Below are 55,164 nucleotides of genomic sequence, written 5' to 3'. Positions count from 1 at the left end.
CGGATATTCCTTATGTCGGTTCAGCCAAGCCTTTAATTCGCTAAAGTAGCGGTTAATCAGTTCTTTGTTATTGCCGCTTTGCGTGATCGAGCGCTGCTTTGAAGCGGCAGCAGGGCTGGCACTCGAAGTTGCACCGCGATTCGAATCCGATTGAGGTGTTGCCGTTTCCTGATGTTCCCTGGCTTGCTGATTTGATGGGGCTGCATCGCTAGGGAGGTTAGGGGTGTTTTCTTGACTGGAAATGGATTCTTCCGACTTCTTCACCTCCGGCTTCTTCACCTCCGGCTTCTTCACCTCCGGCTTCTTCACCTCCGGTTTCTTCACCTCCGGTTTCTTCACCTCCGGTTTCTTCACCTCCGGTTTCTTCACCTCCGGTTTCTTCACCTCCGGTTTCTTCACCTCCGGTTTCTTCACCTCCGGTTTCTTCACCTCCGGTTTCTTCACTTCCGGTTTCTTCACTTCCGGTTTCTTCACTTCCGGTTTCTTCACTTCCGGTTTCTTCACTTCCGGTTTCTTCACTTCCGGTTTCTTGACCGGTGCAGGTGCTATTTCCGGTTTCTTGACCGGTGCAGGTGCTATTTCCGGTTTAAGCTCTTCCGGTTTGTTGTTTAGTGCGATAAGCGATAAATCCGCGATCAGCAGCGGGTTGGCATTTCCATGGGTGTTCTGATGGTTCGAGTGGTGTTGAGCACCGCCAAAAGTTGAAATATCAATCTCTTCGGCATTCAGCAGTGTCGACAAGATCATCAGGTGCAGCAGGGCGGCTAGAGCAAGCGCGGCTGTCCAAACACTTTTATTCATCTGCTTTTTCCTGAGTTTGCGTGACCAACAAAATCTTGCCGACGCCGCCATTCTTTAAAGAGCTCAAAAGGCCGTACAGCTTTTGTGCTTTAGTTGCTTTATCAACTTTTAGAATCAGCTGACGTTTTTCCGATTCGGAAAATAGTTCAAGATGGTTTTTCAGCTCGACTGATGAAATCCATTTTCCGTTAATCAGCAAGCGATCGTCCTTTTGCACCTCGATATAGATCGGTTTGGACGTTAATTGATCCGCTTGTTGCAGATAAGGCGGATCAATATCGTTGTTGGAAATTTGCGAGATCTGTCCGGCGGTAATAAAGAAAATCAGTAGTAGGAAAACAATATTGATCAAGGGGATCAGATTTTCTTCCAGATCGCGTTTTGTTCTTTGCACGTTGCGGGTTAATGAATATTTCGGTTGCATTGCTTGATTCCTCAGGACTCGTCCGTCGCCATTCCGCCTAGGCGAATCTGTGACAAACCTTGCAGGCGCAGGAATTCCATCGCTTGCAGAATGGTTTGCAACTCGCATTGCGGGTCGACTTTCAATTGCACTGTCTGCTGCCGGTCGAACGACAGACTGTCCTCTTTTCGGAAAGCGGTGAAATGTTGCCAGCTCCACGAATCAGGAAAACGGTTCAAACTGCCGTCAGACTGTAGATATAGAAATGCTTCATCGCTGATTTGCGATGATGCCGCACTCTCGTTTGTCGTGTCGATTTCGATAGGGAATTCAGTCCAGCGAACAAAACTTGAGCTGAGCATGAAAAACATCAAGATGATAAAAACAACGTCGATCAAGGCCGTCAGCCCGATGCGCTTTTTTCGGCTTTTAAATTCCAGCGTCGAGTGCATCTATGCAACGTCCTTACGACGGCGTTCCTGTCCGTTGATGGACAGTTGTATGAAAAGCGTGTCCAGATCATCCTGGATTGCGATGGCCTGTCTTTCAGTAATTCGCTCAAACCAGCTATAGAACAGCGATACGGGGATAGCAACCGCCAAGCCGATGGCGGTCGTCAACAGTGCCTGCCAGATTCCACCGGATAAAACCGCCGGGTTGATCTGAGAACCTGCCGCTTCCATAGCTCGGAAAGCTTCGATCATGCCGAGTACGGTTCCGAACAGCCCGAGAAGGGGAGCAAGTGTTGCAATAACTTCTAGTGGTCTTAAATAAGACGATAGGTCGGTGAGACGCAGTTTGGCATAGCGAGTCGCTTCTTCTCTGACTTCGTCCGTATCAAGTGTCCCTTGGCGAACCTGTTTCAGGGCGTGGGCGATAATTTGGCTTCTCGGATGTTTGTCTGCCATATAGACAGCCAGCGCATGGTCGACATTGCCTTCTCTGAGAGAGGCGTGCAGTGTTTGCGGCAGATTTTTCTTGAACAGCTTTAGAGAGGAAAAGTGCCAAAGCTTGGCCAGAACCAGTGTGCTGGCAAATAAAGAGAAAGCGGCTAGCGTCCAAACGACAGGGCCGCCCAAATTAACAATATTAATAATTTCTTGAGTATCCATTTGTATAATCTATTTAAAGTATTAATGATAATAGTTCGCATTATATTTGTATTTATATAAAAGTAAACCATTCGCTAATAAAAATAATTATTATTTAGTTAAGGCAAGATTGAGTGGTTGAGGAGGTAGGGTGATGAGGTGAGAGGGTGAGAGGGGGGAGTGCATATGGATAATAAAAAAGCCCGCATGGAGCGGGCTTTGTTCTTAAATTCGGTTTTTTCTTATTGAATCTTCAAGTAAGAATAACCTTCACTTTGCAAAATGGCGATTTTGGCTACGCCGGAAGGAGCGAAGTCGATTCCTTTATAGACTTTGGATTGCGGTAATCCGACTTCGTCACGCGTTTTATCGCACAGGTGGACTTTTACACCGCGTACGTTCATCAAGGCGTTTAAGCGACCTTTTAATTCTTCACGACGTTCTTTTAGCGCCTGGTCTGCTTCGTAAGGAGTTCCTTTAAGATCGTCGTCGGTCGTAAAACGCAAACCGTAACCGACAAAGACCAGGTGAACATCCGCTTCCATCAGCTCGGATTCGTAATAGTTAAGAATATTGTTGATCGACGTCAGGGTCGCCGAATAGCGCGTCGGATCTTTAAAATCGACGTGATACACCACTTTGGCGCCGTCGTCGGCCGCCTGAACTTGAGTGCTGAAACCGATAAAAGCCAGAGCTATGAGGGCTGTGTGAATGAGTTTCTTGAATAGATTCATGGTTACGAGTTCCTCTGATGTTGTTATTGAATCGAGTTTTAAATCGCTTTTAATTTTATAAGGAATCAATGCCGGTTATAAAAAAAGCGATTTCCTGAACGAAAATCGCTTGGTTTAAGTGGGTGATTGCTTACATGGTGCGGGTGATTTCGCGCGTGCCGTGAAGCGCTTGAATCGCTTCATTGACTCGTTTGAACAGGATTTGGCTGTCATCATCCGGCGAGCGAACTTCAGTCACACCGGCATGACTGGTCAAGCAGGTAACCACGCCATCTTCCAACTTGATGTTCTGTGCAGAAATGGTTTCCTGAGCCAGTTTGGCAATGCGGAAAGCGTCTACCGCTTTGACACCCGGCAGGGCGATCATAAACTGATCGCAGCTCAGTCGGCCGACATAGCCTAGATCTTTGGCCACTTTTTTGATGGCATGCGCGGCGGTTAAAATTGCTTTGTCGCCCATTTCGTGACCGTAGCCGTCGGTAATGCGTTTGAAGCAATCTAAGTCGATTTTGATCAACGATAGTGCCTGCTTGTTGGTTTTAGCCTTGTTCAGCTCTTCGTCCAGTACGCCAAGGAAAAAATCGCGGTTATACAGTTCGGTCAGCGGGTCGGTGGACGAGAGGTGTTCGATCTGCTCTTCCATGTGCTTGCGGCTGGTGATGTTAATCGCCAGCCAGATAACCGCCGGCTGCCCGTACTCTTCGCTCTTGACCGGATAGATGCGCGCTTCGTACCACTGGCCGCCGGCCGGGCCTTCGCTGACTCCGCTGACTTCCGCATTCGCCAACTGGTATTCGATCTCTTGCAGTTGACCGGTGGCGATCGATTTTTGCACGATTTTCAAGAAGCGGTTGGCCATCTGTTCCGGTAGAACTTCGTGGTATTTTTTGCCGATCAGTGCCGAGCCATCCGCATACAGCGTGCGCTCGCTTCCACCGACAATATCCAGATAGGTACCGTCCTGACCCATAATAAAGATCGGGTCCGGCATCGCATTGGCAATGGCGTCTAGATGAGAATGAGTTTGCGGCATGATCTTAATCCTTCGAAATCGGTTTGTATTTGATGCGGTGCGGTTGTGCGGCATCGGCCCCTTTACGACGTTTTAAATCGGCTTCGTAATCGGTAAAGTTTCCTTCGAACCACTCTACATGGGAATCCCCCTCGAACGCAAGCATATGCGTAGCGATTCGGTCCAGGAACCAGCGGTCGTGGGAAATAACCACTGCACAACCGGCAAATTCCAGCAGCGCTTCTTCCAGTGCTCGTAAAGTTTCGACGTCCAAGTCATTGGTCGGTTCATCCAGAAGTAACAGGTTTCCACCGCTACGTAGCATTTTTGCTAGGTGGACACGGTTGCGTTCACCGCCGGACAGTTGGCCGATTTTCTTCTGTTGATCGCCGCCTTTGAAATTGAAACGGCTGCAGTAGGCGCGCGAGTTGACTTCGATATTGCCGACCATAAACAGTTCTTCGCCACCGGAAATCTCTTCCCAGACGGTTTTGCTGTCGTCGAGCGCATCGCGACTTTGGTCAACATACGAAAGATTGACGGTTTCACCATATTCGATGCTGCCGCTATCAGGCTGCTCCTGACCGGTCAACATGCGGAACAGAGTTGATTTACCGGCACCGTTGGCACCGATGATTCCGACAATACCACCTTGCGGCAGACGGAAGCTCAGGTCATCGATCAGTAAGCGATCACCGAAGGATTTATTCAGGTGGTTTACTTCGATGACTTTCTCACCGAGGCGTTCGGCGACTGGAATGAAGATTTCATTGGTTTCATTACGTTTCTGATGTTCTTGACTGCTCAGTTCCTCGAAACGAGACATACGTGCTTTGGATTTTGCATGGCGGCCCTTGGCGCCCTGACGTACCCATTCCAATTCGTTTTTAATAGTCTTCATTCGTGCGACTTCGGACTTGGCTTCCTGTTCCAGGCGCTTCTCCTTCTGTTCCAGCCAGGAAGAGTAGTTACCCTGGAAAGGAATTCCTTCACCGCGATCCAGTTCCAGTATCCATTCGGCGGCGTTATCCAGGAAGTAACGGTCGTGGGTAATCGCCACTACCGTTCCTGGGAATTCACATAGGAATCGTTCCAGCCAGGCGATGGATTCGGCGTCCAAATGGTTGGTCGGCTCGTCGAGTAGCAACATATCCGGTTTTTCCAGCAGTAATTTGCATAGTGCGACACGGCGTTTTTCACCGCCGGAGAGTTTGGCAACGTCGGCATCCCACGGTGGCAGACGCAGAGCATCCGCAGCGATTTCCAGGTTGCGATCCAGATTGTGGCCGTCCATCGCTTGGATAATATCTTCGATTTCACCCTGTTTTTTGGCTAAGGCATCAAAGTCGGCGTCCGGTTCTGCATAAGCGGCATAAATTGCATCCAGCTCGGCCATGGCATCTTTGATCTCTTTGACCGCTTCTTCGATATTACCGCGAACATCTTTGCTTTCGTCCAGTTGCGGTTCCTGGGGAAGATAACCGACTTTGATACCGGGCTGCGGACGGGCTTCACCGACGATGTCGGTATCAATGCCGGCCATAATACGCAATAAGGTCGATTTACCTGAACCGTTCAGGCCGAGTACGCCGATTTTGGCGCCCGGGAAGAAAGAGAGGGAGATGTCTTTTAAGATGTGACGGTTCGGCGGTACGATTTTGCCGACGCGGTTCATGGTGTAAACGAATTGGGCCATTAGCTGTTCCTAAGTCCTATTGCTGGAGTGTTATGGTGTTCTTTTTATATTTGCCTGGCGACAGTCTGTAAAAAATCTGTCTGTATGAATTTAAACAGCAACTTTACCTAAAAACGGTCTTTAGGAAAAGGGTTCAGCCGAGAGAAACGCCGAGAAAAGAAAGCGATATTCAAACTTGGTATATTTACATGGAAGGGCAGATAGAAGAGTCGGACAGGAAACCGCCTTGCCATAGTGTATCGCGGAATGCTGTGGGCTGTGATCGTGGGGGACACCAAATAGGAATATATTATCCCTGCAATTAAAAAGTGTTTAGGCTTGAATGTTCAAGTTTAAAACGGGTAAAATTCCCCTCTTTGACACTATTCAACTTGCCAGACGGAGAACCCGAGAAATGTTCACGAAATCAATGACCATTGCTGGTTACGATGATTTGATCGCCGATGCGATCAAAAACGAAGAGATTCGCCAAGAATCGCACATCGAACTGATTGCTTCGGAAAACTATACCAGCCCACGCGTAATGGAAGCGCAAGGCTCCTATTTTACAAATAAATACGCTGAAGGTTATCCGGGGAAACGTTATTACGGCGGTTGTGAATTTGCGGATATCGTTGAACAAGCGGCGATCGATCGCGCTAAAGAGTTGTTTGGTGCAGATTACGCAAACGTTCAGCCACACTCCGGTTCTCAGGCAAATGCGGCGGTTTATATGGCATTGTGCGAGCCGGGCGATACCGTTTTAGGTATGAGCCTTGCGCACGGTGGTCATTTGACTCACGGTTCTCACGTTAGCTTCTCCGGTAAAATTTATAATGCAGTTCAATACGGCATTGACCCGGTTAGCGGTCAGATTGATTACGATGAAGTACAAGCATTGGCCAATGAGCATAAGCCGAAGATGATTATTGCCGGTTTCTCTGCTTACTCGCAGGTTATCGACTGGGCAAAATTCCGCGAAATTGCCGATTCAGTCGGCGCTTACCTTTTCGTTGATATGGCGCACGTTGCCGGTCTGGTTGCCGGTGGTCTGTATCCGAACCCGGTTCCATTTGCGGATGTTGTGACGACTACGACACATAAAACTCTGCGTGGTCCTCGCGGCGGTTTGATTTTGGCTAAATCAAACCCTGACCTGGAGAAGAAGTTGAACTCGGCGATTTTCCCGGGTGGTCAAGGTGGTCCTTTGGTTCACGTTATGGCGGCTAAGGCTGTGGCATTCAAAGAGTGCCTGGAGCCGGAATGGAAAACGTACTGCGAAAACGTAATCAAAAACGCTCAAGCGATGGCGAAAGTATTTATTGAACGCGGTTGTGACGTGGTTTCCGGAGGAACCGAAAACCATTTGTTCCTGGTTAGCCTGATTAAAAAAGGTCTGACCGGTAAGCTGGTTGATGCGGCTCTGGATTCCGCGCATATCACGGTTAACAAAAACTCGGTTCCTAACGATCCTATGTCTCCATTCGTGACTTCCGGTATCCGTGTTGGTACGCCTGCGGCGACTACTCGCGGTTTCGATGTTGAAGATTGTACCAATCTGGCAACCTGGATGTGCGATGTCATCGATGCTTGTGATCAGGAATCACAATCATGGGATGAAGCGGTCGTAGCGGATGTACGTGAAAAAGTCAGTGCGCTTTGTGCTGCCAAGCCTGTTTATAAATAATTCAGGTTCTTTCCCGGGAGGTGTTAATGAAGATAGCCAAACAGGTTGCTCTTGTGTTATAACCTCTAATTGATCGAAAAAACCACCATATCTGGTGGTTTTTTCGCATCTGGACAACCGAACTATAAGAAAATACTAATTTATCACCTTCTTAGGGGTGATCGGTTATTTGGGAGTGAATTATGCATTGTCCTTTTTGTAATGCACCCGATACCAAAGTTGTGGATTCCCGTCTGGCAACCGAAGGTGTCCAAGTTCGCCGCCGCCGGGAATGTATCCATTGTGGTGAGCGTTTTACCACTTATGAATCCGCCGAACTCTCTCTTCCCCGAGTGATCAAAAGCGACGGCAACCGCGAGCGCTTCGAAGATGACAAAATCCGCAGAGGTTTGGTCAAGGCGCTTGAAAAGCGTCCTGTCTCCAGCGAAACCATTGAACAGGTTATCAGCCATATCATGAAACGATTGATGTCGGAAGGTGTCCGGGAAATCCCTTCGGCGCAGATCGGCGAGTGGGTAATGGAAGAGTTGAGAGATCTGGATCAGGTCGCTTATGTCCGTTTTGCTTCGGTTTATCGCGCTTTCCAGGATGTAAACGCTTTTCGCGAAGAGGTTGAAAAACTGGTCCACGCGACAACAGCCAAGTAGACGGGAGCAAGTGTATGCATCATGAATTTTCTGCCGAAGATCGACAGTATATGCAGTTGGCACTCTCGCTGGCGGCAAAAGGGCTTTATTCCACCAAGCCCAATCCAGCCGTCGGTTGTGTCTTGGTTAAAAACGGTGAAATCGTCGGTAGCGGCTGGCATCGAAAGGCCGGTGAGCTGCATGCCGAGCGTCTGGCGATGGCTGAGGCTGGAGAGAAGGCTAAGGGTTCAACCGCTTATGTCACGCTTGAACCTTGCTCTCACTATGGGCGTACTCCTCCTTGTGCCGATGGATTGATTGAAGCCGGAGTGGCTCGGGTTGTCATAGCGGCTATGGACCCGAATCCTCTAGTAGCCGGTCGTGGTGTCGAGCGTTTGAGTGACGCCGGCATTCATATTGCCGTTGGCCTGTTCGAGAAAGAATCGCTGGAGCTTAACAAAGGGTTTATCAAGCGAATGAACAGAGGACTGCCTTATGTGCGTTTGAAAATGGCCAGCAGTCTGGATGGGCGAACCGCGATGGCAAATGGTGAAAGTCAGTGGATTACCGGCGCTGAATCGCGTCTCGAGGTACATAAGATGCGCGCACTCAGCGGTGCGCTGATTACCGGTATCGGTACGGTATTGGCTGACGATCCGAGTATGACGGTACGCTTGCCGGATGAGGCATTGAAAGATATGAACCTGGATGCGGAAAACTGTCATCCGATTCGCGTCGTGTTGGACCCGAACTTAAGTATGCCGTTGGATGCTAAAATGTTACAGCAGCCGGGACGAACGATTTTGATGACCTCCAAGCAGATGGCCGAAGCCAATCCGGCATTGGTCGCACAATTTTACGAGCACAAGGTTGAACTGGTTGCAGTTGCCGCCGAAGAAGATCGTCTGGATATTGAGTCTGTTCTGTCTTATCTGGCGCAGGAAGAACATATTAATGATGTGATGGTCGAGTCGGGTGCGATCGTGGCTGGGGCTTTTATCAGTTCGGGCTTTGTCGACGAATTGCACAGTTTTATCGCTCCAAGTCTGTTGGGCGATGAGGCCAAGCCGATGTTTTTTCTGCCGCAGTTGCAAACTATGAACGATAAAATTCAATTCCGAATTGAATCTGTAGATCGTTTCGGTGAGGATATACGCTTGGTATTAACTAAGGCGAATTAGGTCGATAGACCGGGCCTGCGCCTGTGAGAGGAAAGAAAGATGTTTACGGGAATTATTCAAGCCGAAGGGCAAATCGAAAAAATCGAGCCCCGTGACGGAGATTGGAAAGTCACCATCGGTGTCGGAAAGCTGGATATGAGCGACGTCGAAATCGGCGACAGTATCGCCGCCAGCGGTATCTGTCTAACCGCTATCGAATTCGGTAAGGATTATTATGTGGCAGATGTTTCCGGAGAAACGCTGGAAGTTACCATGGCGAAATTCTGGGAGATCGGGACACCGGTAAATCTTGAAAAGGCGTTGCGTTTGCAGGATCGACTGGGCGGTCATTTGGTCAGCGGCCATGTTGATGGTGTCGGAACGGTAGTTTCGATTCAGCAGGACGGTCGTTCCTGGCGTTATGAATTGGAAGCGCCTAAGAGTTTATGTCGCTATATCGCCGCTAAAGGATCAATCTGTATTAACGGTATCAGCCTGACGGTTAATAAGGTCGACGGCTGTAAGTTCGATGTCAATATCGTACCGCATACCCGCCAGGAAACGACGATCAAACATTTGCAGGTCGGCTCCAAAGTGAATCTGGAAGTGGATTTGCTGGCTCGCTATCTTGAACGGATGATGACTGCTCCGCAGGACGAAAAAGCGTCTGCAATTACCCCTGAATTTTTAGAACAGAATGGATTTAAATAATGCCGTTGAATACGATTGAAGAATTGATTGAAGATTATCGCCAGGGAAAAATGGTGATTTTGATGGACGACGAAGATCGTGAAAACGAAGGTGATCTTCTGGTTCCGGCCGAGACGGTAACAGCTGAAGATATTAACTTTATGGCGCGTTACGGCCGAGGGTTGATCTGTTTGACCATGACAAGAGATCGCTGTAATCAATTGCACTTGCCGTTGATGGTAAAAGACAATACCGACCCGCATGGCACGAATTTTACGGTTTCGATCGAAGCGGCCGAGGGTGTGACTACCGGGATTTCCGCGGCCGACCGCGCAGTTACAGTGCGTACCGCAGTCGCTAAGAATGCCGGTCCGGCTGATATTGTGACGCCCGGGCATATTTTCCCGTTGATGGCACAGCCGGGCGGTGTTTTGACGCGTGCTGGGCATACCGAAGCGGGTTGCGATCTGGCGCGCCTGGCCGGTTTTGAACCGTCTTCAGTAATTGTTGAAATTATGAACGAAGACGGCTCTATGGCGCGTCGCGACGATTTGGAAGCTTATGCCGCCGAGCATGATATCAAGATCGGAACCATTGCCGATTTGATCGAGTATCGTTTGCAGAACGAAAAGACGATCGAGCGGGTTTCCGAATGTAAATTACCGACTGACTTCGGCGAGTTCCGATTGATCGGTTATCAGGACGTTTTGGATCAAAAGGCGCACTTTGCCCTTGTATATGGGCAATTGAATTCGCAAGAAGCCGTGCCGGTTCGTGTGCATATGCTGGACACCTTATGCGATGTATTTGGTTCTAAACGCCCGGAATGTGGCTGGTCGCTACAGTCGGCGATGCAGCAGATTGCTGAAGAGGGCTCCGGGGCAATTGTCGTGCTGCGTAAGCATGAAGAAGCCTCCGAGCTGCTTGATAAGATCCAAGGTTTTCAGATGAAGGATTTGGGTGTGCATGCTCCGGAAACCCGTTATGACGACGATACTAAAACCTTCGGTTTGGGCGCACAGATTCTGGCGGACCTGGGTCTGAAACGTTTGAAAGTCATCGGTTCAGCAATGAAAATGAGTGCGCTTAGCGGCTTCGGTCTCGAGATTAGTGAGACTTTACCCAAGAAAGATTGAATGTAAAAAGCCGCTATGTGCTTAACAATCCTCTAAAAAGTGCTGGAAATTGTGGCACAATAGCCAGCCTGAAATCATAATAAAGTTTGATGCTGTTATTGAATGCGGCATCTCCTTGCAAAAAACAAGAAGAGAACAACAAAGATGAGAACCATTGAAGGAAATCTAACAGCTCAGGACATGAAAATCGGTTTGGTTATCGGTCGTTTCAACAGCTTTATTGTCGACCATTTGGTTGCCGGTGCGGTTGATACTATCGTTCGTCACGGTGGCGATGCAGCTAATATCGATAAAGTTTTTGTGCCGGGTGCATTTGAAATTCCATTAGCGGTTCAGAAGATGGCTCAGTCAGGCAGTTACGATGCAGTGGTTGCTTTGGGTGCCGTTATTCGCGGTGGCACTCCGCATTTCGACTATGTTGCGGGTGAGTGTGTGAAAGGTTTGGGTCAGGTGCAGTTGAGCACCGGCGTTCCGGTTTCATTCGGTGTTCTGACGGTTGATAGTATCGAACAGGCGATTGAGCGCGCAGGAACCAAAGCGGGTAACAAGGGTGAAGAGTGTACTCTTGCTGCGATTGAAATGGTTAATGTGTTGAAGCAGATTTAATGAAGAAATTGGATTCAATCCGCCCTGGTTCGGGCGAAGAAATTATCGAAAAAGAAAAGCGTGTTTCGCCGCGCAGCCAGTCGCGCCGGGTCGCTTTGCAGGCTTTGTACCAGTGGCAAATGACTTTCGAAGAGCCGGCGGTAATTATTCGTCAGTTCCAGGAAGATCAGCGCCTGAACAATCTGGATCTGGAGCTCTTTAAAGAACTGTTCGGCGAGGTAGTCAGTCAGGCGGAAAGTCTGGATGAAATTTACGGTTCCTATCTGGATCGTGCGGTTTCAATGATCGATCCGGTCGAAAGAGCAATTATGCGTCTTGGTGTCTATGAGTTGAAGAATAAGCCGGAGATTCCATACCGTGTAATCATCAACGAAGCGGTTGAATTGGCCAAGCGTTTCGGAGCCGAGGAGAGCCATAAATACGTGAATGGTATTTTGGATAAAGCGGCGAAGGCACTTCGTCCGCACGAGTAATCCGGTTTCGGTAATCTTAATAAACCTCGCTGGTTCCTGTCGGGCAGCGGGGTTTTGTTTTTTTGGGTTTTTGAATTTTCTGAATAGAGCAAATGGCTAGAGAGTTTGATTTAATCAACGATTTTTTTGCGCCTCTTGGAGCGCCTTCCGGTTCCGAGCTGCATAACGGTCGGGAAGGGCAGATTGGCATCGGTGATGATGGGGCGGTGATTAGCGTTCCTCCCGGTCAGCAGGCGGTTGTGGTGACCGATACTTTAGTCGCCGGTGTACATTTTCCTTTGCAGACTTCGCCATTTGATATCGGCTGGAAGTCTCTGGCGGTTAATTTAAGCGATTTGGCGGCGATGGGTGCTCGACCGGCATTTTATTCGTTGGCTTTGACCTTGCCGACTTACGATGCCGAGTGGTTGTCAGAATTTGCCAAAGGCTTAAAGGCAGCCAGTGAAAGTGGGTGTGGGGAAATGGTTCCTTTGATCGGCGGAGATACCACCAAAGGGCCTTTGTGTATTACCGTTTCTGCTCAAGGCTGGGTTCCGAATGGGCAGGCGATTATGCGGCATTCTGCCAGAGAGGGGGATCGAATTTTTGTAACCGGTACTTTGGGAGATGCGGCTTTAGGTCTGAAATTGGCTATGCCGGAGTTTTGGGGAGATTTTACTCCGCTCTCTTTTTCCGATGAAGATCGGGCAAAGTTGTTGGAAGCTTTGAATCGTCCAAAACCTCAATTGGCTTACAGCGATTTTTTGCGAGAGTATGCAAGCTCGGCAATCGATATCTCGGACGGGCTCTTGGCAGATTTAGGACATATTCTTGAACGATCTTCCATGCGTTTTGGGTATGATTTGAAAGGCTGTATTGATCTTGCTGCATTACCCAAGTCTCAAGCAATGCAAATGTACCTGCAACAGACTCATGATTGGCGAGCTATCCTAAGCGGTGGAGATGATTACCAGATTTGTTTTACGGTTTCTGTCGATAAACTCGAATCGATGAGAGAGGCGGCGAGGAAGTATGATTTAGAGGTTTATGAGGTTGGCTCGATTGAATTGAGAATGGAAGGTGATGGGCAGCTTGAACTAATGAAACACGGACAAATCGATTTTGCCGTGATGCAATCCCTGGCGATGAAAGGTTTTCAGCATTTCTAGTGTAAAGTATTCGAGAAGGTGTCGGAGACGATAAACTGAGAAAAAACTGAGGTGAGACTCCTGCAAATAAAAAAACCGGCTTAGCCGGTTTTTTATTTGCAAAAAGCGAGGTTTTTAAACGTTTTTCTGACGACGTGCTTCCACACCATCGGAAAGCAGTTGCAGTGCCTTAAGGCTATCATCCCAGCCGATGCAGGCATCGGTAATGCTTTGTCCGTAAGTTAGCGGTTGGCCCGGCTTAACATCTTGGCGACCGCCGACTAAATGGCTTTCAATCATGGCACCCATAATGTGATTGTTACCGTCATTTAGTTGGTCGCGAATCGATTCGGCAACAACCAGCTGGCGTTCGTGTTGTTTGTTGCTGTTGGCATGACTGCAGTCGATCATCAGTTTGTCTTGAACTTTGGCTTTCTGTAATTGATCGACAGCATCGGCAACAAATGGCGCTTCATAGTTCGGGCCGTCATTTCCGCCGCGCAGAATCACATGGCAATCCTGGTTGCCGGTGGTTTCGAAAATCGCCGAATGCCCGTCTTTGGTCAGCGACATGAAGATGTGCGGATTATTGGCGGCACGAATGGCATCGACTGCAATTTTGAAACCTCCGTCGGTACCGTTTTTAAAGCCGACCGGGCACGATAAGCCGGAAGCCAGTTCACGGTGTCCCTGGCTTTCGGTTGTACGTGCGCCGATGGCGCCCCATGAGATCAGGTCGGCAACATATTGCGGAGAAATCAAATCCAGGAACTCGGTTGCGGCCGGAACGCCGAGATTATTGACGTCCGCCAGCAGGGAACGCGCTAATCCAAGACCTTTATTGATCTCGAAAGATTCATTCAAATCCGGATCGTTAATCAGCCCTTTCCAGCCGACAGTAGTACGCGGTTTTTCAAAGTAAACGCGCATGACGATCAGTAAGGTGTCTTTGTATTTCTCGATCTGTCCTTTCAGCTGAGCCGCGTAGTCGCGTGCCGCACCTGGATCGTGGATCGAGCAAGGTCCGATAATCACCAGCAGACGGTCGTCGCGGCCGGATAGGATGTTGTGGATTTGTTGACGAGTATCATAGACGGTGCATGCAGCAATTTCTGTAATAGGATATTGCTCGTGCAGTTCGCGAGGCGGGCGAACTTCGGTAATGTTCTTGATGCGTAAATCATCTGTTTGATACTTCGACATGACGTTCCTTGCTTTGTTCTTTCAGGCCTTTGTACCGAGCGGTCATCTGCTTTGGCAAAGGCGTTTAACCAAGCGCATTATTATGCCACTAAAGCATTTGTTTTGCATTATTCAAATCGGCATCTTTGTATGCCAAGTATCTGATATTGATAAAGAAGGAATGCGACTGTCAAGTTTTGCGCTATTGGCCGTTTACCTTGATTGGATGGGGGTTTTTGATAGTTAATGCTTTCAAAACCGTTTAATTAAATCTATTTAATCATGTAAATGAGTTATGTTAGAATTATGCGGTTTTAAATTTTGAGTGGGCTGAGTAAAGTGGTGCATTGCAGATATATTATTCAAGGCGTGACTGAAGACGGTCGTAAATTTAGACCGAGCGACTGGATCGACCGTATTTCGTCGATGATGGCGAGTTACGGTGAGTCGCATCGTTTGGTCTATTCCGAGCTGTTGCACCCTGAATTATACGAAGGGCAGAAATGTCTGATTATCGATACGTCACTTGAGCAAGAAAATCCGACGATGTATCGATATGTAATGAATTTCGTCAAAACCAATAAATTGCAGATGACGCAAATTTGTGAAGATACCGAGAGAAAGCTCGGTTCTTAAAGGCGAGTAATCTCGCTGTAGCAACATTGCTTTGTTGCTTGCTAGAAAACCCGCCCATCGGCGGGTTTTTTATTATTCGGAGTTTATTTGTTGGGGGGGATCAACAACGGCCTTCGCGAGTAGTCTTAAGGGTGTGGGGTTTGTGTATGTTGGCGATGGGTTCTTAGAGGAATCCGCCAAGCAATTCGGAGCCTAAAAACAGGTAGGCTCCGCCGCCCAGGGCTAAAAAAGGCCCAAAGGGAATGGCTTGCTGCATCGAGCGGCGTTGAAGGATAACGGCTGCTAGCCCGATAATCAGACTGCTTATCGAGGCGATCAAAATAATCTGTGGTATGGCGCTCAGGCCGAACCAGGCCCCGAGTGCGGCCAGTAACTTAAAGTCTCCATAGCCCATGCCTTCCTTGCCGGTCAGTAATCTGAATGTGTGGAATAGTATCCAAAGGATTAAGTAACCCGCAGCAGCCCCCCAAATAGCCATTACCGGATCGGTGAACAGGTTGAAGGTGCTTAGCAGCAGGCCCAGCCATAGAAGGGGAAGGCTGAGAATATCCAGAATCAACTGGTGTTCAATATCGATGACGCTGATCGTGAGTAAGACCCAGATAAAGACCAGTGCATAAATGGTGGTAGTTGTTATGCCGAAATGCCACACTGTTATTACGGTCAGTAACATGCTGGCAATCTCAATAAGTGGATAGCGCAAAGAGATTTTCTCGTTGCAATTATGGCAGCGTCCGGTGGAAGAGAGGTAGCTGACAATCGGGATCAACCGATACCATGGCAGGGTTTGATTGCATTTCGGGCAGGCCGAGCGGCCGAAAAAAATCGAGCGAAAACTGTGATTGTCGCTTTCTTCCGGCAAGTCGGACTGTTTGTCCTGTAAATCGGCTAATTCTTCGGCAAATAAGGCTCTTGGCAGGCGCCAGCTGAGCATGGATATGAAGCTGCCGATTATTAAGCCGATCAAGGCGCTGAAGATCAGATAGCTAATCGGCACGGTCATGCTTGCTTGGACTCCCGGAATACGCGCTTGGCGAAAATTTTATTCTGAATAGATTACGCAGTTGCGATCATTTTCCCATACGGTAATGCTGTGCATGGTAACACGGTCGTCGCTGATGCGACTTTGGATTTCCCTGTAAAGGTAAACGGCGATGTTTTCCGCAGTCGGATTGTGATCCTGAAAATAAGGGTGGTCATTCAAGAAGCTATGATCAAGTTCTTTAATCACTTCTTTGGTGTGGCGTTTGATCTCTTTAAAGTCAATAACCATACCGATGTCGTTTAATTGCTGGCCCTGCACCTGTACTTCGATTTTCCAGTTATGTCCGTGTAGCTTGGCGCAATCGCCCGGATAGCCTTTCAGGCTATGCGCCGATGCGAAATCCAGCAGAGTTTTAAGTACGAATGTTTGCGCCATGATCGTTTTCCGTTAGGTGCTTGCCAAAAAAAGAGAAATTATAACGAAATCTTGGGTTTGAGGAAAGTATCCGCCTATTGTAAAGGCGGAAAAATACTCGAAATTTTAATGGTTGCGCGTGGCAATATAGTTGACTAACTGACTTAAAAATGTGCTGTTGAAGGGCAATTGCTGCAAAACCTGCTGGGCTTCACTTATCAGTTGGTCGCGATAGGCCTTCGAGTTTTCGAGGCCGAGTAATTTGGGGTAGGTGGATTTGTCGGCTTCAAGATCACTGCCTTGCGGTTTGCCTAAAGTTTCCGTGTCACCTTCGATATCCAGAATATCGTCCTGTACCTGGAATGCCAGACCTATGGCATCGCCGAGTTGCTGAAGTTTGGTTTTGAACTGCGGATAATTCGGGTGCTGGCAAGCGCCCAGTTGAAGCGCGCACTGGATCAGAACGCCGGTTTTTAGCCGGTGCATTTTGCGCAGTTGTTCGAGATCCGGAAGGTGTCCTTGCGATTCGATATCGATTAGCTGACCGCCGATCATGCCGTTGCAGCCGGCCGCTTCGCTAAGAAGTAGAATGTTTTCCAGTCGGTGTTTTTCACTGAGGTGTTCGTCGGTACACAAAATTCTAAATGCCAGAGTCTGTTGAGCATCTCCGACCAGGATTGCTGTTGCTTCATCGTAGCGGATGTGGCAGGTTGGTTGTCCGCGACGCAGGTTGTCGTCGTCCATCGCTGGCAGATCGTCATGCACCAGCGAGTAGCTGTGGATCAGTTCGATTGCGCAGGCCGGAGCATCGAGTTGTGTCAATTCCAGTCCGAGCGCTTCGCCGACGGCGTAGATCAGGGCCGGGCGCAGGCGTTTTCCGGCGTTGAAAGTGGAGTATTCAATCGCTTCTTTGAGTCGCCTTGGGCAGTCTTCACTGTCTAAAAAAATGTCCAGACTGGATTGCAGCTGCTGTTGGACGCGGTTTTGATAGACGGTCAGTTGAGGTTGCAAGGTCGACTCCTGTTACTGGCAATGGCTGGCGAACTATTTTGTTCGATTGTCTGTTTCAATGTGGCCGGTTGCTTTGGAACCGGTGAAACGCATTATTGTACCTGCTGAATGTCAGGAATTGAATTTGATTGATCTCGACTGGGCTGAAATTTTAGGCAGGACTGAAGTTTTCACAAGACTTGCCGATAGATTCATAAATGGTCTAAGATGGCGTGAGTATGAACCTGTGCTCGATTTGGGTATGTTGATTGAGTGTCGGGTGGGATTTAGAGTGATTGGACATGTTTATCGTATATAGCCCCGAGGGGCAAAATCTGATTGGTTCCGTGCAGAATTTTCCTGATCTGAAAATTGATCCGGCAAAACAGGTGCATGCAACCACTCCTTCGCCGGAGGCTTTCGAGCGTGCAGCGTTGGAGTCCTCTTTGCCGAAAGCGAAGCGTTCGGCGGTTGACGCTTATCAGAGTAATCGTGCTAATCCGCAAATGCGTCGTACCCACGTTCGGGTTGATGAGATAATGAGTTCGCCAGTGATTACCGTTGGTGCGGATCAGACGATCGAACAGGCGTGGGAGTTAATGAGCCAGCATAAGGTGACTTATCTGCCGGTTGTCGAGAATGATCGTCTGGTTGGCATGTGTACCTGGGTCAACTTGCTGGAACAAGTGTTGGTCAATCCAAACGGCGAAACGGAAACTGCGGTAACCGAAGCGGTGAGCAGTGTTATGCATAAGCAGGTGGTGACAACCTCGCCGGATACCGATGTCCGTCATGTCGCCAAGGTGTTTACTCGCTATGATATTCGTGCGGTTGTGGTCATGAATGATGCGACGCAGATTGCCGGGATTGTTACCGAGGGTGATCTGGTTCGATGTCTGGCAGCGGAACCGCCGATTGAGTTATATATTTAGGCGATCTTGCCGAAGGTTTTTACGTTCGGTGATCGTGTCTTGACTCTCTTGTTGCCTTGAATTTCTTTTTCAGGCAATTCTTTACTTTCCTTTTCAAAAAACCTTCAAATTCAATTATAATAAACTGTTTATTTTACAGCTTTCATTCGGGTTGCGACCATGTCTTACATAAAGCGTTATTTGATTGCCGGATTGCTGGTTTGGCTCCCTCTAGGGGTGACCATTGCGGTAATTAAATTTTTGGTGGATCTTTTTGATCGCAGCCTGCTTCTGTTGCCTCATCAGTATCGTCCGGAGCAGCTTTTCGGGATGGAAATTCCGGGATTGGGTGTGGTTTTATCGATCGTTCTGGTATTGATTACCGGGGTTTTTGTTGCCAACCTTTTGGGTAGTAAGCTGGTTGGAATCTGGGAGTCGTTCCTGTCCCGTATTCCATTGGTTCGTTCGATTTATACCGCAGTGAAGCAGATTGCCGAGGCGGTTTTCGGGTCCGGAGAGCAGACCTTTCAGAAAGTCTATCTGGTAGAGTACCCGAGAAAAGGGCTGTGGACTTTGGCTTTTCAAACCAGCAGTCAGCGTGGGGAAGCGCAGAGAAAAACCGGGATCGAAGATACGGTTAACCTGTTTGTACCGACGACGCCGAACCCGACCTCTGGGTTCTTTATTATGGCTTCTCGCCATGAGATGGTTGAGTTGGATATGAACGTCGACGATGCTCTTAAAATGGTCATTTCCGGCGGTGTTGTCGTTCCGGACAGTAATAAGAATTCTATGAAGAAGGATAAAGCCTAGAGGATTTGGCTTTATCGTAAGATTAATTTTTAACGATAATTAGATAAAAAGGTAAAAGGGTCTATGCGCACGCATTATTGTGGACAAGTAACGGAATCTTTAATTGATCAGACGGTTCAGGTTGCCGGTTGGGTGCACCGCCGCCGAGATCACGGCGGGGTCATCTTCATTGACTTGCGCGATCGTGAAGGGCTTGTTCAAGTAGTCGTTAACCCTGATGCGGCGGAAAACTTCGCCAAAGCGGAAAAGCTGCGCGCCGAGTGTGTGTTGAGTATTACCGGCAAGGTTATCCCGCGTACCGAAGCGACCGTTAACCCGAATATGACAACGGGTAAAATCGAAATCGTTGCCGAACAGCTGGATGTACTGAGCATGGCCGAACCGATTCCGTTTCAGCTGGATGAAAAGAACGTCGGTGAAGAGACGCGTTTGAAATATCGTTATATCGATTTGCGCCGCGAGCAGATGCAAAACAATCTGAAATTGCGCTATGCGGTGACGCGTTCCATGCGCCGTTATCTGGATGACAACGGTTTTATGGATATGGAAACGCCGATTCTGACTAAATCGACTCCGGAAGGTGCGCGTGATTATCTGGTTCCAAGCCGTACTCATCCAAATAAATTCTTTGCTTTGCCGCAATCGCCACAGCTATTCAAGCAGTTACTGATGATGTCCGGTTTTGATCGTTATTACCAGATTACCCGCTGTTTCCGTGACGAAGATTTGCGTGCCGATCGCCAGCCTGAATTTACCCAGTTGGATATCGAGACTTCGTTTATGAGCGAAGAACAGGTAATGAATACTATGGAAGGTTTGGCGAAAACCATTTTCAAAGATGCTATCGGTTACGAATTTGAAGATGATTTCCCGCGCATGACTTATGCCGAAGCGATTGAAAAGTACGGTATCGACCGTCCGGATCTTCGTATCGATATGCAATTGGTGGATGTGGCTGATCTTCTGCAAGACATCGAATTTAAAGTTTTTGCCGGACCGGCTAAAGATCCGAAAGGGCGTGTCGTTGCGTTGCGCGTTCCTGGAGCCGGTTCCATGTCGCGTAAAGAGATCGATGAATACACTAAATTTGTCGGCATCTACGGTGCGAAAGGTCTGGCTTACATTAAAGTCAACGATATGGCAGCCGGTATCGACGGTTTACAGTCGCCGATCATTAAATTCTTCCCTGATCAGGTCATGCAGATTATGGAGCGCGTTGGTGCGCAAGATGGCGATATCGTCTTCTTCGGCGCCGATTCGTCAAAAGTCGTCAACGATGCCATCGGTGCTCTGCGTGTTAAACTGGGTGAAGACCTCGGTATGTTGAACGGTCGTTTCAAGCCGGTTTGGGTTGTTGATTTCCCGATGTTTGAAGAGGATGAAGAGACTGCGCGTATGGTCGCGATTCACCATCCGTTTACTCAGCCAAAAGCGACTACAGAGGAAATTCTAAACCACGATGCCCCGCATCAGATGTTGTCGCGCGCCTATGACTTGGTCATCAACGGCCTGGAAGTCGGTGGTGGTTCTGTGCGTATTCACGACACCAAAATGCAGGCGGCGGTCTTTAAACTGCTTGGCATTGCTGATGAAGAAGCCCAAGATAAGTTCGGTTTCCTGTTGGACGCATTGAAGTATGGTTGTCCTCCGCATGCGGGTATGGCATTCGGTTTGGATCGCTTGATTATGATTCTTGGCGATATTCCGTCGATCCGTGATGTTATCGCCTTCCCGAAAACTCAATCCGCAGCCTGTCCTTTGACGGAAGCTCCTGGTATGGTCGACAACGCTCAATTACAAGAGTTACTGCTACGTTTCCGTAAACCTGTGCGTGCCGCAGACAAATAAAGGAGTCCTTTAGTCATGTCGGTTTCTCAAGCCAAGCAAATTCCGGTGCAACTGGAAGGTCGTATTCAGCACCTTGCCTCGAATGCTCCGACACAACCTTGGCTTAATAAGCAGCAAAAACAAACGCTTAAAGAAGAAATTAAACGGCTTCTTAAAGAGCATAATGCGCAAATTGTTGCCCATTATTATGTTGATGACGAGTTGCAGGAACTGGCGGAAGAGACCGGCGGCGTAGTTGCGGATTCTTTGGAAATGGCTAATTTTGGTGCTCAGTCGGCGGCGGATGTTCTGGTCGTTTGCGGTGTGCGTTTTATGGGTGAAACCGCCAAAATGCTTAGTCCGGAGAAGACGGTTTTGATGCCGGATCTGGATGCGACCTGCTCTTTGGATGTCGGTTGCCCAGCCAAAGAATTTGCCGAATTTTGTGCTCAACATCCGGATCATACCGTGGTGGTGTATGCGAATACCAGTGCCGAGGTTAAAGCGATTGCCGACTGGGTCGTGACCTCGGGTAACGCGCTGCAGATAGTAAGCCATCTGAAGGAGAGGGGTGAAAAAATTATCTGGGCGCCGGATCGCCATCTGGGTAACTGGATCGAGAAGGAGACCGGGATTGAAATGATTCGCTGGCAGGGGCATTGTATTGTGCATGACGAGTTCAAGAGTTTTGAACTTGAAGAGCTATGCTGCAAGCACCCGAATGCCAAGGTTTTGGTCCATCCGGAATCTCCTGCGTCGGTTGTTGATCAGGCGGATATTGTCGGCTCCACTAAAGTTTTGCTGAATGCCGTCCAGACAATGGACGACGAAGAATTTATCGTTGCCACCGATTACAATATCTTCTACAAGATGCAGCAGCTGGCGCCAAATAAAAAACTGTATGTCGCGCCGACCGGCGGGCATGGGGCAACGTGTAAAAGTTGTGCTCACTGTCCCTGGATGGCCATGAACGGTTTGCAGAATTTGGCTGAGTGTCTGCGCACCCTGTCGCCAAGAATTGAATTGGATGAAACGGTACGCAGAAAAGCTTTGCAATCAGTGCAGCGCATGCTGGATTTCTCCCGCCAGGCCGGCTTGGTCTCGGTGGTAAATAAAGCCGATTAGTCCAGTTGTTAAGTTAACCGAATTGAACAAAATTTGGCGTCATTCAAATTTATAAATTATTACATTTCAAACAATTGCAACATGATTGTTAAGTTAAGTGTTAGCTTTTTTGGTTCCGTGAAAGATAGGGAAGAGAGAATTTGGCTGAGTTAAGGCGTATTCTAGGTATCGATCCCGGTTCCCGTAAAACCGGCTTCGGGATTATCGAATCCGGTCGTTATCATCCTACCTATATCGTTAGCGGTGTTATCCGCGTCGAAAAATATTCCGGCGCCGAGCGTCTGAAAAACATCTTCGAATCTGTCGGGCAATTGCTTGATCAATATCAGCCCGACGTACTGGCCATCGAAAAAGTATTTGTCTATAAAAACCCTAAATCGGCAATCACTCTAGGTCAGGCCCGGGGTGTTATTCTGTGTGCGGCGGCTTTGAAGGGGGTACCGATTATGGAATATACACCGACGCAGATTAAAAGTACCATAGTGGGAAAAGGGCATGCCGGTAAGACTCAGGTGCAGTTTATGGTTCAGAATCTTCTGGCTTTGACGGCACCGCCGCAGGAAGATGCTGCCGATGCCCTTGCCTGCGCTTTATGCCACGATCGCTATATGTCTCTGGGAATTGACCCGCAAGAGCTGTCAAAAGGCAGTCGTTTTTAAAGGTAGATTATGATTGGATTTTTACGCGGACGAATCGTCGAGAGACAACCGCCGATGTTATGGTTAGATGTTCAAGGGGTCGGTTACGAAATCGAGGCACCGATGTCGACTTTTTACCGTTTGGAGTCGCAGGATAACGAGGTTCATTTGCTGATCCATATGCACGTACGCGAAGACGCCATGCTACTGTTCGGATTTGCTACCAGGGAAGAGCGTTTACTGTTTAAAACCCTTTTGAAGGTCAATGGGGTTGGCGCCAAGATGGCCTTGGCAATTCTCTCTGCCATGTCGGTTGAAGATTTCTGCGTCAGCGTCGATCACGGCGATATTAAGGCTCTAACGCGTATTCCCGGTGTCGGTAAAAAAACTGCGGAACGTCTGCAAATGGAAATGAAAGACCGCTTAAAGCCGATGCTGGACGAAGGCCAGTTCGGTTTAATTGCGGATTCCGTTTCAGGTTCTGCCGGATCGACGGGGACATCCGGTTCTGCGAGCATACCCGCTTCGGTGAAGAACTCGGCGGTCGAAGCCTTGATGTCACTGGGTTATAAAGCGGCAGAAGCGGAAAAACTTGTCACTGCTGTTTATCAGGAGGAGATGAGTTTGGAACAGCTGATCAAGAGTGCTTTGCAGGGAGTAAAACTCTAAGATGATAGAAACCGATCGCATTGTAGGCGGCCAGGAAATTTCCGACGATATTTATGTTTCGCCGTCGGTGCGCCCTAAACAAATCCATGAGTATATCGGGCAAAAAGCCGTTAGAGAGCAGCTGGAACTTTCGATGCAGGCCGCGAAAATGCGTGGCGAATCCTTGGATCATGTGCTTTTGTACGGTCCTCCGGGATTAGGTAAAACCACTCTGTCGAATATTATCGCCCAGGAAATGGGCGTGACTCTGCGTCAGACATCCGGACCGGTAATCGAAAAACCCGGAGACTTGGCTGCCGTTTTAACACGACTGGAACCGCACGATGTGTTGTTTGTCGATGAAATTCACCGTCTGAGCCCGATTGTTGAAGAGGTGCTTTACCCGGCGATGGAAGATTTTCAAATCGATATCGTAATTGGTGAAGGACCGGCGGCTCAGAGTGTTAAAATCGATTTACCGCCGTTTACTTTGGTTGGGGCGACCACGCGCGCCGGGCTTTTGACTTCTCCTTTGCGTGACCGTTTCGGTCTGGTACAGCGTTTAGAGTTCTATTCGGATGAAGAGTTGACGCAGATCGTATCGCGCTCGGCTTATATTTTGGGTATGGAAGCTTTGCCGGAAGGTGCCGCCGAAATTGCCAGACGTTCCCGCGGTACGCCGCGAATCGCCAACCGACTTTTACGACGGGTTCGCGATTTCGCTCAGGTGCGAGGAGATGGAATCATCACCCAGCCGATCGCCGATGCGGCATTGAATCTGCTGGAAGTCGATTCCCGCGGGTTGGATAAGATGGACCGACGCTTTTTACAGACACTGATCGAAAAGTTTGAAGGCGGGCCGGTCGGTATCGATAGTTTGGCAACGGCTTTGGGTGAAGAGCGGGGAACCATAGAAGATGTTATCGAGCCGTTTTTGGTGCAACAAGGCTTTTTGATTCGCACCCCGAGAGGGCGGATGGCAACTTCACACTCTTATCAGCATTTGGATATTGAAAAACCGGTCGCGAATCAGTAAAGTGCATGGCTAGAATTATAAAAATGACAGGAATAAAGATCTTATCGCCGTCTGATTGGTTTGTATACGAACTGACGCGTTAAGGCTCTCGAAAATTCCGAAAGTATTAAAAATATTATCAGAGAAATTTGGAAGTTTGTTGAAGGGAACAGTTCATGAATGATAACGATTTAATTGAAATTGTCTTAGGTGCGAGTCCTGTCGTTCAGGCAGTGATGTTGATTTTGGCACTGATGTCTATTGCAGCTTGGGCAGTTTCTTTCGCAAAGTCATACCAAATTCGTCAAGCCTTAAAGGCCGCCAAACGTTTTGATAACCAATTCTGGGAAGCGACCGAGTTGACCACGCTATACCATCAGGTCGAAGCGCGTCGCGAAGATTCGCAGGGCAGTTCGATCATTTTTGCCGAAGGGTTTAAGGAGTTCGTACGCCTGCAGCAGCAAGGAGTGGTGGAAGCTTCGGACTTGGTGGCCGGCTCGCAGAGAGCGATGAAAGTTGCCTTCTCCAAAGAAGCCGAACATTTGGAAAACCGCTTGTCGATGTTGGCGACGGTTGGTTCTTCCGCTCCTTATATCGGTCTTTTCGGAACGGTTTGGGGGGTTATGCACGCTTTCCAGTCGCTGGGATCGATTCAGCATGCAACTTTGGAAGCGGTTGCGCCGGGGATTTCCGAAGCTTTGATCGCAACCGCGATCGGTTTGTTTGCCGCTATTCCAGCCGTTATTGCATACAACCGTTTAACCAATCGTGTCGACCGCCTTCTGGGGGAGTATGAAAACTTTGCCGAGGGATTCTTAACCATCTTGCAACGTCAGGCACACAGTATCGAGCATCAGTCCAGAAACAAGTCTGAACAAAAAACATCCAACTGAAGCGAATAGGACTGAATGGATTATGCAAAGCCAAGGATTCAGAAACCAACGTCAGAAGAAGCGCCTCATGTCGGAAATCAATGTCGTCCCGTATATTGATGTTACTTTGGTTCTTTTGATTATCTTTATGGTCACGGCCCCGATCGTTCAGCAGGCTGTGACCGTCGATTTACCGCAAACTCCTGAAGTGAAAACGCAGTCTCTACCGGAAGGGCCGAAACCGTTTGTTATTACCGTTACCGGCGATGGATTATATAAAACGTCGGAACAGCCGGATTTGACGATCAGCAATCAGGATCTGGAAAGACTGGTTGTTGAGGTTGTTGCCCGTTCGCAATTGAATGCAAAGCAGGTGATTTATATTCAAGGCGATAAAAATGCGCCTTATGGAAAGGTGGTTCATCTGTTTGTGTTGTTAAAAGCAAACGGCGTCGACAATGTGTCTCTGATGACCGAGCCCCAGGCGGGAGGTAACCTATGATTGGTTTTATTCGTCGCCACCCGCTGTCGGTGCTTCTCGCTTTAGTGTTGCATGTTGCGATTGTTTCGCTGGTCGCTATTCAATGGGATGACAGTGTTGTTATTCGCATGAGTTCGGACGGTGATCAGCACAGTCCGCAGAATATCCCGGTCGATATGCCGAAAGAGTCTCAGCCTATGAAAACCTTTACCGTCAATGCCGGTGCGGTTCAGGCTGAATTGCAACGCTTGCAGGATGAAGAACAGGCTCGTCTGGAAGAGCGTCAGCGTCTACAGGCGATGACGGCTCAAGAGAAGAAACGCCTGAAAGAGTTGCAGCAGCGACAAAAAGAAGAAGCCGCCAAAGCGGATCAAGCTAGAAAGCAGACTGAGCAGGAACGCCAGAAAACCGCTGAAGCGAAAAAACGTGCCGAAGAAGAAAAAGCTCGTGCGGACAAGGCTCGCAAGGAAGCTGTCTTAGCTCAGAAGAAACAGGAAGAGGCCAAGAAACAAGCTGAGTTGGCAGAGAAGAAACGCGAAGAGGCCAAAAAGCAAACTGAGCTAGCCGAGAAGAAACGTGAAGAGGCTAAACAGCAGGCTCTATTGGAAGAGAAAAAGCGTGAAGAAGCCAAAAAACAGGCTGACTTAGCCGAGAAAAAACGTTTGGCCGAAGAGCAGAAAAAACGCGAGCTAGAAAAAGAATTGGCGCGTAAAGCCGAAGAGAAAAAAGCTCTGGAAAAAGCGACCGCCGAGGCCAAGCTCAAGAAAGAGCAAGAGATGGCTGCGGCAGCATTGCAACGCCAGCTTGAAGAGGAGGCCGCTCAACGCCGCGCCGAACAGCGTCGTCAACAATTGGCGTCACTGAAAGAAAGCTATATTTCTGCCATTATGGCGAAGGTGAAAAACAACTGGCGTACTCCAGCAAAAATCTCACCGGATGCGCAGTGTGATTTGAGGATTACGCAGACTATCGAGGGTAATATTACCAGCGTGAAAGTTCTAAACTGCAATGCCGATGCGACACCGCAATTCCGGGTTGCTGCAGAGCAGGCCGTTTACCGTGCCGAACCTTTACCTAAAGCGCCGGAAAAAGAGCTGTTCGAGAAACAGATTACCTTCCAATTTAAACCTTAAGAAGATGTGGCTATGAAAACGATACATATGACAAAAAATCGATTAAAACGTGGGCTACAGGCAGTAGTGTTGTCTTGCTTATCTTTCTTGGCTATGCCGTCAATGGCGGAGCTGACGATTGAAATCAACGAAGGGTTCGACAATGCGTTGCCGATCGCTTTGGTACCGTTTAAACTGGAAGGCAGCAGTACGATTCCACAGGATATTTCACAGATCGTTGCCAACGATTTACGTCGTAGCGGTCGTTTTAAGCCGATTCCGCGTAACAGCATGCCGCAGACTCCGAGTGATTTGCCGGAAATTGAATATTCTTCCTGGCGCGGTATGGACATCGACAATCTGGTGATCGGTAAAATTACCGCGGAAGCGGACGGTTCATATCAAATCGATATGCGTCTGATGGATGTTCTGCGTAAGCAGCAGATGATCGGTAAACGCTGGAGTCATATTCCTGCTTCCAGCTTGCGTCAGGTTGCCCACCAGATCAGTGATCTGGTATATGAAGCTTTGACTGGTGTTCGAGGTGCTTTTAATACTCAGATCGCTTATGTCACCTTGATGAAGAAAGGCGGTAAACGCCTTTATACGCTTGAGGTAGCAGATGCCGACGGTTTCAACCCTCAACCTATTTTAAAGTCGTCACAGCCGATTATGTCTCCAAGCTGGTCTCCGGATGGAAAAATGATCGCCTATGTTTCGTTTGAATCAGGTCGTTCGACCATTATTGTTCAGAGTCTGGATGGAACCTACCGTACCGTGATTGCCAAATATAAAGGCATTAACGGTGCGCCGGCCTGGTCTCCGGATGGTAAAAAATTGGCTATGACCTTGTCGAAAGGCGGTAATGCCGACATCTATATCATGGACGTCGCGACGAAAAAACTGCAGCAGGTCACCCGCAACTACGCAATCGAGACCGAGGCGGTTTGGGCTCCTGACGGCAAGTCGTTATTCTATAACTCGGATCGCCGCGGCAATCCGCAGATTTTCCAGCTAGATCTTGCAACCAATCAAGAGAAGCGAATTACCTTTGAAGGTAAGTACAATGCCAACCCTGAAATTTCTCCGAACGGACGTTATTTGGCGGTGGTTCAGGGCGGTAACGGCTTCCATATCGCTTTATTGGATCGAGAAACCGGAGATTTCCGTGTAATTTCGGACACTTATCTGGATGAATCTCCAAGCTTCTCGCCAAACGGTGAAATGATTCTTTATGCTATGAATCGTGGTGGTAGCGGCCAATTGGCTGTCGTTACTTTAGACGGTCACGCATCGCAGACATTGAAAGTGAATCGCGGCGAAGTTCGCGAACCGGCTTGGGGTCCTTTTTTGACACCCTGATCCAGATGATGAATCGAGAAACCTTTAAACGAATTGATGAATTTAAGAATGCAAGGTAGAAAAAAGATGATGTTGAAAAAGTATATTTGGATTGCCGGTTTATGTTCATTGGCCGCTTGTAGCTCACCGCCGATGCAACCGGATGCGAACCAAACGGGAACGGAAGTGCAAGGTGCCGGTAACGGTACTAATCCTGATGGTGTTGCATTAGGCGAAGGACAAACCGGTTCCGGCGATTCTAATGGAGTGGAAGTGTTGTCGGCCGGTCAAGGTTCTGCCGGGGCAGGCGATCAGATTGGTGCCCAGGACGGAAACGGCATGCAGGATATGGCGGAAGTTTATTCTCCGATCGTCTACTTTGACTACGACCAGTATGCTTTGGACGATAAGGACATTGATATCGTTAAGCATTACGCGACCGAATTCCTTGCAACGCCAGGCAAAAATATGGTTCTGAAGGGACATACAGACGAGCGAGGATCACCGGAATACAATTTGGCACTTGGTGAAAAGCGTGCCAAAGCAGTGGAAGAAGCGATGATGTTGTTCGGTGTTCCGGCATCGTCTATGGAAGTGATCTCTTTTGGTGAAGAGCAACCGGCAAATCCAGAAAGTAACGAAACTGCCTGGCAAGAAAACCGACGCGTTGAAATTGTAATTCGATAGAGTGAGAGCTATGAAGAAGAAACTTCTTCTCGGATTGACTCCGGTTTTATTGTGTTTGAATTCTTTCCCTGCCGCTCAGGCTGCAACCATCGAGGAGCGTGTTTCCCGATTGGAATCCATGTCCAACACTTCGGTCATTTTGCGGATGAATCAGCAGCTACAAAGTCAGCAGAGAGAAATTCAACAACTGCACGATGAAATGGATCGAGTGAAGTATCAACTTCGTCAAGCGGAAAAGAAGCTTAAGGAACGTGAGAAACGCCTTGATCAAAGGGTCGAAGAAATTGAAACTCATGTTGATCAAAATGTGAATACTTCTGAAGTCACTGCGCCGATGCCGACTTCCGCCGAGCAGCAAGCCGCAATGCCAGTGATTCAGGCTGATAACCCATCTCAGCCAGCTTCGGCCACAGCGGTTGTTGAGCCTGAAGTTCCGGCCGCCGAGCCGCCGGTTCAGACGGTCAGCACGCAAGAAGCCGACGCTCAAACTTCTGAAGTTAAAGTGCCAGCAAGCCAAACGCAGCCTGTTCAGGAACAAGCAGCGGTAGTAGGCGAACAAAAGGTTCAAGGACCTATCAAAACTCACCCGGCTTCCGAAGTAGAAAAGAGCGCTTATCAAGATGCCTTTATTTTGATGAGAAAAGCGGATTACAACGCCTCGATCGAGGCGTTTGATAACTTTACTAAAAACTACTCGGAAAGCGATTTGGCTCCCAATTCGGCTTACTGGAGTGGTGAAGGTTATATGATTCAGTCCAAGTTCGAACAAGCTTTGGATGCCTTTAACCTCGTGATTGATTCTTATCCGGATTCTCCGAAGGTCAGTGATTCCATGTTGCGCTCGGCAGATTGCTTGAATGAATTGCAGCGTATTCAGGATGCCAAAGCGCGTTACCAATTGACCATCAAGAAGTTTCCGGGCAGTCGTGCAGCCCAGAATGCTGAGAAACGTCTGCAGAAATTGCAGTAATTAGAGGTAAAGATGTCACAACAACCCAAAGGAGTCATTCTCTTATCCGGTGGGCTGGATTCGGCCACCGTTCTTGCAATCGCCAAAAATGCCGGCTATGACTGTCATACGATCAGCTTTGATTACGGCCAGCGTCATCATTCCGAATTAGAAGCGGCGGAGCGAGTTTCCAGCGCATTCGGCGTCACCTCGCATAGGGTTATTAAGGTTGATATGCGTAATATTGGCGGGTCGGCTTTGACTGATCCTTCGATTGAGGTTCCGACTTCAGGTGTCGATGAGAGTTTAATTCCGATTACTTATGTCCCGGCTAGAAATACCGTCTTCCTTTCTTATGCTTTGGCCTTGGCCGAAGTGTTGGAAGCCAATGATATTTTTATCGGTGTGAACGCGGTCGATTATTCAGGTTATCCGGATTGTCGACCGGAATTTATCGACGCTTTTGAAAAAATGGCAAATCTGGCGACCCGTATCGGGGTCGAGGGTAGGCCGATTCATATTCAAACGCCTTTAATCGATTTAAGTAAGGCGGAAATCATTCGTAAAGGCAGCGAATTAGGGGTTGATTACGCTTTGACGATCTCTTGCTATCAGGCGGATGATTTGGGGCGTGCTTGCGGCGTATGCGACTCCTGTCGTCTGCGTAAGAAAGGGTTTGAAGACGCCGGTATACCTGATCCAACTCCTTATCAGCCGGGGTTGTAAAAAAACTGCAATTTATTTGTTAAAAAGGGTTGCACAGTTCGGTAAGCCTTGTATAATACGCCCCATTCCAAACGGGTCGTTAGCTCAGCCGGTAGAGCAGTTGGCTTTTAACCAATTGGTCGAGCGTTCGAATCGCTCACGACCCACCATCTATTCCCAGATGATAACCGGATTTGGAAACTTTAGAACCAGGTTCTAAACAGGCTTATAAAGCATTAGCTTGGGTCGTTAGCTCAGCCGGTAGAGCAGTTGGCTTTTAACCAATTGGTCGAGCGTTCGAATCGCTCACGACCCACCATCATTCCTAAAACCCCGCTAGCTTAAATGAAGTTAGCGGGGTTTTTTCGTTTTAGGCTTCTTTATACTTTACTAGACAAAGTACATCAAAAGAGGCACTTTGGAAAACGAGAGATATGGTGAAGAAGAATACGTGAGTTCCGACGCTGCTGGACAACGCCGGAAAGGATTGGATTGATCTACAGGTGTGCTTCTGCAATACGTCGCAGTGTTTTGACTTCAAGCCCGGCCTGGTCGGCAAAGCTTAAAGCACGCGTTAGACGAGCCGGGGCGGATCGTCCCATGCAGCCGTGTTTCAGATCACCGTGAATCGCCTCATGCAAACCTTCCATTAAGCGTTCACGATCACACTTGCTTCCGGTCAGATAGTCCTGAATGTCCAATACATCCGAGGCCACTTCATTCATTAGCGCGGTATGCTGTTGACTTAAGGCTTCAACATCACCTCCGACTTCGAGTCCGGCAATATTGGTGGTAAGGATATACAGATTTTTTCTGACCAATTCATATTCCAGCTCTTCGCTGTTATCGAGAATAAACGAAGGCAAATCTACCTGAGCCAAGGCGTCGAAAATTAGGCGGGAGTGTTTGCCGTAAATCGGTGAAGGCAGTACGACTTTCGAATCCATGCCTTTTTTCTTTTCAAACCACACCGATACGACCGTAGGGTCTTTGATTCCTGCATTTTGCCAATCGCGTGGCAGTAACTCGTTTTGCAACAGGATAATACGATCTTTCCACTTGCTTGGAACGCTCTGCAAAGCGGTGGCAATATCGCCTTCACCCACAGCAACCAATACTGCTTGTGGGCGAGGTAAAACTTCGGAAACCACTTGATAATCCATTTCTCTGGTCACACCCTGCACAGGAAACCCAAGGCGTAAAAAACCTCTGGCAAAGACGCTCCCTAATTCACCTAGCCCGACAACGACGATGGGAGATTTCATGCTATTTTCTCCTAAATTATTTTTCTTTAATTTGTTTGTTTTTATCATGCTTTGGTCAGAATTTATTTTTCAGATGGTGCGATGTGCACCAATATGGAAAAATATTGGAATAAATCCGACCTTCACAGTTTTGAATTCGAGTAGAATAGTGCCAAACCTGTATGATAAGGATCATAACAATGAGCGTGGAAAAAGCAACGTTTACATGGCATTACTATTTTATGGCGCTTGGTGCCCTGCTGGCAATGCTGGCTGGAACACTTGGAGCATGGGGTGGGGTCGTTTCTGGCTTGGCCTTTGCTATAGTCAGTCATCCGCGCTTACGCTTTCAAGGATTAGGCCGATTTGTGTTTTTGGTGCTGTTCGCTGTAATTTATGTTTTTTCATTCCCCGATCCGCAAGTGGTACGGGAAATGATGGCTTCCTGATGAGGTAGTAAATCACATGGCATCGAAAGCACTGGAAGACTACCTGAAGATTATCTATAAACTGGAAAGCGGTAGTTCAGAGGGAAAGGGAGTACAGACTTCGGCGATTGCCGAACGTTTAGCGATTTCGCAAGCTTCGGTTTCCAACATGCTGAAAAAACTCGCTGAACAGCATTATATCGAGTATGCGCGCTATCACGGGGTCAGCTTAACTCCGGCCGGCCGTAAAATCGCTTTGGGAATGGTTCGTAAACACCGGATTCTGGAATTATATCTGGTTGAGCGTCTCGGTTATTCCTGGGATGAGGTGGATGAAGAAGCCGAAGTGCTTGAACATTCCATCTCCGATAAGCTAGCGAATCGGATGTGGGAAGATTTGGGAAGACCGACTCAGGATCCGCATGGATCTCCGATTCCTGATGTTGACGGCGCCATGCAATTTCAGGACTGGATCGCTTTAACCGAAGTGGATTTGGACCAGTCGGTTCGTCTTAGACGGATTAAAAACCGTACTCCGGAAGAGTTGCGTTATCTCTCTTCGATCGGCTTATCGACCGGGACGCGAATTGTGGTGAAAAATAGAGCGCCTGCCGAAGGACCGCTACTGATAAAGGTAGAGCAGGATCAACTGCAGGCGATCGACTATCGAATGGCTGAAGCCTTGATGGTAAGTAAGGAACAAGATGCATAGAAAGCAATCTGATACCGAGTTCTTCAAGGAAGTGCTCGAAGGTTTGACGACGGCAGTTATTTGGGTTGCCGAAGATGAAAGAATCCGTTTTATGAACGGCGCCGCGGGCGAGATTTTCCAACTAAGTCCTTCACGAGTGGTAGGCAGTCGATGGGACGCTCTGATGCCCGGACTTGTGGACGATATTTCGCAGGCAAAAGAGAAAAAAATCACCATTCATGAATATGTGATAGAGGTGTTGGATCCGTTCAAAATTCGTGTCAGTTGTACGATTTCCCCGTATGAACTAAATCATCAGCGTGGCTGGCTTTTTGAGCTTTACAACACGGAGCGTCATCATCGTATCGTTGAGGAAGATGAGCGCTGGCATCAGTACGAGGCTGGTAACCTGCTGATCCGCACCCTGGCGCATGAGGTAAAAAATCCGCTGGCCGGCATTCTGGGTGCAACGCAATTACTGCAGAAGCGACATAATCCGGAAGACAAAGAAATGGCGTTTTTGGACATTATTTCCAAGGAAGTCTCGCGTCTGAAAAACCTGGTCGACAGAATGCTTGGGCCAAAACAGAGTGCGGAAAAAGACTGGTGCAATATTCACGAATTAATTCGTTATGTGCTGCAGATCGTTGAGGGTGAAAAGCCGCCGAATGTGTATGTGAAACTTGATTACGACCCGAGTATTCCCGAGGTTTTGATGGACCATGAAGCGATGGTTCAAGCACTGCTGAATCTGGTAAAAAACGCCATTCAGGCGATGCAGGAAAAGGGTGGAATGCTAACCATTAAAACGCGAGTCGAGCATAAATTTACTCTGGGTACTCAGACTTATCCTCTGGTGGCGATGATCAGTATCATCGACGAGGGTGAAGGAATTCCTGCCGAGGTATTCGACTCGATTTTTTATCCGATGGTAAGCAGTAAGCCGGAAGGTAGTGGTTTGGGGCTGCCGGTGGCACAAAATGTTTTACGTCAGCACGAAGGCTTGATAGTGGCGGAAAGTGAGCCTGGTAATACAAAATTTAATGTCTATCTTCCGCTAAAACAGAAGGAACACGCATGAGCGAAGAATTGGAGATCACTCCAGTAGTATGGATCGTAGATGATGACGCTTCGATTCGATGGGTTTTGGAAGCGGCTTTAGAAGATAAGCCGTATGTGGTCAAGGTGTTTGATTCTCCTTTAACCGCATTGAAGTCGTTTGACGAATTCCCTCCGTCTGCCGTTCTGAGCGATGTTCGCATGCCGGATATGGATGGCTTGACCTTTATGGAAGCCATCCATGAGAAGGATAAACAGATTCCGGTCATCATTATGACGGCGCATGCCGATTTGGACACCGCGGTCAAATCTTATCAGAGCCGTGCTTTTGAGTATCTGCCTAAACCGTTTGATATTGATGAAGCGATCAGTTTGATCGAGCGCGCCATCAAGCGCCATTTGTCCGGTGGTGTTACCAGAATTCGCCGTAGCCGAAGAGCCAGCAAGCAGCCGTTGAACATCATCGGTGCGGCGCCGGCGATGCAGGAAGTTTTCCGAATTCTGGGGCGTGTTTCCCAGCTGGATGTTACCGTATTGATCAACGGGGAAACCGGTACCGGTAAAGAATTGGTCGCTCAGGCTCTGCATGAATTGAGTCCGCGTTCCGAAGGGCCTTTTGTGGCACTGAACACCGCAGCGATTCCTCGTGAATTGCTGGAGTCTGAACTGTTTGGTCATGAAAAAGGCGCCTTTACCGGTGCGCACTCGCAGCGGATCGGACGTTTTGAACAAGCCGACGGCGGTACGCTGTTTCTGGATGAAATCGGTGATATGCCGGTCGATCTGCAAACCCGTCTGCTCAGGGTTTTGAACGACGGAAGCTTCTATCGTGTCGGCGGTCGTAACCCGATCAATACCAATGTGCGGATTGTTGCCGCGACTCACCAAAATATGGAGCAGCTGGTTCGTGACGGACGTTTCCGTGAGGATTTGCTGTACCGTTTGAATATTATCCGTATCAAAGTACCTGCTTTGCGTGAAAGACGCGAAGACATTCCTCTGTTGGTTCGTTTCTATATGGAGCTGGAAGCGAAGGCGCTAGGTTTGGAAGAGAAGCAGTTGAGTAAAGAGGTGGAAAATTTCCTGTCGTCTTTGCCTTGGCCGGGGAATGTCCGCCAGCTGCGCAGCTTGTGTACCTGGTTGACCATTATGGCACCCGACAAAACGGTTTATCTTGAAGACTTGCCTCTGGAGTTGCAGGATCCGCCGTCGGTTAGCGAATGTGATCAAAGCGGAGACGATTGGGAACAGCCTCTAAAACGCTGGGCGGATAAATTCTTGTCCAGTGGGCGAGAAGGTTTGCATACCGTCGCCGAGCCGATTATGGAAAAAGTTCTGATCGAAGCGGCTCTGAAAGCGAGCGGCAACCATCGTCAAAAAGCGGCGGTTCTGCTTGGTTGGGGACGCAATACCCTGACACGAAAAACGCAAGCCTTGGGTATGGACGACTAAGCATTCAATGCTGATTGAGTTATGGCGTTATCTACGCACGCCGGTCGCATTTCCTTTCTTAAGACCGATGGGCTTTGTGAAAGAGTCCATCGCCATGCAGGCGCGTTATAAACGCTGTCGCAAGACGTGGAATTTCCACTATCGACAATGCCGCCAGGCAATTGAAACTGCGGTTTCTCACTGTGTTTCGACACGAACGCTAGTTGTTTTGGGTGCCGGGAGTCTGCAGGATTTACCGCTGGATTTTCTGGCCGGAAAATTTCAAAAGATCAAGCTGGTCGACCTGCTCTTTTTAGAAGATGCCAGGCAAAAGGCGGCTGCTTATTCCAATATCGAGCTGATTGAACTCGATATCAGTTATTCGCTGCAAAATTTGTATCAAGGAAGTCCCGTAGTTTCCAAAGCCGATTTTGCTTTACGGGATATGGATGTAGATTTGGTTCTATCGATGAATCTTCTTACTCAACTGCCGTTGTTGCCGGTTTCCTGGTTGCGAAAGAAGTTTCAGTTTGCGGCATCCGATCTTGACAGAGTGGCTCAAAGTTTAATCAATCATCATCTCAGTTATTTACAGAATTTTGCTTGCCCGGTCTGCTTGATTGCCGATCGTTCGATTAAGTCCTTTGACCGTCATGGTAAAGAAATCGATCGGATAGATCCGTGGTGGGGAATAAAACCTTTGCGGGCCGAGAAAGAGTGGGATTGGGAGTTGGCGCCGATCGGCGAAATAAATAACAACTCTTGCCGTGTCCATTGTGTCGGCGTGAGTTTTTTGAATCTCCCCACCTAAAACAAAATATTGCTTAACGTTTTTGATGGAGAGTTGAACGCTTTGGTTATGAATGCCAAATAAGCTTTTGAAGCTTTAATCTAATTATAGTGCCTCGTCGCCGGATTCTCCGGTACGAATGCGAATGGTTTGTTCGATCGTAGCGACAAAGATTTTACCGTCACCGATTTTACCGGTGTGGGCAGAATTGACGATTGCTTCAACCGCTGATTCAAGAATTTCATCGTTTACTGCGATTTCCAATTTTAGCTTCGGCAGGAAATCGACAACATATTCGGCACCGCGATACATTTCTGTATGTCCCTTCTGACGACCGTATCCCTTCACTTCGGTAACAGTCATACCGTGGATACCGATGTCATGTAGCGCGTCGCGAACATCGTCTAATTTAAATGGTTTGATGATAGCTGTAATCAGTTTCATTGAAATTCCTTAAGTTTAAGGGGGGTGTTTTTTACTGAACAATCAATAATTTTCAGGATAGTTTGCCAAATGTTGACCCATTTTGATAGGGGTAGCGCTTGGAATTTTTCCTAATTCGGGCAATTGTCCGTTCGGAGTGAGCAATATTACGGTAGAGCCCATGTTGAATCTTCCGATCTCCTCACCCTTGGAAAAATGCAGGTTTTGTTCGCTGTAATCCCAGTGTTCCAGAGTCGGTTCATACTCCGGTGTGATTTTGCCCTGCCATACGGTTTCCATACTGCCGACAAAAATCGCGCCGACCATAACCAGGCAGAAAGGACCGTGCTCGTTTTCAAAGCGAATCACTAAGCGTTCGTTACGAGCAAACAGCCCGTCTACGTTGCGGACGGTTGCCTGATTGACCGCAAATAGATCACCAGGGACATACGTCATGGAAATTAATTTTCCGCCGACCGGCATATGCACGCGATGGTAATCCTTAGGCGAAAGGTAGATAACTGCAGCTTCTCCGTTATGGAATTGCTGTGCATAGCTGATGTCTCCGCCGACAAGTGCTTCGACGCTGTAATCATAGTGTTTTGCCTGAATGATTTTATTGCGATCAATATGGCATGATTGGCTGACTAAACCATCGGCAGGGCTGACCCAGCAATTTTCACTTTCGTCAATCGGACGCGCTCCCGCTTTTAATTCGCGGGTAAAGAAAGCGTTGAAATGCGGGTAGCTGTCGATGTCGTCATCGGCGGCTTCGCTCACATCAATACTGTACATTTTGGTCAACAGACGGATCGTGCTGTTTTTGATCCATTTCACTTCAATATGCATAAACCAGTGCATCAGACTGGATAAGAAGTGTTGCGGCAAAAAATATTGCGGCGTGACTTTAAAAAAATCGAACAATTTGGTCATAAAGGTTCCGCTTTGAACAGGGTTTTCTCTCAATAAAAAAATGATTTTAAGGTATAATTCGCGCAAATCATAGATTATGTAAGGAAATCGAAATTATGTCCGATGTTAAAAAGGTTGTTTTAGCTTATTCAGGCGGTTTGGATACGTCAATTATCGCCAAGTGGTTGCAAGAAGAGTATCAGTGTGAAGTAGTGACTTTCACTGCTGATATCGGCCAGGGTGAAGAAATTGAACCGGCGCGTGCAAAAGCTCAAGCAATGGGCATTAAAGAGATCTACATCGAAGACTTGCGTGAAGAGTTTGCGCGTGATTTCGTTTTCCCTATGATGCGCGCCAATGCGATCTACGAAGGGGAATACCGTCTTGGAACCTCAATTGCCCGCCCGTTGATCTCTAAGCGTTTGGTTGAAATCGCTAAGGAAACCGGTGCAGATGCCGTTGCTCACGGTGCAACCGGTAAAGGAAACGATCAGGTGCGTTTTGAAATGAACGCTTATGCACTCATGCCGGATGTTAAAGTGATTGCCCCTTGGCGTGAATGGGATTTGATGTCGCGTGAAAAACTGATGGCTTACGCGGATGAGCACAACATCGCCATCGAGAAGAAAAAAGGGAAAAAATCGCCTTACTCGATGGATGCCAACCTGCTGCACATCTCTTATGAAGGCGGCATTATCGAAGATCCTGCGAATGAGCCGGAAGAAGATATGTGGTTATGGACGGTTTCTCCGGAAAACGCACCGGATGCACCGACTTACTTGGAGATCACTTTCGAAAAAGGTGACATCGTGGCAATCAACGGTGACGCCATGTCTCCGGCAACGGTAATGGAATATCTGAATAAAGTCGGTGGCGAAAATGGGATCGGTCGTGACGACATCGTTGAAAACCGTTTTGTCGGCATGAAAGCGCGCGGTTGCTACGAAACACCGGCCGGAACCATTATGCTGAAAGCGCACCGCGCAATGGAATCGCTAACACTTGACCGCAACGCGGCGCACTTGAAAGACGAGCTGATGCCGAAATACGCCGAGATGATCTATAACGGCTTCTGGTTTGCTCCGGAGCGTGAAATGCTGCAAGCACTGATCGACAAGTCACAAGAAAACGTTTCCGGTAATGTTCGCGTTAAATTGTATAAAGGTAATGTTGTCGTGGTAGGCCGTACTTCTGAAAACAGCCTGTTCGACGAAGCGATCGCAACCTTTGAAGAAGACGGTGGGGCATACAACCACAAAGACGCAGAAGGCTTCATTAAACTGAACTCGCTACGTCTACGCACTGCAGCCAAAAAACGCGGAAAATAAGTTCTAAATTTTTTAGATTAGAACTTCGCTTAAAAAAGGCGCTGAAGAAAAATCTCCAGCGCCTTTTTGCTTTCTGAAGCAGATTCTCATAAAAGATCCAGCGGGCTAACAACGCCTTGCCCGCCTTGCTTTAGAACATGCGTATAAATCATGGTTGTCTGGACATTTGCATGACCAAGCAATGCCTGAATTGTGCGAATGTCTGTTCCGGTTTGCAGTAAATGCGTGGCGAAAGAATGTCGAAATGTATGGGCGCTCACTTTTTTCGTAATTCCGCATTGCTTTACTGTGCGTTTGATGGCTTTGTTAATAACGGATTGATTGATGTGATGGCGGCGCACGATACCCGAACGAGGATCTTCGGCTAAATTCCGGCTAGGAAACAGATACTGCCAGGCAAATTCAAATTCTGCGTTTGGATACTTTTTAGCCAAAGCATAAGGCAAGTAAACCGAGCCGTAACCTCTCTGTAAATCTTGCTGGTGCAAGGTTTTTACCTTTTGTAATTGGGCTTTCAGCAATGGGATCGTATGGTTCGCCAAAGGTGTGACGCGATCTTTTTTACCTTTACCGTTGCGCACGGTAATTTGTTTAAACCCAAAATCAATATCTTGGATTCGCAAGCGTACTGCCTCGGTAATTCGTAGCCCGCCTGCGTAGAGCAATTTAGTGATTAAGCCTGCTGTGCCGTTCATTAAAGATAAAATCTCAGTAACTTCCTCTTTTGTTAGAACGACAGGAATTCTCGGTTCCTTGCGAGAACGGCTCGCCTTCACTTCGCTAAAAGGAGATTCAAGAACTTTGCTATAACAATAAACCAAAGCATTCAACGCCTGGTTTTGTGTAGAGGGCGATACATTTTGATTCACCGCTAAATAGGTTAAAAATTGCTCAACCTTATAATTCGCGTTGCCGCGCATATCTGAACGGCTTTTAATCCCATGAAACTTCACATAACGTTTGACCCAATCACAATAACTGTTCTCGGTGGAATAGGCATAACCTTCTCGACGCAATTGACTGCGCATTTCATCCAGCAAAGGTGATTTATTTGCACGACTATTCATTATCAACCCCTTTCTAAACGCAGGTATTTATCAATAATACTGTGTATGCTGTCAAAATGGCAGGTTTTACTAGTATGTATTGCAATATTGCGTATTTTTGGGTTCAATAGCGTATATCAAGGCAATAATGCCTTATACTAAATGTTAGAGCCGACCGCAGGCGGTCGGCTCTAACGGGGTGGCGCTAATAGATTGCCTTGCCAGACCGCCTGCGGCAGTCTAACAATGCAATCAACCTGACGTGTTTCACCCACAAAAAATTTTCAATTTTTCGTGCGCGAAGCCACGCAGGTTATCGCCACCCCGTTATGTTTCAAGAGGAAGCTGATGGAAGAAGTTAAAGATTTGTGGCTCAAGTTCAATGAGTATTCCAATAAGCTGGCAAATGCTCTTGGGCGGACGAGCAACATTGTTGGGGAGTATGCTGAATATCTCGCACATCAATTCTACGGCGGTAGGCTTCTCGAAATATCAGGCTCCAGTGCGGATATTGAATCAGAAAATGGCACTCTGTATCAGGTTAAGTCCAGAAAAATAAAAGGCACACCAACAACACAATTAAATGTCATTCGATCCTGGGATTTTGATTATCTTGTTGTCATCTTGTTCGATGCGAATGGGGGAATAAAAAAAGCACTCGAAGTGCCAGTTGATATAGCAAAAGAATACGGAGCAGCAAACAGTCACCAAAATGGATGGGTTATTACCACATCACAGAAATTTCTGAATGATCGTAGGTCAAAAGATATTACCGTTTCGCTGAGTGCTTACAACAAATGAAACATAACAAGGCAAATCAACGCGGACGCAATACTCGCTTGCGCTCGCATTGCTCCGGTTATTTGCGGCGTTATGCGAAAAAGCAGATCGTGGATGAAGCATTAATATGATTGAAAATCCCAAACCATCTGATTGGAAAGAACTGCAATCGGGAGTATGCAGAATATTAAATGAGGTTGGTATAGCTGCTGAAACAGAAAAGTCTATTGAAACTCCTAGAGGAACAGTAGAGATAGATGTATACGGCGTAGATGAAAGCAGCGTAGAAAAGATTAGGTATATTGTTGAATGTAAAAATTGGGGAAATTCAATTCCCCAGACAGTGGTACATGCGTTCACTAGCGTACTCCATGAAACAGGTGGCCATATTGGGATCTTGATATCTAAGGAAGGGTTTCAAGAAGGAGCATTGAGCTACATTCAGCATACAAATATTGTTGCATTGACATACGCAGAATTCCAAAAACGTTACTTTAAACTATGGTATGTGAAAAACTTCTGTGTTGAGATCCTTGGGGCTATAGATGATCTATTGCAGTACGTGGAACCTATTAATAGTCGAAGACAAAGGTTTCTAAATGAACTCGATGATGAAAAAAAATCGGAATATGAATCTTTATCTACTCAATATCAAGTTTTCACCATGGTTATGGCTATGTTAAGTGTGGATAAATTTGCCAAAAGCCACGAGCCAACTGCTATTTTTGATATTGAAGATTTTAAATCTAGGTTGGTTGATAACTTCGGGGAGGAATTTCGATATCAGGCAAATTACTATCGAGATTTAGTAATAGAGATATCTGATCATGCATCAAAAATTACTGAAAAGTTCCATGCGGTATTTGGTCGTAATATTTTTGCATAACAAGCGCATGTTGTCGGACTGGTTTTCCGCTGCGCTCCAAACCAGCCGCAAATGCGGGCGTTAGGGGTCCACATGAGAGGGAATCATCGTTGGTAGAGAAAATCGGACATATCAAGAACCCACTTACAGTGATTGCGATTTTCGCGGCAATAGCTGAAATCAGTGGAACCACAGTTCTTCCATTCATTGAATCTGATAACCAAGGAATTTATATATGGTTCCTTATGCTTTTCCCAGTTTTCTTAGTTGGCATATTCTTTCTAACATTAAACTTTAACCATAAAGTGCTTTATGCGCCCTCCGACTATAAAAATGAAGATAACTTTCTAAAGTCATTTGGTAAGGCTACAACTCAAGAGAAGGAAGATAAGCTTAGAGAGGAAGTTGAGGAAGCAGAAGACACTTCATCAACGGAAAAATCTGAGCGTGATAATGTGCGACCAGAAGCAGAAAATATTGGAGACCAGCCAGATACCAGTGGCCCCCGACAGACATTTGTCACAAATTACGATAAGCATGCTTCTCTAATGGCAAATGTGTCTCTGGCAGAAAAGTTAGCTATTTTGAAACTATCAAGAGATATGAATTTAGATTTCCGGACAGATGTAAGATTTGAAACTCCGAGTAATCGTAAAATTATTTTTGATGGGTTAGCGATCCACAAAGACAAGATTCATGCCGTTGAGGTCAAGCTATTTAGAAACGAATATATTAGCCCTTCAAGACTGGAAAAGGTTCTTCTTGAATCAGAACTAATGGCCAGCCAAATGAAAGGTATAGATTCTAAGGAGCTTGTTCTTCATTTCGTGGCAGTTATCGACAATACAGAAGTTGATATAGAGCGGGTTAAAGAACGATTAACTAAGTACGTTGGGCGCTATAATGTAAATGTAAAGCTTCACGTTACCACTTTGTCGGATCTAAAAAATGAGTACCAATACAACCCCTAACAAATCAAAGCACGCGGACTTGGTAAAGCTGTCACCTTTTTCGCTTTCGCAAAAAAGCCGCCAACTTCACCAATCCGGTGTTTGAGGCGTTATGTTTGAAAAGCAAAATGAAGAGTAGCCAATGGAAATAAAAGATTTGGCAGGACTAAGTCAACCGCTTACAAAATTAATTGAGGTGGTTTCATCTGGTATCGGAGCAGTTTCTCAACCGTATCTTATTGCTAAAAACGCTGAGGCAAAAGTCAAAGAAATACAAGCTATCTCAGATGCTTTACATGAGGTTGCAGAAAAACATCATCTGCCAGTCACATATAATAATGGGCAGGTTGAAATATGGCAAAAACCCGAAGATAAAACCTTAGTACTTGAGTCGTCTAGTTCAAGTGAAAGGGCAGCTCTTAGGGCAGATTATCAAGAAAGAAAAAGACAGCGAAATATTGAAAGCGTAACAGCAGCCGCTGCTATAGAACTTGCTAACGCGGATGATGTTCCTAATGAGGAATTAGACGAAGATTGGATTACTAGGTTTTTCAATTCGGCTCAAGATGTTTCATCTGAACAGATGCAGGAATTATGGGGAAAGATACTAGCTGGTGAAATTAAAAAACCAGGTCAGTATTCATTAAAAACTCTAGATTTCCTAAAGAATCTCACAAAAAAGGATGCTTCACAGATCGAAAAGGTATGCAAGCTTGCACTACGTTACCACCACATGTCCTTTATCGGAATAAATGATAAGAAATGGCTTGAGGATCAACGTGCAATAGTCCCAGGGGATCATTTCGCATTAGGTGAACTTGGGGTGCTATATCCAACTGATCTCAGAATTAGAATGTTTAGAACACCTGATGTAGAAGAAGACTACTTATTGCATGGATCATTCATATTGTCGCTAAAGAGAGGGGAAATAAAGTCTGAAATATCTTTGCCAATGTGGAAATTTACAGTTATTGGTACAGAACTTTTATCTCTTCTACCCCCAAGTGATGATCTTGAATATCTCCGAGTAATAGGAAAGTTTTTTGTTTCCCAGAATGGGAAAGCAACGCTTGGGATGGTAAATGAGCACTTACCAAATGGCCAAATAAACTTCAAGATTATTGAAGAAATCAGCAATGATTCATCTTCAGATGAAAATAAAACATAACAAAAAGTTCAACAACGCTCGTACCTCGCTCGGACGCGCTAACGCGCGCCGGTTAACTTGGCGTTATAAGCGATAGAGATCACCGGAGCAGTATCGATGCCATGGAAAGAACCGGATTCGGGGGAAGATGGCCCTCCTGATTTGCTTGAATTAGTTTCAAGCATTAAAAGAAAAGTCAAGGAGTCGTTCCGATCCAAAGGACGACCAACTGATGTTGAAGAAAGCAAAGAATTAATCGCTGAAGGAACTCACGATTGCGCAGCCGACAAAAGAAGTTATTTTGTAGAACTGTATATTAAGTGCCGAAGCTGCAACAAAACAATAAAGAAAATAACGATTACAAAGCCTTATAAAGTAGCTGCCTTGCTGACTGTTGTTTCATATGGTGCAAGCCAGTTCATCGAGTATGTTGTTACTGACAATCGATACCCGTTAGGTGTTGAATACGCTGTACTAGATTCGTGTGTAAATTCTTATGGTAGTGTAATTCCATATGGAAGCTACCGATCAAAAAAGAAAATCTGCTTATGCGCTTTGGAGGAAACTATGAATGAAATTTCTTACATCCGCTACAAGGTAGATGAAGACGGATTTCTGGAGGCACTTAGGGATAACGCGAAGGAATGCAAGTAGCCTGCGGCAGTGCCGCAGGCTACTCGTTAATGGTTAATCTTCCAAATAGTCCTCGTTGTTTGGATTGTGAGCATCGGCCCAATCATCCATGTCAGCGTCATTGTTTGGGTTATTTATATCTGACCAAAGATCAAGTTCTTCGTCAGTCATGTTTGATGTATCTGGCATAGTATGTCCTTATTTGGCCTTGGTGTTATTTTTAGAAGCCGCAGATTGCGCCTTAGCTGCGAAAGAACCTTTTGGGGTTTTTCCACCATTTGCTTTGGCAGTAGCTGACTGAATTCGTGCAGCAGCGGCTGGAGTCATGGGGGTCTTGCTTTTAGACATGTTAGTCTCCTGAATCAGATAAAATGTTCACCATCCCCGCTGGGATGGCAAATTCAATTTAGCAAATAGGCCGGGGACAAACGGGGACAGTGAAAACGGCAGAACTACAGTCAGAAATTAAGGGTATATTAGCTACGCTCAAATGGTCGCAGAAAAAATTCGCGCGAGTTATATATGCAGAAACAAATGATATTGACAACGAGAATGAGATAGCCAGGTTTGAGGAGTCCTTGAAAAAGGACTTATCTCGACCAACAACCAAGCCAGAACGGCTAGTAGAGTATCTCAGAATTCTCTCTCTACAAGACGAATTTCAAAAATCAGACATGATTCTTCCTGTATATTCAAAAAGCGGGCTTCTTAGTGAAACAATGGAAGAAAGCATGAAAGATATATCTTTATTCGTTAATGGCCTGATAAGCGATGAAAAAAGCTTATAACAATGCCATAAACTCGGACGCCAAAAAGCCGCGCCGCTCGTACCTCGCTATGCAGCTTTTTGGCTCCGGTTATGGCTGGCGTTATACCTATAGGTAAATCGAGCTATGGAAAAGAGACCCAATAAATCTGAAGAGCTGTTTCTTACTCTTGGCTACAATAGATTCTACGATTTATTCGATGAAATCATCGAAGATGAATTCTGGAAGAAGGAAGATTGGTACAGGTTTAGCAAAGTATCAAACATATTCGCTGTATATTCTGAGTTACTCACTTACGAGCCATTCAAGTATGTCCTTGAATCAATAAAACAACAACGCCCACCTATGGAGTCTGAAATAGGCGGGCCTTTGTTTAAATTCGTACGAAATATCCTTGCTCACTTTCCTGTCTTCGAAACTTGGGATGATGTATGGGTAAGCAAAGAATTAGTTAATTGGCAGCGCGAAGGTCTTACAATTGATCGCTTCCTTAAAAAGTACTCAGGCCATAATGAAGTTAAGTACAGATTCTGGGAGCCTGAGAAAAAGCTAATGACCTACATGAGCATAAACTTCCCTGAAAAATATGAAGACAATAAAATATATCTCAAAGATATGGTCGCAGAGAAAGACGGTGTAAAGTTTTCACTTATAATTATGCGTCAAATACTAAATACACAAGTGGAATCCGTCGGTGAAAAGGCATAACAAGGCACTCCAGCCGACGCTGAACTTCCCCCGATAAAGTGGACACCTCTTGATAACTCAGGAGACCCATAATGCCAAAATATACACAACCCAGAAAAACCTGGCAGTACACCAGCGACTTTAAAGTTAAAGCTGTTAAGCTTAGTCTTCAACCCGGTATTCTCGTCAAGCAAGTCGCTGAGGCTTTAGATATCCATCCTTTTATGCTTTCGCGTTGGCGAAAAGAGTACCGTGAAGGTAAGCTTCAAGGCGATAACCAAAGGCGTGTCGGTGTGAATAAGCAAAAGAAAACCATCAGTCAAAAGGAGTTGACGGAAAACCAAAAACTCAAAAAAGAGATTGCTCGACTGCAACAGGAGAACGATCTACTAAAAAAGTGGCAACGGTATCTGGCGGAACAACATCAGAACGATTTGGATTCGTCCAAAGATACCGAACGCTTGGAATAAAAAACCTATGTAACTGGTTGGGCGTTTCTACGAGTGGTTTTTATGCTTGGGAAAAGCGGGCTTTGTGTGAACGTCATAAAGTTGATCAACGGCTGTTAAGGAAGATTGTTTCTATCTTCAAGGAGAGCAAGGAGCGCTATGGCAGCCCTAGAGTTCATCAAGGTTTACTTGCGCAAGGGATTCGGGTAGGTCGCAAACGGGTTGAACGTTTAATGCGTGAAGCAGGGTTAAAAGGCCGAGTGGTTCGGGTAACCAGACGGCAACCGGGGTTAAAACGCTTTAAAGCTAAAGGACAGAACTTGCGCTTGGACTTACCGCCTCCTAAGCAGGTAAACCAAGTATGGGTTGCGGATATCACTTATTTAAAAATCAAAGGCGAGTGGCGTTATCTTGCCACGGTGATGGATTTGTATTCTCGCCGTATTGTCGGCTGGTCTCTGTCAGCTAAACGTAATACGAAATTGACCTGTTCAGCATTGAGGTACGCACTAAAAAAACGGGCTTATCCAAAAAACATTATGTTTCATACGGATCGGGGTATTGAGTATATGGCAGATGTGTTCCAAGCTATGTTGAGACAGTACTGTTTTAAGCACAGTGTTAATCGCGCAGGATACTGCACCGATAATGCTCATATGGAGTCGTTTTTTCACAGCTTGAAGGCGGAGTTAATTCGCAAGTCTACTTTTCAAAACACCAAAATATTACGTAAACAACTAGCAACTTACATTAATCAATTTTACAATGCGGTGAGGTTACACTCGAGTTTGGGATATAAATCTCCTATTGAATATGAGCAGCTGACAGTATGAATTAACCCGGTGTCCATTTTATCGGGGGAAGATCATAAATTACGCTGCGGGAAATTTATTAGCTCATTTCAAACGTTAGGCTTGGATTAGGTGGTGGAAATGGAAAATTGGAAAACTAGTTTGTCGGCAGCTTTAATTGCTGCGATAAGCGCGGTGTCAGGCTCATACGTCACTGGTCACTACCTTCTTGAATCAAACGCACAGCAGATTGAAGCTAATAAGGAAGAATACAGGTTAAAGCTAAAGGTAGAGTATATTGAAAATCTGATTAGGCTATCTTCCGAGTATGGCGGATCTATAGAAGGATTGGTTAATACAGGGCTAACCGATTCCAGTAATGAAAAGAAACTGATCGAACAAATATCCGCTGTTCAGCTAAAAGGAACAGAGCTAATTCTGATCACTGATGATGAGATTGCTAAAGTAGTCAATAGTGTCAATTACTACGCAGCTCTTTTTCTCAAGGATAGAGGCACAGAAAACTCTCAAGAGGCTCTCAATAAGCTCGGTACAATCAATGTAATGCTTATGAAATCGCTCCGAGCACTGATACAGGCAAACTATGAGTTCAAATTAGTATCGCCAAACAATACGCTCAATTCGCAGGCTGATTAAATGGCGACGCCTACGCCTAACACTGCGCTTCAGGCCGACCCGCTACCGCGCCGCTTCTATCGTTGCTTTGCGGTAGCGGTCGCCTGAGCTTGGCCGTTATGTGAGAAATACTATGAATGAATGGCTAGATGGTATCAATGCTGATGAGCTTGAATACTTTGCATCTCCACTAACTCTTTTAAATTCTGGTAGCGAAGAAGATACAGAACAGGCTGCAAGTTTTCTATATAGAGAGGGGCCATCTCATCCAAGAGCATCAATGAAAAGAACTCTTAGTTATAAATCAGCAGACCCCAGTAGAGAACCAAAACGCTTGCCAAAAAAATATTGGGAAGCTGTAAAACAAGAAATTGCCATTCTTATTTGCACTGACCATAAAAAATATCGAGAACTCAAGAAATCTCTAAATGCAGCAAAAAATAAAGGTACAAACGCTTTAGTAGCAATAGTTGCTGCTGGTATTGCTTCACAGTTTGGTATCGCCGCCGGGGCTATAGCAGGCTTTTGTGCTATAGCTATAAACTCGGTCATTAAAATTGGTAAAGAAGCATATTGCAGCTTACAAACACTATGAATCACATAACAATGCGCTCAAGCCGACCAAAAAACCGCTACGCGCTTTTTATGTCGGCTTAGCTTAAACGTTAGATGAATGACTAGGTAACTCCATGCAATTTCGAACCGTTCCGGCATTCCTTGTTTTTCTAGGGTCATATTTTCCCCTAGCTATAATTTTAGCTCTACAAGATATTAAACCAGAGTATTGGGGAATGGACTTATGCTGGAATCTGAAAGATTGCGTTATTCCTGATGGGAATCACCCTTATCTATCTTTTTCTGTTGTTGTAATAACTTTCTTGTGTCTCCTGATAACTGTTCGGGTTTTGCGAGGTCTTCGCTACAAGTATCCCGTTACCATAGTTGGTTTGAAACCTATACCAAGTGAGTTAATCAGCTATAGCTTTCCTTATATAGTGTCATTTATGGGTGTGGACTATGGCTCTGCCGGAAAAATTGCTGGATTAGCTGTGTTCCTATTATGGCTATTTCTGATTACGTATCGAGCAGGGTACATAATAATGAACCCTATTCTCTTAATTCTTGGTTGGAACTTATATGAAGCCGAAGTTGAGATAAATGGACATAAGAGAACCGTAAAATTACTTTGCAGGAATGATCCGACACCTGGCAAATATCTCTGTCAGGAGGTTCAGGGAAGCTACATAAGTACAGGAGAAAGACAAGAGTGACAGACTTTAGTGATTGGCGGGAGCTGGATTATGATAATTCAACGGTTCAGCTTTGGGTATTTAAGAAAAGTACAACTGCTGCAAAATTTCGGGCATGGCATGTCAGAACCGACGAAGAGGTTGAAAACCTATTTCGCAATGCCATTAAATCAGAAGTTTTGAGAATTACCGAGAAAGTTACATATAGCCACCTGTCCCAAAATAATGAGAATAGTTGTCTTGAGCATTCCCTAGAGGACAGTGAAGGGCTTATAGCTTTACTGCAAGCGGTAGATGTTCCAGAAACTGAAAATACAGACGCTCAACTAAAACAATTAAAGGGCGCAGTAGGGTATTTGGTTAAGTTTCAGTCTGGGGAGAAAACTGTTTACGCCGTTAGGAAAACCGCACCATCATGGAAACCGACCCTCAGAAACAAGCTTATTAACGCAATTTTTGTTAACGGAGAATTGTCTGCTGTTCCAGATGAGTCATTCACCTTTGATTCATATTTTGATTTTTATTGTCTCAACGAAACAATATTTGTTGCGTCCAAGCGAGCTTATGAAAGCACTGTGTCTGACAAAAAGGCATACAAGAAAAGTTTTGATGATTTAACCGTTGACCCTGAGTTTCTGTCTGTATTCTCTGATGTTGAGCCGCTTAAAAAATATGTGGGTCAGAACTCAATGCAACTTAGACGAATGACTGTGATTCAGCAAAAAGCTTTGTATCGAGTCCCTGGATTCTCAGATCGAGTGAAACTTGTGAGCGAGACTCGAAAATGGGGCATCAACTTTGATCAAAATGGAAAAATATCTGTGTGCCAAGATACAGCAAAAATTGTAATTCAAGTTTTACTAGATCATAGGTTATTAAGTGAGGTTACAGAGACAATATATGATGTCCCTGATGCAGAAGCAGTTTAAAAAGTCATCTAACAAGGCCAAGCACACCGCCCGCAAAAAAACGCGGGCTGGACCTCGCTTCGCTCGGCCCGTGTTGGCGGCGTTAGCCATGAAAAAACCAGCCTTACTCACAGTTCTGCTTTTGATGGTAGCCGGCACGGCTGAAGCAAATCTCGTATGGCCAGCGCTATACACCGAGACAAAGACCAGTTCTATTCCAGTCATCGGCGCCAGCCTCGTCATCGAGTATTTTGTCTTTCAGTGGCTATTCAAAACCGAATGGAAAAAAACGGCGCTCTATGTCATTTCAGCCAATTTAGCGTCCGGCCTACTAGGGCTCTTTCTAAGGCCCTTATCTGGAATCGCTTGGGAGCTGTCGCTCGGCGCACTAGTCATGTGGCTATTCGATTGGGGTACCTTCAATCCAGTCGCGTGGTTCTTTGTCCCAATAGTGGGTGGTGCAGTTAATGCGGCTATTGAGCTCTACACAGTCAAGCTTTTCTGGGGCGAGAAATTCGAGAAGAAAAGTTTCTTCGTTTTGTGGGCAGCAAATTGGTTAACCGTAGGGGTAGCAACAATATGGGTAGTCATTTCGCCACCACAAATGTAATGGCTAACAAGTGCATCATGTCGCTGCCCTTCGGGCAGCTGGGACGCGCCACCGCTTCGCGGCGGCCCGCCCCATATGCTGAGCGTTAGGCTTCATTGGGAATGAATCAGATATTTATCATAATATTAGTGAGCTTCGTTTGTGTGGCTCTTTATATCTGGAGGTCCCAAATAGCACGAAGGAATGAGGCCCGCCAAAATATATATAAAGAGATTAAGCAGCAGCAACCCGCTTTTTTCAAAGCGGTCTCTGATTTAATGTTCAAACATGATCCAATTGAGATTAACTTTGAAACTAACACGGACGAGTATGATCCAGAAGCTGGAACTGTAATATCTAGGCTACCAACGGCGAACAACGAAAATGAAGTATTAGATATCATACATCAAGAGTTCGTTGTGTGGTTTGGTGAGGATACAGCGGGTAATCGTAGTAGATATGTCGGGTTGGCAAACGAAATTTGGGAGTTGTGGCGTGAAAAAGCCTAACAAGTTTGTCAACAGGACATTGAACTTCCCCCGATAAAGTGGACACCTCTTGATAACTCAGGAGACCCACAATGCCAAAATATACACAACCCAGAAAAAGCTGCGCTGCGCTTTTTGCGTCCGGTTATGGCTGGCGTCAGGGTGTGTCCATAGTATAACTCTAGTTATACTCATGACTCCGGTTATATGATCCCAGTTGTAATAACTTCAATCAGATAAAACACTTTCTTCAGCTGTATGTTTTTCGCTGAGATGGGGCTGGATTTAAAAGAAATGGATTCGGCTTCTCCGCTTTAATAGCTAAAAAATAAATGCCAAAGTCGTTTGTCTAATTTCTTTTCTCGTAAAATACACCTCAATTTCATTCTTAACTCGTTCTAAATTATGTCTTCTCAAAAAAATAAAATTCCCGCGCCGCCGTTTTCGCAAATCGTTAAGGACCCGGCCCAGTTTTTAGGTTATGGATTGGGTTCGGGGTTAATAACGCCTGCGCCGGGAACCTGGGGAACTTTAGCGGGTTTGATTCTGTTTTTACCGGTTGTGTTGTGGTCGGAAACAGCGGCTTGGGTGTTGTTAGCGCTTGGATTGTTAGCGGGCAGTTGGATTTGCGGTAAGTCTGCCGAAGCGATCGGAGTGCATGATCATGGCGGTATTGTCTGGGATGAATTTGTCGGTGTCTGGATCGTGTTGGTTCTTTTGCCGGAGCAGACTTGGGTTTGGTGGCTGGCTGCATTTGTGAGTTTCAGGGTGTTTGACATTATTAAGCCTTGGCCGATCGGTTGGGTCGATAGCAAAGTCAGCGGTGGCTTGGGAATTTTACTGGACGATGTATTGGCAGGTTTAATGGCTGCAGCAGTGATTTGGATTGGCTTTGTCAGTTTGACTTGATTATAGTCATTTCCAATTGATTCGATAGACTTCGTTAAGCCTTTGAAGTTGGAGTTTGCTCGGAAATAGGGTATATTATTACGATTTATAATTTGGCATAGAATTTTTGAGGGCTGGAATAAATGTTTATCGCTTGTGAAGATGCTAAACGCATGATTAAAGAAAAGAACGCTCAGTTAGTGGACGTAAGAACTCCGGAAGAGTTTGCTGCTCATAAGGTTCCTGGAGCTGTTAATATCCCGCTACAGGATATCGACCGGGTTGGAGAGAGTGTTTTGAATAAAGATCTTCCGGTGATTGTTTTTTGCCGTTCCGGTCAGCGTTCGCACATGGCGATGCAGATTCTTCTGTCGCAGAGTTTTGATGAAGTTTATAACCTCGGGTCATTTATGGCTTGGAATCAATGCCCGGATCTATAAGATCTCAGTATTGAATAGCTTTGAAAAAGCGCTTAAAGCAAACGTTTTAAGCGCTTTTTTTATAGGCATTAAAAACCTAACGGAGACACTATGAAATTGGCGTTACACTGGCAAATCCTGATCGCTCTGGCTCTGGCGGCTGTAATGGGATCTTATACCGGTACTGATATGACGATCGGCGGAATTACTTGGTTAGCGATTTACGGTTTTATCGGTACCTTGTTTTTAAATGCTTTGAAAATGATCGTTGTGCCGCTGGTGATGTCTGCAATCATTACCGGAATCGCCAATATCGGTCAACAAGGCGGTTTCGGCCGTTTGGGTTTAAAAACGCTTAGTTACTATGTCGCTACTAGCTTTATAGCTATTATGATCGGTCTGACTTTGGTGAACTGGATTCAGCCGGGAGTCAGTGATCAGCCGCCGCCGCAAATTGAAGTCAATCAACAGGTAAGTGCAGCGGTGGAAGGCAAGTCAGCCGGGGATGTGGTTGAAGTCTTCCTGCGAATGATTCCAACCAATATCGTGAATGCTGCGGCCGAAGGTCAGATGCTGGGGTTGATCTTTTTCAGCTTACTGTTTGGGTTCTTTATGACCAAAATCAGCGGAGCGGGAAGGGAGACATTGCTGGGTTTCTGGCAGGGCGTATTCGATGTCATGATGTTGATTACCGCTTGGATTATGAAATTCGCGCCGATCGGGGTGTTTGGTCTGGTGGCGGCTTCGGTTGCTAAAACCGGGTTTGATCAGTTTGAAAATCTGGCTCTGTTTTTTATGACGGTGGTTTTGGCACTGCTGGTACATTTTGCCGTGGTGATGCCGTTAATTTTGCGCTATGTCGGCGGCGTTAAAAATCCGTGGCTGCATTATCAGGCAATGGCTCCGGCGTTATTAACCGCGTTTTCGACCAGCTCCTCTTCATCGACTTTGCCGGTTTCCATGAACTTCCTGGAAAATCGTGCCGGGGTTTCCAACCGCGTGACCAGTTTTGTTCTGCCGCTTGGGGCAACGGTGAATATGGATGGAACCGCGCTGTACGAATGTGTTGCGGCGATTTTCATCGCTCAGTTATTCGGAGTGCCATTGGATTTCGGCACTCAATTGCTCATCGTGATCATTGCTCTAACGACTTCAATTGGCGTAGCCGGTATCCCTTCGGCGAGTTTGGTGGCGATCAGTATTATTTTGGTGGCGGTCGGTTTGCCTGCCGAGGCGATCGGATTGTTGCTGGTCGTGGATCGTCTGCTGGATATGATGCGAACCACGGTGAATATTTTCAGCGATTCGGTCGGCGCGGTGGTGATTGCCAAAAGTGAAGGTGAGACCGACGTTCTTACACGCAAAGAGTTTTAGTGAATTAAGGTGTAAAAATTAACGATGAAAATCTTATTGCCTGCTGAAATTAAGCGACCTGTTTCGATCGGTGCAGACAGTGTTTCTATGTTACAGCAAGAAATTGCCGAGCTGTTACCGTCGATGGAAAAAGAGTTTATTCAGGATATGTCGCATATCAGCGATGCCGCTGTATATGAAGGCGATATGCAGGTGGATCAGGTGGTTTATCTCAAAGATAATTTGTACCGTTGCGACTACTCTTATAATTGGGTCATCGCCTGGACCTGTTCCGGTACTCAGGAAGCGGGCCGAATTCAGGAAAAAGTCCGTTTCAGTCTGAGTGAAGACGGTGAAATCGAGTTTAAGTTCTTAAAGCTCGAACTCTGATCTACCAGCCTGGTTTCTGAAATTTTGTTGTGTCGCCTTGTGAAGCAGAACTTCGCACAGTGCGATGCGTTGTATGCCTTCTTGATCAAGGCGGAAAATAATCGCGTAGGGTTCGTCGTTTTTCCAATCACCCAATACCCAGCGTTCCGCTTTCCTGCCATTCAGTTCCAGTAAATGTCGATCGGGACGATGAGTGTGCCCGTGAATCATGGTCGGGCATTCAGGATGCAGTGCAAAAAGTTGCCGTACCGCTTCACGATTAACGTCCATAATCGCCTGATCTTTTCGGCTGCTTGCTTCTTGCGATTGCCGGCGCATTTTTTTGCCGATCTCAATCCGTTTCTTTTTCGATAAGTTCAAAAATACCCACTGCACAAACCGGTTACGGAACCAGCGACGCATTTTCTGGTATTGATGATCGTCGGTACAAAGCTGGTCGCCGTGCAGCATTAAATAACGATGACTATAAAGCTCGGCGAGGTGAATCTCTTCCAGCGGTTGAATACCGGTCGCCAGCCAGAAAGATTTACCCATCAGAAAATCCCGATTGCCGTATTGAAGATAAATCTTGACACCGGAATCGCTGAGCATTTTCAGCTGTTCAATCACGCTGGCGTATTGTTCCAGACCGATATCATCGCCAACCCAGGCTTCAAATAGATCTCCGAGAATATATAGCCGATCGGCGTGCGATGCCATGCTGTCAAGAAACAGTGTAAAGTGACGATTGATCGGGTGATAGGGTTCGGGATGAAGGTGTATGTCGGCTATGACAAGTGTGTGCGGGTTCAAGCTAGCGGCTCCGGTTGTAATGGAAAAATCATAACATAGATGCCGGGGACGAGTTTGTGCAAACGCGGGTATAAACCGCTGTGAAATCTTATGGAGGTATCATCCGTTTGTTGGTGAAATTCAAGTTTAATTTGAACATCGACTGAAGAGTGAAGTGCCGGTTTTTGGGCATAAAAAAACCGGCTTAAGAATCAAGCCGGTCCAATTTATAAGCTAATGCTTATCAGGAGGTTAGGGTTGTTTTTTTGAACATTTAATTAGTCATCGAATGACCAGGTACAGTGGCATTGCTCGGAGAACTCGCTTTTGCTGTCAAAAGCCCAAGAATCTGCCATTGCAGCGCTGGCGAATAAACCTAGTGCCAAAACAAGAGTTGCAGTTAATGTCTTCATTAAACTTCTCCAAAGTAGTTGATAAAAATTGTTTGCGACAAATAAAACGTATGATTAAATTCTAATATTAAAATACTGTATGTGTC

Annotated in this window: 66 protein-coding genes and 2 tRNA genes (1 of these 68 only partly in view); 49 read left to right on the top strand and 19 right to left on the bottom strand. The window is 46.6% G+C overall.

All coding sequences use genetic code 11. From position 1 onward, the window contains the following. From H8792_RS06855 to ettA, 7 genes are all read right to left on the bottom strand, one after another. Window positions 1-801, bottom strand: partial view of a TonB family protein gene (locus H8792_RS06855; protein WP_185978199.1) — the 5' portion only. It extends 240 nt beyond the left edge of the window; only the first 801 of its 1,041 coding nucleotides appear in the window; it begins with the start codon at window positions 799-801; its stop codon lies off the left edge, out of view. Next, window positions 794-1,225 (bottom strand): ExbD/TolR family protein, encoded by a 432-nt coding sequence (locus H8792_RS06850; RefSeq protein WP_185978198.1) that lies wholly within the window; start codon window positions 1,223-1,225, stop codon window positions 794-796. Before H8792_RS06850 ends, H8792_RS06855 begins: the two co-directional genes overlap by 8 nt. Window positions 1,226-1,236: 11 nt before the next feature. Continuing rightward, window positions 1,237-1,656 (bottom strand): ExbD/TolR family protein, encoded by a 420-nt coding sequence (locus tag H8792_RS06845; RefSeq protein ID WP_185978197.1) that lies wholly within the window; start codon window positions 1,654-1,656, stop codon window positions 1,237-1,239. Beyond that, complete coding sequence (locus H8792_RS06840) at window positions 1,657-2,316, bottom strand: MotA/TolQ/ExbB proton channel family protein (protein ID WP_228766991.1); 660 nt, start codon at window positions 2,314-2,316, stop codon at window positions 1,657-1,659. It abuts the gene before it with no gap. A 221-nt stretch (window positions 2,317-2,537) separates the two neighbouring features. Beyond that, complete coding sequence (locus H8792_RS06835; RefSeq protein WP_185978196.1) at window positions 2,538-3,029, bottom strand: DsrE family protein; 492 nt, start codon at window positions 3,027-3,029, stop codon at window positions 2,538-2,540. Between the two features lie 130 nt (window positions 3,030-3,159). Next, complete coding sequence (locus H8792_RS06830) at window positions 3,160-4,062, bottom strand: GGDEF domain-containing protein (protein ID WP_185978195.1); 903 nt, start codon at window positions 4,060-4,062, stop codon at window positions 3,160-3,162. 4 nt (window positions 4,063-4,066) lie between these two features. Further along, entirely contained in the window at window positions 4,067-5,737 is a 1,671-nt protein-coding gene (gene ettA, locus H8792_RS06825) for an energy-dependent translational throttle protein EttA (protein ID WP_185978194.1), read from the bottom strand. 394 nt (window positions 5,738-6,131) lie between these two features. Here ettA and glyA point away from each other — a divergent pair, with 394 nt between their 5' ends. The 8 genes from glyA (at window position 6,132) to thiL (ending at window position 13,242) form a co-directional block, all read left to right on the top strand. Continuing rightward, a complete protein-coding gene (gene glyA, locus H8792_RS06820) occupies window positions 6,132-7,403 on the top strand; it encodes a serine hydroxymethyltransferase (RefSeq protein ID WP_185978193.1) in 1,272 nt (423 codons plus the stop codon). Between the two features lie 182 nt (window positions 7,404-7,585). After that, complete coding sequence (nrdR, locus tag H8792_RS06815; RefSeq protein WP_185978192.1) at window positions 7,586-8,050, top strand: transcriptional regulator NrdR; 465 nt, start codon at window positions 7,586-7,588, stop codon at window positions 8,048-8,050. Between the two features lie 14 nt (window positions 8,051-8,064). Continuing rightward, complete coding sequence (ribD, locus tag H8792_RS06810) at window positions 8,065-9,210, top strand: bifunctional diaminohydroxyphosphoribosylaminopyrimidine deaminase/5-amino-6-(5-phosphoribosylamino)uracil reductase RibD (RefSeq protein WP_185978191.1); 1,146 nt, start codon at window positions 8,065-8,067, stop codon at window positions 9,208-9,210. Window positions 9,211-9,249: 39 nt separating this feature from the next. Further along, window positions 9,250-9,900 carry a riboflavin synthase gene (locus H8792_RS06805; RefSeq protein WP_185978190.1) on the top strand — a complete coding sequence of 217 codons (651 nt, stop codon included), beginning with the start codon at window positions 9,250-9,252 and terminating at the stop codon, window positions 9,898-9,900. Further along, a complete protein-coding gene (gene ribBA / locus H8792_RS06800) occupies window positions 9,900-11,015 on the top strand; it encodes a bifunctional 3,4-dihydroxy-2-butanone-4-phosphate synthase/GTP cyclohydrolase II (RefSeq protein WP_185978189.1) in 1,116 nt (371 codons plus the stop codon). The genes H8792_RS06805 and ribBA overlap by 1 nt, the downstream gene beginning before the upstream one ends. 144 nt (window positions 11,016-11,159) lie before the next feature. Further along, entirely contained in the window at window positions 11,160-11,621 is a 462-nt protein-coding gene (ribH, locus tag H8792_RS06795; RefSeq protein WP_185978188.1) for a 6,7-dimethyl-8-ribityllumazine synthase, read from the top strand. Further along, complete coding sequence (gene nusB, locus H8792_RS06790; RefSeq protein WP_228766990.1) at window positions 11,621-12,094, top strand: transcription antitermination factor NusB; 474 nt, start codon at window positions 11,621-11,623, stop codon at window positions 12,092-12,094. Before ribH ends, nusB begins: the two co-directional genes overlap by 1 nt. Before the next feature lie 92 nt (window positions 12,095-12,186). Continuing rightward, window positions 12,187-13,242 (top strand): thiamine-phosphate kinase, encoded by a 1,056-nt coding sequence (gene thiL / locus H8792_RS06785; RefSeq protein ID WP_185978187.1) that lies wholly within the window; start codon window positions 12,187-12,189, stop codon window positions 13,240-13,242. Between the two features lie 114 nt (window positions 13,243-13,356). Here thiL and H8792_RS06780 read toward each other — a convergent pair whose 3' ends face one another. Next, complete coding sequence (locus tag H8792_RS06780) at window positions 13,357-14,424, bottom strand: 3-deoxy-7-phosphoheptulonate synthase (protein ID WP_185978186.1); 1,068 nt, start codon at window positions 14,422-14,424, stop codon at window positions 13,357-13,359. Window positions 14,425-14,724: 300 nt separating this feature from the next. Here H8792_RS06780 and H8792_RS06775 point away from each other — a divergent pair, with 300 nt between their 5' ends. After that, the gene (locus H8792_RS06775; RefSeq protein ID WP_228766989.1) at window positions 14,725-15,039 is read left to right on the top strand and encodes a DUF3579 domain-containing protein; all 315 of its coding nucleotides are present in this window, start codon (window positions 14,725-14,727) and stop codon (window positions 15,037-15,039) included. A 163-nt stretch (window positions 15,040-15,202) separates the two neighbouring features. Here the strand turns inward: H8792_RS06775 and H8792_RS06770 are convergent, their stop codons facing one another. From H8792_RS06770 to H8792_RS06760, 3 genes are all read right to left on the bottom strand, one after another. Next, window positions 15,203-16,042, bottom strand: a complete 840-nt coding sequence (locus tag H8792_RS06770) for a prepilin peptidase (RefSeq protein WP_185978185.1) — start codon at window positions 16,040-16,042, stop codon at window positions 15,203-15,205. Window positions 16,043-16,081: 39 nt separating this feature from the next. After that, window positions 16,082-16,459 (bottom strand): 6-carboxytetrahydropterin synthase QueD, encoded by a 378-nt coding sequence (gene queD / locus H8792_RS06765; RefSeq protein WP_185978184.1) that lies wholly within the window; start codon window positions 16,457-16,459, stop codon window positions 16,082-16,084. A 105-nt stretch (window positions 16,460-16,564) separates the two neighbouring features. Beyond that, window positions 16,565-17,449: a polyprenyl synthetase family protein gene (locus H8792_RS06760; protein WP_185978183.1), complete on the bottom strand. Its 885-nt coding sequence runs from the start codon at window positions 17,447-17,449 to the stop codon at window positions 16,565-16,567. Window positions 17,450-17,730: 281 nt separating this feature from the next. On the opposite strand from H8792_RS06760, the gene H8792_RS06755 reads away from it, so the two are divergent. The 16 genes from H8792_RS06755 (at window position 17,731) to H8792_RS06680 (ending at window position 30,871) form a co-directional block, all read left to right on the top strand. Next, on the top strand, window positions 17,731-18,360 hold the full coding sequence (locus tag H8792_RS06755; RefSeq protein WP_185978182.1) for a CBS domain-containing protein: 630 nt from the start codon (window positions 17,731-17,733) through the stop codon (window positions 18,358-18,360). A gap of 159 nt (window positions 18,361-18,519) precedes the next feature. Next, the gene (locus H8792_RS06750; RefSeq protein ID WP_185978181.1) at window positions 18,520-19,152 is read left to right on the top strand and encodes a DUF502 domain-containing protein; all 633 of its coding nucleotides are present in this window, start codon (window positions 18,520-18,522) and stop codon (window positions 19,150-19,152) included. A 63-nt stretch (window positions 19,153-19,215) separates the two neighbouring features. After that, window positions 19,216-21,000, top strand: coding sequence for an aspartate--tRNA ligase (aspS, locus tag H8792_RS06745; protein ID WP_185978180.1), 1,785 nt, complete (start codon window positions 19,216-19,218; stop codon window positions 20,998-21,000). A 15-nt stretch (window positions 21,001-21,015) separates the two neighbouring features. Next, window positions 21,016-22,104 (top strand): quinolinate synthase NadA, encoded by a 1,089-nt coding sequence (nadA, locus tag H8792_RS06740; protein WP_185978179.1) that lies wholly within the window; start codon window positions 21,016-21,018, stop codon window positions 22,102-22,104. 140 nt (window positions 22,105-22,244) lie between these two features. Beyond that, window positions 22,245-22,763 carry a crossover junction endodeoxyribonuclease RuvC gene (gene ruvC / locus H8792_RS06735; protein ID WP_185978178.1) on the top strand — a complete coding sequence of 173 codons (519 nt, stop codon included), beginning with the start codon at window positions 22,245-22,247 and terminating at the stop codon, window positions 22,761-22,763. A gap of 9 nt (window positions 22,764-22,772) precedes the next feature. Then, complete coding sequence (gene ruvA, locus H8792_RS06730) at window positions 22,773-23,411, top strand: Holliday junction branch migration protein RuvA (RefSeq protein WP_185978177.1); 639 nt, start codon at window positions 22,773-22,775, stop codon at window positions 23,409-23,411. A 1-nt stretch (window position 23,412) separates the two neighbouring features. Continuing rightward, window positions 23,413-24,426 (top strand): Holliday junction branch migration DNA helicase RuvB, encoded by a 1,014-nt coding sequence (ruvB, locus tag H8792_RS06725; RefSeq protein ID WP_185978176.1) that lies wholly within the window; start codon window positions 23,413-23,415, stop codon window positions 24,424-24,426. A gap of 155 nt (window positions 24,427-24,581) precedes the next feature. After that, window positions 24,582-25,298 (top strand): protein TolQ, encoded by a 717-nt coding sequence (tolQ, locus tag H8792_RS06720; RefSeq protein WP_185978175.1) that lies wholly within the window; start codon window positions 24,582-24,584, stop codon window positions 25,296-25,298. Window positions 25,299-25,365: 67 nt separating this feature from the next. Continuing rightward, complete coding sequence (locus tag H8792_RS06715; protein ID WP_228766988.1) at window positions 25,366-25,779, top strand: ExbD/TolR family protein; 414 nt, start codon at window positions 25,366-25,368, stop codon at window positions 25,777-25,779. Further along, window positions 25,776-26,891, top strand: coding sequence for a cell envelope integrity protein TolA (gene tolA, locus H8792_RS06710; RefSeq protein ID WP_185978173.1), 1,116 nt, complete (start codon window positions 25,776-25,778; stop codon window positions 26,889-26,891). Before H8792_RS06715 ends, tolA begins: the two co-directional genes overlap by 4 nt. A gap of 12 nt (window positions 26,892-26,903) precedes the next feature. Continuing rightward, window positions 26,904-28,232, top strand: coding sequence for a Tol-Pal system beta propeller repeat protein TolB (gene tolB / locus H8792_RS06705; protein ID WP_228766987.1), 1,329 nt, complete (start codon window positions 26,904-26,906; stop codon window positions 28,230-28,232). 66 nt (window positions 28,233-28,298) lie between these two features. Further along, window positions 28,299-28,898, top strand: a complete 600-nt coding sequence (locus H8792_RS06700; RefSeq protein ID WP_228766986.1) for an OmpA family protein — start codon at window positions 28,299-28,301, stop codon at window positions 28,896-28,898. Between the two features lie 10 nt (window positions 28,899-28,908). Further along, on the top strand, window positions 28,909-29,868 hold the full coding sequence (ybgF, locus tag H8792_RS06695) for a tol-pal system protein YbgF (protein ID WP_185978172.1): 960 nt from the start codon (window positions 28,909-28,911) through the stop codon (window positions 29,866-29,868). Between the two features lie 12 nt (window positions 29,869-29,880). Beyond that, on the top strand, window positions 29,881-30,573 hold the full coding sequence (gene queC, locus H8792_RS06690; protein WP_185978171.1) for a 7-cyano-7-deazaguanine synthase QueC: 693 nt from the start codon (window positions 29,881-29,883) through the stop codon (window positions 30,571-30,573). Between the two features lie 73 nt (window positions 30,574-30,646). Further along, window positions 30,647-30,722: transfer RNA gene (locus H8792_RS06685), tRNA-Lys, on the top strand. A 73-nt stretch (window positions 30,723-30,795) separates the two neighbouring features. Next, window positions 30,796-30,871, top strand: a tRNA-Lys gene (locus H8792_RS06680). Window positions 30,872-31,049: 178 nt separating this feature from the next. Here the strand turns inward: H8792_RS06680 and H8792_RS06675 are convergent. Beyond that, a complete protein-coding gene (locus tag H8792_RS06675; protein WP_185978170.1) occupies window positions 31,050-31,817 on the bottom strand; it encodes a hypothetical protein in 768 nt (255 codons plus the stop codon). A gap of 179 nt (window positions 31,818-31,996) precedes the next feature. On the opposite strand from H8792_RS06675, the gene H8792_RS06670 reads away from it, so the two are divergent. The 5 genes from H8792_RS06670 to H8792_RS06650 are packed head-to-tail and all read left to right on the top strand — an operon-like array spanning window position 31,997 to window position 36,216. Beyond that, the gene (locus H8792_RS06670; protein WP_185978169.1) at window positions 31,997-32,245 is read left to right on the top strand and encodes a hypothetical protein; all 249 of its coding nucleotides are present in this window, start codon (window positions 31,997-31,999) and stop codon (window positions 32,243-32,245) included. Between the two features lie 16 nt (window positions 32,246-32,261). Continuing rightward, a complete protein-coding gene (locus H8792_RS06665; protein ID WP_185978168.1) occupies window positions 32,262-32,936 on the top strand; it encodes a metal-dependent transcriptional regulator in 675 nt (224 codons plus the stop codon). Further along, the gene (gene glnL, locus H8792_RS06660; protein ID WP_185978167.1) at window positions 32,929-33,996 is read left to right on the top strand and encodes a nitrogen regulation protein NR(II); all 1,068 of its coding nucleotides are present in this window, start codon (window positions 32,929-32,931) and stop codon (window positions 33,994-33,996) included. The genes H8792_RS06665 and glnL overlap by 8 nt, the downstream gene beginning before the upstream one ends. Next, complete coding sequence (gene ntrC / locus H8792_RS06655) at window positions 33,993-35,426, top strand: nitrogen regulation protein NR(I) (RefSeq protein ID WP_185978166.1); 1,434 nt, start codon at window positions 33,993-33,995, stop codon at window positions 35,424-35,426. The genes glnL and ntrC overlap by 4 nt, the downstream gene beginning before the upstream one ends. A 7-nt stretch (window positions 35,427-35,433) precedes the next feature. Then, window positions 35,434-36,216 carry a hypothetical protein gene (locus tag H8792_RS06650; protein WP_185978165.1) on the top strand — a complete coding sequence of 261 codons (783 nt, stop codon included), beginning with the start codon at window positions 35,434-35,436 and terminating at the stop codon, window positions 36,214-36,216. Between the two features lie 84 nt (window positions 36,217-36,300). Here H8792_RS06650 and H8792_RS06645 read toward each other — a convergent pair whose 3' ends face one another. Both H8792_RS06645 and asd read right to left on the bottom strand, forming a co-directional pair. After that, on the bottom strand, window positions 36,301-36,639 hold the full coding sequence (locus H8792_RS06645) for a P-II family nitrogen regulator (protein WP_185978164.1): 339 nt from the start codon (window positions 36,637-36,639) through the stop codon (window positions 36,301-36,303). A gap of 42 nt (window positions 36,640-36,681) precedes the next feature. After that, entirely contained in the window at window positions 36,682-37,551 is an 870-nt protein-coding gene (gene asd / locus H8792_RS06640) for an archaetidylserine decarboxylase (protein ID WP_185978163.1), read from the bottom strand. A gap of 95 nt (window positions 37,552-37,646) precedes the next feature. Between asd and H8792_RS06635 the strand changes: the two genes are divergently transcribed. Next, the gene (locus H8792_RS06635) at window positions 37,647-38,858 is read left to right on the top strand and encodes an argininosuccinate synthase (RefSeq protein WP_185978162.1); all 1,212 of its coding nucleotides are present in this window, start codon (window positions 37,647-37,649) and stop codon (window positions 38,856-38,858) included. Window positions 38,859-38,944: 86 nt separating this feature from the next. Here H8792_RS06635 and H8792_RS06630 read toward each other — a convergent pair whose 3' ends face one another. After that, window positions 38,945-39,925 (bottom strand): integron integrase, encoded by a 981-nt coding sequence (locus H8792_RS06630; protein WP_185978161.1) that lies wholly within the window; start codon window positions 39,923-39,925, stop codon window positions 38,945-38,947. A 327-nt stretch (window positions 39,926-40,252) separates the two neighbouring features. On the opposite strand from H8792_RS06630, the gene H8792_RS06625 reads away from it, so the two are divergent. The 5 genes from H8792_RS06625 (at window position 40,253) to H8792_RS06605 (ending at window position 44,300) form a co-directional block, all read left to right on the top strand. Then, on the top strand, window positions 40,253-40,705 hold the full coding sequence (locus H8792_RS06625; protein WP_185978160.1) for a DUF6998 domain-containing protein: 453 nt from the start codon (window positions 40,253-40,255) through the stop codon (window positions 40,703-40,705). 106 nt (window positions 40,706-40,811) lie between these two features. Continuing rightward, a complete protein-coding gene (locus H8792_RS06620; protein ID WP_185978159.1) occupies window positions 40,812-41,570 on the top strand; it encodes a restriction endonuclease in 759 nt (252 codons plus the stop codon). 89 nt (window positions 41,571-41,659) lie between these two features. After that, entirely contained in the window at window positions 41,660-42,520 is an 861-nt protein-coding gene (locus tag H8792_RS06615) for a hypothetical protein (protein ID WP_185978158.1), read from the top strand. 121 nt (window positions 42,521-42,641) lie between these two features. Beyond that, window positions 42,642-43,667 carry a DUF2806 domain-containing protein gene (locus H8792_RS06610; protein WP_185978157.1) on the top strand — a complete coding sequence of 342 codons (1,026 nt, stop codon included), beginning with the start codon at window positions 42,642-42,644 and terminating at the stop codon, window positions 43,665-43,667. Between the two features lie 96 nt (window positions 43,668-43,763). Next, window positions 43,764-44,300 carry a hypothetical protein gene (locus H8792_RS06605; protein ID WP_185978156.1) on the top strand — a complete coding sequence of 179 codons (537 nt, stop codon included), beginning with the start codon at window positions 43,764-43,766 and terminating at the stop codon, window positions 44,298-44,300. A 33-nt stretch (window positions 44,301-44,333) separates the two neighbouring features. On the opposite strand, the gene H8792_RS12700 is transcribed toward H8792_RS06605, so the two are convergent. Beyond that, entirely contained in the window at window positions 44,334-44,468 is a 135-nt protein-coding gene (locus tag H8792_RS12700; RefSeq protein WP_267463317.1) for a hypothetical protein, read from the bottom strand. 9 nt (window positions 44,469-44,477) lie between these two features. After that, the gene (locus H8792_RS06600; protein WP_185978155.1) at window positions 44,478-44,627 is read right to left on the bottom strand and encodes a hypothetical protein; all 150 of its coding nucleotides are present in this window, start codon (window positions 44,625-44,627) and stop codon (window positions 44,478-44,480) included. Window positions 44,628-44,716: 89 nt separating this feature from the next. Between H8792_RS06600 and H8792_RS06595 the strand changes: the two genes are divergently transcribed. The 13 genes from H8792_RS06595 (at window position 44,717) to H8792_RS06535 (ending at window position 53,894) form a co-directional block, all read left to right on the top strand. Further along, the gene (locus H8792_RS06595; RefSeq protein ID WP_185978154.1) at window positions 44,717-45,067 is read left to right on the top strand and encodes a hypothetical protein; all 351 of its coding nucleotides are present in this window, start codon (window positions 44,717-44,719) and stop codon (window positions 45,065-45,067) included. Between the two features lie 105 nt (window positions 45,068-45,172). Then, window positions 45,173-45,754, top strand: coding sequence for a hypothetical protein (locus H8792_RS06590; protein ID WP_185978153.1), 582 nt, complete (start codon window positions 45,173-45,175; stop codon window positions 45,752-45,754). Window positions 45,755-45,825: 71 nt separating this feature from the next. After that, window positions 45,826-47,015 (top strand): IS3 family transposase gene (locus H8792_RS06585; RefSeq protein ID WP_185978152.1). Its coding sequence is split into 2 segments (ribosomal slippage): window positions 45,826-46,123 and window positions 46,123-47,015, totalling 1,191 coding nucleotides; the frame shifts between segments, so codons are not numbered across the junction. A gap of 99 nt (window positions 47,016-47,114) precedes the next feature. Continuing rightward, a complete protein-coding gene (locus H8792_RS06580; protein WP_185978151.1) occupies window positions 47,115-47,630 on the top strand; it encodes a hypothetical protein in 516 nt (171 codons plus the stop codon). Window positions 47,631-47,742: 112 nt separating this feature from the next. Further along, window positions 47,743-48,204 (top strand): hypothetical protein, encoded by a 462-nt coding sequence (locus tag H8792_RS06575; protein WP_185978150.1) that lies wholly within the window; start codon window positions 47,743-47,745, stop codon window positions 48,202-48,204. Window positions 48,205-48,298: 94 nt separating this feature from the next. Next, window positions 48,299-48,880 carry a hypothetical protein gene (locus H8792_RS12590; protein ID WP_228766985.1) on the top strand — a complete coding sequence of 194 codons (582 nt, stop codon included), beginning with the start codon at window positions 48,299-48,301 and terminating at the stop codon, window positions 48,878-48,880. Then, on the top strand, window positions 48,877-49,788 hold the full coding sequence (locus tag H8792_RS12585; RefSeq protein ID WP_185978149.1) for a Kiwa anti-phage protein KwaB-like domain-containing protein: 912 nt from the start codon (window positions 48,877-48,879) through the stop codon (window positions 49,786-49,788). The genes H8792_RS12590 and H8792_RS12585 overlap by 4 nt, the downstream gene beginning before the upstream one ends. Further along, complete coding sequence (locus tag H8792_RS06560) at window positions 49,760-50,377, top strand: hypothetical protein (protein WP_185978148.1); 618 nt, start codon at window positions 49,760-49,762, stop codon at window positions 50,375-50,377. The genes H8792_RS12585 and H8792_RS06560 overlap by 29 nt, the downstream gene beginning before the upstream one ends. A 101-nt stretch (window positions 50,378-50,478) precedes the next feature. After that, a complete protein-coding gene (locus H8792_RS06555) occupies window positions 50,479-50,865 on the top strand; it encodes a hypothetical protein (protein ID WP_228766984.1) in 387 nt (128 codons plus the stop codon). A gap of 384 nt (window positions 50,866-51,249) precedes the next feature. After that, window positions 51,250-51,753 (top strand): phosphatidylglycerophosphatase A family protein, encoded by a 504-nt coding sequence (locus H8792_RS06550; protein ID WP_185978147.1) that lies wholly within the window; start codon window positions 51,250-51,252, stop codon window positions 51,751-51,753. Window positions 51,754-51,875: 122 nt separating this feature from the next. After that, the gene (locus tag H8792_RS06545; protein ID WP_185978146.1) at window positions 51,876-52,172 is read left to right on the top strand and encodes a rhodanese-like domain-containing protein; all 297 of its coding nucleotides are present in this window, start codon (window positions 51,876-51,878) and stop codon (window positions 52,170-52,172) included. A gap of 90 nt (window positions 52,173-52,262) precedes the next feature. Beyond that, window positions 52,263-53,525 (top strand): dicarboxylate/amino acid:cation symporter, encoded by a 1,263-nt coding sequence (locus H8792_RS06540; RefSeq protein ID WP_185978145.1) that lies wholly within the window; start codon window positions 52,263-52,265, stop codon window positions 53,523-53,525. 24 nt (window positions 53,526-53,549) lie between these two features. Continuing rightward, complete coding sequence (locus H8792_RS06535) at window positions 53,550-53,894, top strand: hypothetical protein (RefSeq protein WP_185978144.1); 345 nt, start codon at window positions 53,550-53,552, stop codon at window positions 53,892-53,894. Here the strand turns inward: H8792_RS06535 and H8792_RS06530 are convergent. Both H8792_RS06530 and H8792_RS12695 read right to left on the bottom strand, forming a co-directional pair. Beyond that, entirely contained in the window at window positions 53,877-54,686 is an 810-nt protein-coding gene (locus H8792_RS06530; RefSeq protein WP_185978143.1) for a UDP-2,3-diacylglucosamine diphosphatase, read from the bottom strand. The genes H8792_RS06535 and H8792_RS06530 overlap by 18 nt on opposite strands. Before the next feature lie 257 nt (window positions 54,687-54,943). Next, window positions 54,944-55,078: a hypothetical protein gene (locus tag H8792_RS12695; protein WP_267463316.1), complete on the bottom strand. Its 135-nt coding sequence runs from the start codon at window positions 55,076-55,078 to the stop codon at window positions 54,944-54,946. Window positions 55,079-55,164: the final 86 nt, after the last annotated feature.

Source organism: Thiomicrorhabdus heinhorstiae (genome assembly GCF_013391765.2).
Classification (GTDB): domain Bacteria; phylum Pseudomonadota; class Gammaproteobacteria; order Thiomicrospirales; family Thiomicrospiraceae; genus Thiomicrorhabdus; species Thiomicrorhabdus heinhorstiae.
The sequence above is the reverse complement of the archived record's forward strand: the minus strand, read 5'-3'. Positions and strand labels throughout refer to the sequence as shown.

Coding starts and splice junctions, on each gene's coding strand:
- H8792_RS06850 (WP_185978198.1), bottom strand. CDS start 1,225: ATGCAACCGAAATATTCATTAACCCGCAACGTGCAAAGAACAAAACGC.
- H8792_RS06845 (WP_185978197.1), bottom strand. CDS start 1,656: ATGCACTCGACGCTGGAATTTAAAAGCCGAAAAAAGCGCATCGGGCTG.
- H8792_RS06840 (WP_228766991.1), bottom strand. CDS start 2,316: ATGGATACTCAAGAAATTATTAATATTGTTAATTTGGGCGGCCCTGTC.
- H8792_RS06835 (WP_185978196.1), bottom strand. CDS start 3,029: ATGAATCTATTCAAGAAACTCATTCACACAGCCCTCATAGCTCTGGCT.
- H8792_RS06830 (WP_185978195.1), bottom strand. CDS start 4,062: ATGCCGCAAACTCATTCTCATCTAGACGCCATTGCCAATGCGATGCCG.
- ettA (WP_185978194.1), bottom strand. CDS start 5,737: ATGGCCCAATTCGTTTACACCATGAACCGCGTCGGCAAAATCGTACCG.
- glyA (WP_185978193.1), top strand. CDS start 6,132: ATGTTCACGAAATCAATGACCATTGCTGGTTACGATGATTTGATCGCC.
- nrdR (WP_185978192.1), top strand. CDS start 7,586: ATGCATTGTCCTTTTTGTAATGCACCCGATACCAAAGTTGTGGATTCC.
- ribD (WP_185978191.1), top strand. CDS start 8,065: ATGCATCATGAATTTTCTGCCGAAGATCGACAGTATATGCAGTTGGCA.
- H8792_RS06805 (WP_185978190.1), top strand. CDS start 9,250: ATGTTTACGGGAATTATTCAAGCCGAAGGGCAAATCGAAAAAATCGAG.
- ribBA (WP_185978189.1), top strand. CDS start 9,900: ATGCCGTTGAATACGATTGAAGAATTGATTGAAGATTATCGCCAGGGA.
- ribH (WP_185978188.1), top strand. CDS start 11,160: ATGAGAACCATTGAAGGAAATCTAACAGCTCAGGACATGAAAATCGGT.
- nusB (WP_228766990.1), top strand. CDS start 11,621: ATGAAGAAATTGGATTCAATCCGCCCTGGTTCGGGCGAAGAAATTATC.
- thiL (WP_185978187.1), top strand. CDS start 12,187: ATGGCTAGAGAGTTTGATTTAATCAACGATTTTTTTGCGCCTCTTGGA.
- H8792_RS06780 (WP_185978186.1), bottom strand. CDS start 14,424: ATGTCGAAGTATCAAACAGATGATTTACGCATCAAGAACATTACCGAA.
- H8792_RS06770 (WP_185978185.1), bottom strand. CDS start 16,042: ATGACCGTGCCGATTAGCTATCTGATCTTCAGCGCCTTGATCGGCTTA.
- queD (WP_185978184.1), bottom strand. CDS start 16,459: ATGGCGCAAACATTCGTACTTAAAACTCTGCTGGATTTCGCATCGGCG.
- H8792_RS06755 (WP_185978182.1), top strand. CDS start 17,731: ATGTTTATCGTATATAGCCCCGAGGGGCAAAATCTGATTGGTTCCGTG.
- H8792_RS06750 (WP_185978181.1), top strand. CDS start 18,520: ATGTCTTACATAAAGCGTTATTTGATTGCCGGATTGCTGGTTTGGCTC.
- aspS (WP_185978180.1), top strand. CDS start 19,216: ATGCGCACGCATTATTGTGGACAAGTAACGGAATCTTTAATTGATCAG.
- nadA (WP_185978179.1), top strand. CDS start 21,016: ATGTCGGTTTCTCAAGCCAAGCAAATTCCGGTGCAACTGGAAGGTCGT.
- ruvA (WP_185978177.1), top strand. CDS start 22,773: ATGATTGGATTTTTACGCGGACGAATCGTCGAGAGACAACCGCCGATG.
- ruvB (WP_185978176.1), top strand. CDS start 23,413: ATGATAGAAACCGATCGCATTGTAGGCGGCCAGGAAATTTCCGACGAT.
- tolQ (WP_185978175.1), top strand. CDS start 24,582: ATGAATGATAACGATTTAATTGAAATTGTCTTAGGTGCGAGTCCTGTC.
- H8792_RS06715 (WP_228766988.1), top strand. CDS start 25,366: ATGTCGGAAATCAATGTCGTCCCGTATATTGATGTTACTTTGGTTCTT.
- tolA (WP_185978173.1), top strand. CDS start 25,776: ATGATTGGTTTTATTCGTCGCCACCCGCTGTCGGTGCTTCTCGCTTTA.
- tolB (WP_228766987.1), top strand. CDS start 26,904: ATGAAAACGATACATATGACAAAAAATCGATTAAAACGTGGGCTACAG.
- H8792_RS06700 (WP_228766986.1), top strand. CDS start 28,299: ATGATGTTGAAAAAGTATATTTGGATTGCCGGTTTATGTTCATTGGCC.
- ybgF (WP_185978172.1), top strand. CDS start 28,909: ATGAAGAAGAAACTTCTTCTCGGATTGACTCCGGTTTTATTGTGTTTG.
- queC (WP_185978171.1), top strand. CDS start 29,881: ATGTCACAACAACCCAAAGGAGTCATTCTCTTATCCGGTGGGCTGGAT.
- H8792_RS06675 (WP_185978170.1), bottom strand. CDS start 31,817: ATGAAATCTCCCATCGTCGTTGTCGGGCTAGGTGAATTAGGGAGCGTC.
- H8792_RS06670 (WP_185978169.1), top strand. CDS start 31,997: ATGAGCGTGGAAAAAGCAACGTTTACATGGCATTACTATTTTATGGCG.
- H8792_RS06665 (WP_185978168.1), top strand. CDS start 32,262: ATGGCATCGAAAGCACTGGAAGACTACCTGAAGATTATCTATAAACTG.
- glnL (WP_185978167.1), top strand. CDS start 32,929: ATGCATAGAAAGCAATCTGATACCGAGTTCTTCAAGGAAGTGCTCGAA.
- ntrC (WP_185978166.1), top strand. CDS start 33,993: ATGAGCGAAGAATTGGAGATCACTCCAGTAGTATGGATCGTAGATGAT.
- H8792_RS06650 (WP_185978165.1), top strand. CDS start 35,434: ATGCTGATTGAGTTATGGCGTTATCTACGCACGCCGGTCGCATTTCCT.
- H8792_RS06645 (WP_185978164.1), bottom strand. CDS start 36,639: ATGAAACTGATTACAGCTATCATCAAACCATTTAAATTAGACGATGTT.
- asd (WP_185978163.1), bottom strand. CDS start 37,551: ATGACCAAATTGTTCGATTTTTTTAAAGTCACGCCGCAATATTTTTTG.
- H8792_RS06635 (WP_185978162.1), top strand. CDS start 37,647: ATGTCCGATGTTAAAAAGGTTGTTTTAGCTTATTCAGGCGGTTTGGAT.
- H8792_RS06630 (WP_185978161.1), bottom strand. CDS start 39,925: ATGAATAGTCGTGCAAATAAATCACCTTTGCTGGATGAAATGCGCAGT.
- H8792_RS06625 (WP_185978160.1), top strand. CDS start 40,253: ATGGAAGAAGTTAAAGATTTGTGGCTCAAGTTCAATGAGTATTCCAAT.
- H8792_RS06620 (WP_185978159.1), top strand. CDS start 40,812: ATGATTGAAAATCCCAAACCATCTGATTGGAAAGAACTGCAATCGGGA.
- H8792_RS06610 (WP_185978157.1), top strand. CDS start 42,642: ATGGAAATAAAAGATTTGGCAGGACTAAGTCAACCGCTTACAAAATTA.
- H8792_RS06605 (WP_185978156.1), top strand. CDS start 43,764: ATGCCATGGAAAGAACCGGATTCGGGGGAAGATGGCCCTCCTGATTTG.
- H8792_RS12700 (WP_267463317.1), bottom strand. CDS start 44,468: ATGCCAGATACATCAAACATGACTGACGAAGAACTTGATCTTTGGTCA.
- H8792_RS06600 (WP_185978155.1), bottom strand. CDS start 44,627: ATGTCTAAAAGCAAGACCCCCATGACTCCAGCCGCTGCTGCACGAATT.
- H8792_RS06590 (WP_185978153.1), top strand. CDS start 45,173: ATGGAAAAGAGACCCAATAAATCTGAAGAGCTGTTTCTTACTCTTGGC.
- H8792_RS06580 (WP_185978151.1), top strand. CDS start 47,115: ATGGAAAATTGGAAAACTAGTTTGTCGGCAGCTTTAATTGCTGCGATA.
- H8792_RS06575 (WP_185978150.1), top strand. CDS start 47,743: ATGAATGAATGGCTAGATGGTATCAATGCTGATGAGCTTGAATACTTT.
- H8792_RS12590 (WP_228766985.1), top strand. CDS start 48,299: ATGCAATTTCGAACCGTTCCGGCATTCCTTGTTTTTCTAGGGTCATAT.
- H8792_RS06560 (WP_185978148.1), top strand. CDS start 49,760: ATGATGTCCCTGATGCAGAAGCAGTTTAAAAAGTCATCTAACAAGGCC.
- H8792_RS06555 (WP_228766984.1), top strand. CDS start 50,479: ATGAATCAGATATTTATCATAATATTAGTGAGCTTCGTTTGTGTGGCT.
- H8792_RS06550 (WP_185978147.1), top strand. CDS start 51,250: ATGTCTTCTCAAAAAAATAAAATTCCCGCGCCGCCGTTTTCGCAAATC.
- H8792_RS06545 (WP_185978146.1), top strand. CDS start 51,876: ATGTTTATCGCTTGTGAAGATGCTAAACGCATGATTAAAGAAAAGAAC.
- H8792_RS06540 (WP_185978145.1), top strand. CDS start 52,263: ATGAAATTGGCGTTACACTGGCAAATCCTGATCGCTCTGGCTCTGGCG.
- H8792_RS06535 (WP_185978144.1), top strand. CDS start 53,550: ATGAAAATCTTATTGCCTGCTGAAATTAAGCGACCTGTTTCGATCGGT.
- H8792_RS12695 (WP_267463316.1), bottom strand. CDS start 55,078: ATGAAGACATTAACTGCAACTCTTGTTTTGGCACTAGGTTTATTCGCC.